Origin of the sequence: Paraburkholderia sp. J8-2, from assembly GCF_905220195.1 — a bacterium.
Taxonomy (GTDB): domain Bacteria; phylum Pseudomonadota; class Gammaproteobacteria; order Burkholderiales; family Burkholderiaceae; genus Paraburkholderia.
On record NZ_CAJMZA010000014.1, the window covers coordinates 1 to 54,498 of the forward strand.

The window sequence follows — 54,498 nt, forward strand, 5'->3', positions numbered from 1 at the left end:
CAGGCGGTGAACGAGATTAGCGCGAAGTTTGCAAAGTAGTTTGCAGAATCAGAAGTCGAAGTCCACAGGCATACTCAGCAGGCAAGACACAGCGGAAACGCGGAACTCGGCGCAGTATTTGCGCCGTGATCCGCGCACGCAGTAAACCGAAGCATCCAATAACGGAATCGACGCACACATGAGTCAAACGGAACAAGGCACCCTGACCCCGGACACGCCGGAAGTCTCGGTCATCATTCCGGTCTACAACGAGGAAGCTGGCCTTCCCGCGCTGTTCGCGCGCCTGTATCCGGCGCTCGACAAGCTCGGCACCTCGTACGAAGTGATCTTCATCAACGACGGCAGCCGCGACCGCTCGGCCGCGATGCTCGCCGAGCAGTTCCGCGCGCGGCCCGACACCACGCGCGCGATCCTGCTCAACGGTAATTACGGCCAGCACATGGCGATTCTCGCGGGCTTCGAGCAGGCGCGCGGCGAAATCGTCATCACGCTCGACGCCGACCTGCAAAATCCGCCCGAGGAAATCGGCAAGCTCGTCGAGAAGATGCGCGAGGGCTACGACTACGTCGGTACCATCCGCAAGCAGCGTCAGGACAGCCTCTGGCGGCGCAAGGCTTCGCAGGCGATGAACCGTCTGCGCGAGCGCATCACGCGCATCAAGATGACCGACCAGGGCTGCATGCTGCGCGCGTACAACCGCCGCATCATCGACACGATCAACCGCTGCGGCGAAATCAACACCTTCATTCCGGCGCTCGCCTACACGTTCTCGCAAAACCCGGTCGAGGTCGAGGTCGCGCACGAAGAGCGCTTCGCCGGCGAATCGAAGTACTCGCTCTATAGCCTCATTCGCCTGAATTTCGACCTCGTGACGGGCTTCTCCGTCGTGCCGCTGCAGTGGCTGTCGTTCATCGGCGTGATCCTGTCGCTCGGCTCGGCCGGGCTCTTCGTGCTGCTGCTGATTCGCCGCTTCATCATCGGCGCGGAAGTACAAGGCGTGTTCACGCTGTTCGCCATCACGTTCTTCCTGCTCGGCGTGATCATCTTCGCGCTTGGTCTGCTCGGCGAGTACATCGGCCGCATCTACCAGCAGGTGCGTGCGCGTCCGCGTTACCTGATCCAGACGATCCTCGAGGAACGCAATGGCCGCGCCGTTGCCGATACGCCGCGCCAGGATTTCGTGCAGGCCGCCGCGTTCGCGCAACCGGCGCCGACGGTGCAACCCGCCAATGCGGCCACGAACCCGGCCAACGAAGGAGCCGGCCAATGAAACCGCGTGCCGTTGTCTTCGCGTATCACAACGTGGGGGTGCGCTGCCTGCAGGTGCTGCTCGCGGGCGGCGTCGACGTTGCGCTCGTCGTCACGCATGAAGACAGCCCGACCGAGAACATCTGGTTCGGCAGCGTGAAGTCGGTGGCGCAGGAGCATGGCATCGAGGTCGTCACGCCCGCCGACCCGAAGAGCGCCGAGCTGCGCGCGGCCGTTTCCGCGGCGCGGCCGGACTTCATCTTCTCGTTCTACTACCGGCACATGCTGCCCGTGGACCTGCTCGCGCTCGCCGGGCGCGGCGCGTACAACATGCACGGCTCGCTCCTGCCGAAGTACCGTGGCCGCGTGCCCACGAACTGGGCCGTACTCAACGGCGAAACCGAAACGGGCGCCACGCTGCACGAAATGGCCGCGAAGCCCGACGCGGGTGCGATCGTCGCGCAAACGCCGGTGCCGATCCTTCCCGACGACACCGCCGCGCAGGTCTTCGACAAGGTCACGGTCGCCGCCGAGCAGACGCTCTGGCGCGTGCTGCCCGCGCTGATTGCGGGCGAGGCGCCGCATCTGCCGAACGACCTTACCAAGGGCAGCTACTACGGTGGGCGCAAGCCGGAAGACGGCCGCGTCGACTTCGGCCAAAGCGCGCAGCAGGTGTACAACCTCATTCGCGCCGTCGCGCCGCCCTATCCCGGCGCGTTCACCGACATCGGCAACGAGCGTTTTGTCATTGCCCGCGCGCGCCTCGTGCGCCCCGGCTCGCAAGAAGCCGAAAGGGTCCGCCCCCTCGCCGGATTGCCCGTGGGCATCCACGTAAGCGATAATGCGCTTTTCGCCGTCTGCGGCGACGCACGCGCCATCGCGATCCACGAACTGCGGCATGCGCATAACGGTCAAGAAACCGTTATCAGCCCCGCCGCGTTCTCCGAACTCATTTCATCTGTCCCCCGTCCATGACCAAAAAAGTCCTGATCCTGGGTGTGAACGGCTTTATCGGCCACCACCTCTCCAAGCGCATCCTCGAATCCACGAACTGGGAAGTGTTCGGCATGGACATGCAGACGGACCGCCTCGGCGACCTCGTCAAGCATGAGCGGATGCACTTCTTCGAAGGCGACATCACGATCAACAAGGAGTGGGTCGAGTACCACGTCAAGAAGTGCGACGTGATCCTGCCGCTCGTCGCCATCGCCACGCCCGCTACCTACGTGCAGCAGCCGCTGCGCGTGTTCGAACTCGACTTCGAAGCGAACCTGCCGATCGTGCGTTCGGCCGTGAAGTACCGCAAGCACCTTGTTTTCCCGTCGACCTCCGAGGTCTACGGCATGTGTTCGGACGAGCAGTTCGATCCGGACGCCTCGGCGCTGACCTACGGCCCGATCAACAAGCCGCGCTGGATCTACGCGTGCTCGAAGCAGCTCATGGACCGCGTGATCTGGGGCTACGGCATGGAAGGCCTGAACTTCACGCTGTTCCGTCCGTTCAACTGGATCGGCCCGGGCCTCGACTCGATCTACACGCCGAAGGAAGGTTCGTCGCGCGTCGTCACGCAGTTCCTCGGCCACATCGTGCGCGGCGAGAACATCAGCCTCGTGGATGGCGGCGCGCAAAAGCGTGCGTTCACCGACATCGACGACGGCATCGAAGCGCTGATGAAGATCATCGAGAACAAGGACGGCGTCGCCACGGGCAAGATCTACAACATCGGCAACCCGACCAACAACTTCTCGGTGCGCGAACTCGCACACAAGATGCTCGCGCTCGCCGCCGAATTCCCGGAGTACGCGGAAACGGCGAAGAAGGTGCAGCTCGTCGAAACGTCGTCGGGCGCCTACTACGGCGCGGGCTATCAGGACGTGCAGAACCGCGTGCCGAAGATCGACAACACGAAGCAGGAACTCGGCTGGGCGCCGAAGTCGACCTTCGACGAAGCGCTGCGCAAGATCTTCGAAGCGTACCGCGGCCATGTGGCCGAAGCGCGTGCGCTCGTCGAGCAACACTAAGCGTTAGATAAAGGTCCTCGCCTCTTGGCTCGCATCGTTCTGAAAATCGACGTCGACACGCTGCGCGGCACGCGCGAAGGCGTGCCGAACCTCGCGCGCATCTTCGATCGCTACAAGGCGCGCGCCACGTTCCTGTTCAGCCTCGGCCCGGATCACACGGGCTGGGCGCTGCGCCGCGTGTTGCGGCCGGGCTTTCTGAAGAAGGTCTCGCGCACGTCGGTGGTCGAGCACTACGGCGTGAAGCAGCTGATGTACGGCGTGCTGCTGCCGGGCCCCGACATCGGCGTGGAAGCCGCGGCTGAAATGCGCGCGATTCACGAAGCCGGCTTCGAGTGCGGCATCCATACGTGGGATCACGTGTACTGGCAGGACAACGTGCGCACGCGTGACGCGCAATGGACCGCGCGCCAGATGCAGAAGAGCCACGACCGCTTCACGCGCATCTTCGGCACGCCGCCCGTCACGCATGGTGCAGCGGGCTGGCAGATGAACGAGGCGGCCTTCGAGCAGATCGACACGTGGGGCATGAAGTACGCCTCCGACGGGCGTGGCCACTCGCCCTACCGTCCGGTGGTGGCGGGCCGCACGTTGAACCACGTGCAAATGCCCACCACGCTGCCCACGCTCGACGAGGTGCTCGGCGTCGATGGCGTCGATACCGACACGGTCGCCGCGTGGATGCTCAAGCGCACCGAAAACAACCCGCACGACCAGGTCTTCACGCTGCACGCCGAACTCGAAGGCCAGAAGCTCGCCCCTATCTTCGAGCAGCTGCTCTCGGGCTGGCGCGCGCAAGGCCACACGTTTGCCACGATGGGCGATTACCATGCGACGCTGGACCCGGATTCGCTGCCATCGTACCCTGTCACCTGGGGCGAGATCGCCGGCCGCTCCGGCCAGCTGATCGTTCAGCCCGACTGAATCCGCCGCCCGCGCGCCGCGGGGTGCCTGCCCGGACCCGCGCCCGCGCAACGCCCCCCGCCGCGGGCGGCACGCCGTCCCGGCGAAACGGCGCTGCAGCCTCCAGATTCAAAGCGCTGCGGCAACGCCAGCCAATAACAAAGGGAGAGCCACGTGCCTGACGTGACCATCGCAGTCGACCACCCCGTTCCCGACTTTACCGCCCCCGCCACCGGCGGCGACTTCACGCTTTCGAGCCTGAAGGGCAGCAAGGTGGTGCTCTACTTCTATCCGAAAGACAACACGCCGGGCTGCACGACCGAGGGCCTGCAATTCCGCGACCTCTCTCCGAAGTTCAAGAAGGCCGGCGCGCAGATCGTGGGCGTGTCGCGCGACAGCGTGCGCTCGCACGATAACTTCAAGGCCAAGCTCGAATTGCCGTTTACCTTGGTATCGGATGCCGACGAAGCGCTGTGCACGCTCTTCGACGTCATCAAATTGAAGAAAATGTATGGCAAACAGGTACGAGGTATCGAACGCTCGACCTTCCTGATCGACGCTACCGGCGTGCTGCGCCAGGAGTGGCGCGGCATCAAGGTTCCGGGCCATGTCGAGGAAGTTCTGGAGGCTGTACAAGCGCTTTGAGGAGCGTTATATTGGGCTGCAATGAGTGCCTGTCCAACCCTTTTTACGTCGCGTTGCGGCGGTTTCGCAGCCGGTCATGCAATGACCGGAAATGCGCATCCGAGGCAACGGGACAACACCGAAGTGAAGCCGCTTGCCTCGTCATCCGGGGCGGCGGCTTTTTTGTTTGTTCCACGCTGTTCCCTCCCGCTTTTCTCCCCGTTCGCGCCGGCTTTGCGACCCGGTGCGCGCAAACGTCAAGGAGCTGATCGAAAACCAGGCGAACCGGCATTTTCTGACCTGAGCGCGCACCTTGCGCAGTAACGGCGGGCGCCTACCCGGCACCCGCACGCACCGCCCGAAAGCGCGCCTTACTGGGTAACCCCGCGACCACTCGACCCGAATTTTTCGAGGGACACCATGCCTTTGCCTACTCCCCCCAGCAAGCTCGGCAACCTGCTGCCGCCGGATGAATACAAGACGCGTGCCCGCACGACGCGCAGCACACGCAAGGCCGCGAGCGAGAACGACGCAGCCGACGTTGCCGAATACGGCCCCGCGAGCGTCGCCGAGCCGATGACGCAGGCCGCCAACGCAGCGACCACGCTGCGCACGGTGCCGCTTCCGAGCGGCAGCGCCGAACTCGCCGCGCTCGAACCGGTCGCACCGGCGCCCGCGCGCAGCAAGCGCAACAACAGCAAGCAAGTGACGGCCGCGCTGCTGCAGCCTGTCGAGGCACGCACCGGAGCCGACACGCCCGTTGGGCGCGGCGGCAAGCCCGCGTCGGCGAAAGCCTCCGGCGGCGCCGCTGCGCCTGCCACGCGCGCCGGCACGAAAAAACGCGTGCATCCCGAAGAGAGCACCGAAGTCCAGAAGCTCTTCGTGCTCGACACGAACGTGCTCATGCACGACCCGACCTGCTTGTTCCGTTTCGAGGAGCACGACGTCTATCTGCCGATGATGACGTTGGAAGAACTCGACAACCACAAGAAGGGCATGTCGGAAGTCGCGCGAAACGCTCGCCAGGTGAGCCGCACGCTCGACCAGCTGGTCGCCAACGCGGGCCCGATCTCCGAAGGCATTTCGCTTGGCCGCCTCGGCAGCCGCGAGGCGCTCGGACGCCTGTACTTCCAGACTACGCTCACGCATATCGATCCGGTCGACGGCCTGCCTCAAGGCAAGGCCGACAACCAGATCCTCGGCGTGGTGCGCGCGCTGCAGCGCGACCGGCCTGACCGGCTCGTCGTGCTGGTGTCGAAAGACATCAACATGCGCATCAAGGCGCATGCGCTCGGGCTGCCCGCGGAAGACTACTTCAACGACCAGGTTCTCGAAGACAAGGACCTGCTCTACTCGGGCGTGCGCGCGCTCCAGCAGGACTTCTGGTCGAAGCACGCGAAGGGCATGGAGTCCTGGCAGGACACCAAGACCGGCACGACGTATTACCGCGTGACGGGCCCCGAGTGCCTGTCGATGCTGGTGAACGAGTTCGTGTACCTCGAGCCGCAGAACGGCGAACCGGCGTTCCACGCGATCGTGCGCGAGCTCAACGGCAAGACGGCGCTCCTGCAAACGCTGCGCGACTACGGCCACCACAAGAACAACGTGTGGGGCATCACGGCGCGCAACCGCGAGCAGAACTTCGCGCTGAACCTGCTGATGAACCCGGAGATCGACTTCGTCACGCTGCTCGGCCAGGCCGGCACGGGCAAGACGCTCGTCGCGCTTGCGGCGGGCCTGGCGCAAGTGCTCGACGAAAAGCGCTACAACGAGATCATCGTCACGCGCGCGACGGTGCCGGTTGGCGAGGACATCGGCTTCCTGCCGGGCACGGAAGAGGAAAAGATGCAGCCGTGGATGGGCGCCTTCGACGACAACCTCGAAGTCCTCCAGAAAACCGATGACGCCGCCGGCGAATGGGGGCGCGCTGCGACTCAGGAACTGATCCGCTCGCGCCTGAAAGTGAAGAGCATGAACTTCATGCGCGGCCGCACGTTCGTCGACAAGTATCTGATCATCGACGAGGCGCAGAACCTTACGCCCAAGCAGATGAAGACGCTCGTCACGCGTGCGGGTCCGGGCACGAAGATCGTGTGTCTCGGCAACATCGCGCAGATCGATACGCCTTATCTCACCGAAGGGAGTTCGGGCCTCACCTACGTGGTGGACCGCTTCAAGGGCTGGGCCCACAGCGGCCACGTGACGCTCGCCCGCGGCGAACGCTCGCGGCTTGCCGATTACGCGTCCGATATCCTGTAATCCATTCGCTGGGCGCCGCTTTTCAGGGGCTCCCACGCATTGGGCAAGGACCGTATCCGGAGAACCGGATACGGTCCTTTTTTATTGGCCACGCGTCCCCCAGGCGCAACAGTTGGCGCCCGAACTTCAAGTAAGTTGTGAAGAATCCTTGCGAAAGCCCTGACGGGCGGGCTACCATCCGCCCATGATCCGTTTTCCCGATGGCGCACGCGTCGCGCGCGCCATATTCGCTTCATGCGCCGACTCTGGCTTCCGCTTCTGATCTCCGTTCTGCTTGCCGCGTGCTCCAGCGCGCCGCAAAAGGTATCGCGCAGCGGTTCGTCTTCCAGCGAAAACACGTGGCGAACCCGGCCACCGGGCTTTCCCAATTTCGTCGATCACAGCGTGGGCCGCGAGGAAATCTCGATCCAGGCGATGGGGCTCGTCGGCATTCCGTATCGCTGGGGCGGCAATACGCCCGATAGCGGCTTCGATTGCAGCGGTCTCGTGAAATACGTGCTGGCCCGCTCGGCCTCGGTCGACTTGCCGCGCACCACCGCGGAAATGAGCACGCGCGGCGAAACCATCGAACCCGATGAGATCGCAGCCGGCGATCTCGTCTTCTTCAATACGACAGGACGACCGCATTCGCACGTCGGGATCTACGTGGGCAATCTGCGCTTCGTGAATGCGCCTTCGACGGGCGGCACAGTGCGGCTCGACTATCTGACCAACCCCTACTGGGCGAAACGCTTCGACGGGATCCGCCGCATGGCGCCGGCGCGGCGCACGCCTTTCGAGACCCCGACGTGGGAAGCCTCTGCGCCGACTGAACGTTCGCCCGGCGTGAATGCCGCACCACCAGCCGCCGCCATGGCCAGCGTCGCGCCTGCCGGGGGTGCACAGCCCGCGCCGCGTGCGGTCGCTGCGAGCCAGAATCGCATTGTCGCCGCTCCGGTTCCAGGCTATGTGGCGACGCAGGCGACTGTGCCGACGGCCTCGACGGCTGCCGCCGCCCCGGCCGACGCGTTCGAGCCGCCACCCGCTTCGCTCGGCGCGGCGCAAACGCAGGCTCGCGACGCGGGCGCGCTCGCTCCCGCAGTTGCGCCCGGCAACGCCGCCAGCGCACCTCGCGACGCCATCGACGCCGCCGCCGACGCCTTCGAGCCCCCACCGCCCACGGCAAACGCGGCGGCGCGCCAGGCCGGCCAGGTGGGCTCGACGCCGATCCAGGCGGCGGCTCCGTCCGCCGGCAGCGTGCAGATCATGCGCGCCTCGACAGCCGGTTCAGTCTCGTCCGCCCCAACCCAGTCCAGCGACGATCCCATCGCGCGCTTTGCCAACAGCGGCGACTGAGGCTGCCACGCCCCGGCGCTGACGGGCACCTTGCCCCTGGCCGGACGGCGACTCATGCTTCCAGCGGTTTGCGGCGCCCCGCGCCTCTGCTATCGTTTCGGGACCGTTTTTCATACTTTCGCGCAGCGAGGCGACGATGGATCTTGGACTCAGCAAGAAGGTGGTACTCGTGACGGGCGGCAGCAAGGGCATTGGCCTTGCCTGCGCGCGCGCCTTTGCGCAGGAAGGCGCCCGCGTGGCGATCGTCTCGCGCGACCCCGCCAATCTCGCGCGCGCGCGCGAACAATTGGCGAGCGAGGGCCTGCACGTGCACCTCACCCGCGCCGACCTGCACGAAGCGCATAGCGCCGCGGACGTGGTCGAAGAAGTCTCCACGGCGGTCGGCCCAATCGATATTCTCATCAACAGCGCGGGCGCGGCACGCCGCTACGACCCGGAAACACTCGATGCGGACGCGTTCAGGGCGACGATGGAGGCGAAATATTTCCCCTACATCTATCCGCAGCAGGAAGTGCTGCGCCGCATGGTGCAGCGGATCAAGTCGGGCGAGAGCGCGGAGCCCGGCGCCATCGTCAATATCATCGGCATGGGCGGGAAGTTCGCGAGCGATATCCATATTGCGGGAGGCGCGGCCAACGCAGCATTGATGCTCGCCACCGTGGGCCTCGCGCACTATCACGCGCGCTACGGCATCCGCATCAACGCCATCAACCCGGGCGCCACGCTCACGGAACGGTTGCAGGAGGCCGTTCAGCTGGAGGCTCAACGGACGGGCGTCGGCGCCGACGAGGCGTTGGCGAGCGGCGAAGCGAAGGTGCCGCTCGGGCGCTATGCGAAGCCGGAGGAAATCGCCGATGTCGCGCTTTTCCTCGCGAGCCGGCGCGCGAGCTATGTCACGGGCGCGCTCATTCCGATGGATGGGGCCAGCACGCCGCTGATCTGAAGCGCCCGCCAGCGCGCCGGCCAAGGCCCTAAAAGCACTGCGGCGCCCGAAGGCGCCGCAGGTTTTACATGAAGCGGTGACCGAGCCACCAGGCAGCCGCGGCCAGCGTGGCCGAGGCCGGTATGGTCAGCACCCAGGCCCAGACGATGTTGCCCGCCACGCCCCAGCGCACCGCGCTGAGCTTCTGCGTCGCGCCAACGCCGACAATCGCGCCCGTGATCGTGTGCGTGGTCGAAACGGGAATGCCCATCCACGAAGCCGTGAAGAGCGTAAGCGCCCCGCCGGCCTCCGCGCAGAAGCCACCCACCGGCTTGAGCTTGGTGATCTTCTGGCCCATCGTGCGCACGATGCGCCAGCCGCCGAACAGCGTGCCGAGACCCATCGACAGATAGCAGCCGCCAATCACCCAGATGGGCGGCGCGTCGGAGCCGATTGCCGAGTAGCCCGTTGCGATCAGCAGCATCCAGATGATGCCGATGGTCTTCTGCGCGTCGTTGCCGCCGTGGCCGAGGCTATAAAGGCCAGCGGAAACGAGTTGCAACCGCCTGAAGCGCCGGTCGACCTTGCTTGGCGGTGTGCGGAAGTACAGCCACGACACCGTGAGCATGAAGAACGATCCCAGGATGAAACCGAGCATCGGCGAGATGAAGATGAACGCCACCGTCTTCATGAGGCCGTCGAAATTGAGCGAGGCCCAGCCCGACTTCGCGAGCGCCGCGCCCACGAGACCGCCGATCAGCGCGTGCGAGGAACTCGACGGAATGCCGTAGTACCACGTGAGCACGTTCCAGCCGATCGCGCCCATCAGCGCGCCGAACACCACGTAGTGATCGACGATATCGGGGTCGATCGTGCCTTTGCCGACCGTCTGCGCCACCTTCAGGTGGAACACGAAATAGGCGATCACGTTGAACATGGCGGCAAACGCCACCGCCTGCTGCGGCTTCAGAACGCCGGTGGACACGACCGTGGCGATGGAATTCGCCGCATCGTGAAAACCGTTCATGAAGTCGAAGATGAGAGCGATGGCGACCAGTGTCGCGACCGCCCAGAGGGCGAGTTGTATCGATTGCATCGCAGTCCGCTCAGGCGTTCTCTAGCACGATGCCTTCGATGATGTTCGCGACATCCTCGCACTTGTCCGTGATCGCTTCGAGCAATTCGTAGATGGCCTTCAGCTTGATCAGCGTCTTGACGTTGTCTTCCTCGCGGAACAGCTTCGAGATGGCGGAGCGCAGCAGGCGGTCGGCGTCGGATTCGAGGCGATCGATGTCCTCGCAGGCCTTGAGGATTTCGCGCGCCTGCTTCATGTCGGAGAGGAGCCCCACCGCCAGTTGCACGCGCTCGGCCGTGGCCGTCACCACATGCGCCAGCTGGCTCGCCTCGGCCGTCACGGCTTGTACGTCGTAGAGCGAAATGGCCGTGGCGACGTCCTCCATGAGGTCGAGGCAATCGTCCATCGTCGTGATCAGCTTATGGATCTCGTCGCGGTCGAGCGGCGTGATGAAGGTCTTGTGCAGCAGGTCGATCGCCTCGTGCGTGAGCTTGTCGGCGGCCTTCTCGGCGGACTGCACGTTCTGCTTGTGGACCTCGGCGTCGGCGAGGTTATCGATCAGAAGTTCGAGTTCGCGGCTCGCGGAAACGATGCATTTCGCATGCGCGTTGAAAATTTCGAAGAACTTGCCCTCGGTGGGCATGAATCGACCGAACATTGGTATCCCGGAAATTGGTCACGGATTGCCGTCAGTAAGCGGCAAATTAGGCGGCAAAATAAGCGACAAAGCCAACCGTCATAAAACGGCAATATTGTATCGTCAGGAGAGTGCCGCCGCATGGATCGGCTAACGCCACCGCGGCATTTGCGCCACTTTGGCGCAAGCCGCGCAAGGAATGGCGTTATTCGCCGTAGAAGGTCTGCGCCCCGGCAAAATTGTCGAACTTCGTGTATTGGCCGTGGAACGTGAGGCGAACGGGGCCGATCGGACCGTTACGCTGCTTGCCGATGATGATTTCGGCGGTGCCCTTGTCGGGGCTGTCGGGGTTGTAGACTTCGTCGCGATAGATGAACAGAATCACGTCCGCATCCTGTTCGATAGCGCCCGATTCGCGCAGGTCCGACATCACCGGCCGCTTGTTCGGGCGCTGCTCCAGACCGCGGTTCAGCTGCGACAGCGCGATCACGGGTACGTCCAGTTCCTTTGCGAGGCTCTTGAGCGAGCGCGAGATTTCCGAAATTTCGGTCGCCCGGTTTTCGCCCGACGACGAGCCGCTCATCAGCTGCAAGTAGTCGATGATGATGAGTCCGAGCTTGCCGCACTGGCGCGACAGACGCCGCGCGCGCGAGCGCAATTCCATCGGGTTCAGGCCGCCCGTTTCGTCGATGAAGATCTGCGCCTCGCTCATTTTCTGCACGGCGTGCGTGAGCTTCGGCCAGTCCTCGTCAGTGAGCCGGCCCGTACGCATCCGGTGCTGGTCCAGACGCCCGACCGAACCGAGCATACGCATGATCAGCTGCGTGCCCGGCATTTCCATCGAGAACACCGCCACCGGCAGCCCGTACTCCACGGCCACGTATTCGCCGATGTTCATCGAGAACGCGGTCTTACCCATCGACGGGCGCCCTGCCACGATGATCAGCTCGCCGCCGTGCATGCCCGACGTCATGCGGTCGAGGTCCATGAAGCCCGTGGGCGTACCCGTCACGTCGCTCGGGTTGGCCGTGTGATAGAGCGTGTCGATACGCTCCACGACCTGCGTGAGCAGCGGCCCGATCTCAAGGAAGCCCTGGGTGCCGCGCGCGCCGTCTTCGGCGATCGAGAAGACCTTCGATTCGGCCTCGTCGAGCAGCTGGCGCACTTCCTTGCCCTGCGGGTTGAAGGCGTCGGCGGAAATTTCGTCGGCGACGGAAACGAGGCGGCGCAGCACTGCCCGGTCTCGCACGATTTCCGCATAGCGGCGGATGTTCGCGGCGCTCGGCGTGTTCTGCGCGAGTGCGTTCAGGTACGCGAGGCCGCCCACGTCATCGGCTTTGCCCGAGGTGCCGAGCGCTTCGTACACCGTCACCACGTCGGCCGGGCGCGTGGCCGCAATCAGCCGGCCAATGTGCTCGAAGATGATGCGGTGATCGTAGCGGTAGAAGTCGCTTTGCGAGAGGAAGTCGGCAATCCGGTCCCAAGCGGCGTTATCCAGAAGCAGGCCGCCGAGCACCGATTGCTCGGCTTCGATCGAATGCGGCGGGACCTTCAGCGAGTCGAGTTGGGGATCTTTCGGAGCGTTCATGGAGGGCAATTATCGGACAAGGGGGTGCCTCGAACAAGCGTCAAAACTCGCAACGAGCGTCCAGACAGCGCACAACAAAAAAGGCAGAAGCCCTGCGGCTCCTGCCCTTCCTGATCTTGCGTCAAACCGCGCGGCCCGCAAGGGCCGCACGTGGGTACTTAGGCGTGCTCGCCCAGCACCGACACCGTGACGTCGACGAGGACGTCGGTGTGCAGCGCAACCTGCACCGGGTGGTCGCCCACCATCTTCAGCGGGCCTTCCGGCAGACGCACTTGCGCCTTTTCCACTGCGAAGCCTTGCTTCGTGAGTGCAACGGCGATGTCCGCGTTCGTGACCGAACCGAACAGACGGCCGTCCACGCCAGCCTTCTGGCCGATCTGAACGGTCAGACCGTTCAGCTTTTCGCCTTCAGCTTGCGCAGCTGCCAGCTTTTCAGCGGCGGCCTTTTCGAGTTCAGCGCGGCGAACTTCGAATTCAGCGATTGCGTCCTTCGTTGCGCGGCGTGCCTTCTTGTTCGGGATCAGGAAGTTACGTGCGTAACCGTCCTTAACCTTCACGATGTCGCCGAGGTTACCCAGATTGACGACTTTTTCCAGAAGAATGATCTGCATTCTATTGCTCCTTATCGCGTCGTCTTATTAGGCCTTGTGCTGGTCGGTGTACGGCATCAGCGCGAGGAAACGCGCGCGCTTGATAGCCGTGTCCAGCTGACGCTGATAGTGGGCCTTCGTACCCGTCAGACGAGCCGGCGTGATCTTGCCGTTTTCGCCGATGAAGTCCTTCAGCGTATCGAGGTCCTTGTAGTCGATCTGTTCGACGTTTGCAGCCGTGAAGCGGCAGAACTTCTTACGCTTGAAGAGCGGGTTTTGTTGCTGACGACGCTTGTCGAATTTCTTACCAGTCGGGCGGGGCATGATTAGTCCTTTCCTGTGCCTTGCATTTCGGTGATGTGAAACACCAGGGTTCGCGCATTGCGGTGCTTTTTCGCCAGAAAACCGGTGAAGAGCGCTTCCACGCCCATCTCACAGCTTTCTACGAGACCGCAGGCCTTGCCGGCCGCCACCGCGGGCATCGTGAGCTCGACGAAGCGGGGAATGCCGGCTTCGACGACCTCCGTGCAATGCTGCAACGTCACGCTTGCGATCGGAACGCCGGCGGGGGTGTACCGCACCGGTTCGCGTTCGACGACGCTGGCCGTAAGCTGCAGCCTGTTCACGGGGCTAACTTAAACAAATAAGTCGGGCAAATGAGCTTGAATCCTGATGGCTTGTGTACTTAAGCCTGCGCTTCGGTCGGCTGGGCAGCCGCCTTCTTGGCTTCTTCGCGCTGCACTTCCTTCATCATCGGCGACGGGCCGGTTTCGGCCTTCTTCATCTTGACGATGAGGTGACGCAGAACAGCGTCGTTGAACTTGAACGCGTGTTCCAGTTCGTCGAGCGTGGTCTGGTCGCATTCGATGTTCATGCAGACGTAGTGAGCCTTCGCGAGTTTCTCGATCATGTAGGCCAGTTGACGACGGCCCCAGTCTTCGATGCGGTGGATCTGGCCACCGTGCGAGGTGATCGTGCTCTTGTAGCGCTCGATCATGGCGGGCACTTGCTCGCTCTGATCGGGGTGCACGATGAAGACGATTTCGTAATGACGCATGTTCACTCCTTGTGCTGACTTGTGGATATAAGCCACCCGGGCGTCGGAACCGGTGCGGCAAGTGAGAAGCCGAAGATTGTAGCGCGGATGGGCGGGCCGCGCAAGGCAGATCGTAGGCTGGAGCGATGATTCGGGCGTGTTTTCAATGACTTGCGCGGTGGGGCGCGTCTTGAAGAGGCTCCACCGCGTTCTTGCGAGAAGAAAACCTAGCTGCCGGCCGCCTCGCTCGCGCCGCCCGCGAGACGGGCGTCGAGCGCCGCGCGCAGGCCGTCGAGCGCGTCCGAGCCGGCGTCCGTCACGGCCCACCAGGTCATGCCCGCCGCCTCCCAGCGCAGGAGCGCGTAGCCTTCGCTCGAACCGCTCGGCGCGGCGCCCGAGACAGCTGGCCCGCTCGCGCCGGGCGGGAACACATAGACGTCGATCACATGCTTGCGATAGTGATAGACGAGCACGGCAACACGTTCGCGCCCCACATAATCGAGGCGTCCGCCCGCCAGCGCAAAACCCTGCTGCGCCAGATCGAAGACGGGCGGCGCGTAGTCGATACGGCCGTTGAACCATGGCTTCACGGTGTGGCGGTCGGTCGAGATCACGTCGATGTCGCGGCCCGAGATCTGGGCGCGCACATGGCTCGACACGAGATCGTCGATGAAAGCTGTCTCCGCGGCCGGGCGGCGCAGATGCAACGAGCCGATCACCGCCAGCGCACACAGGATCAGCACGGCGCAGCCGAACCACGCAAGCGTGGCCGCGCGCGGACCGGCGCCCGCGGCCGGAGCGCTCCAACCACCGCCTCCGCCCTGCGCCGCTGCGCCGCTGCCAGGCCACCAGTTGCGCAGCCAGGCGCGCCAGCCGCCTGAGTCGCGCACGGGAGCTGGCGATGGCGTTGCCTTTGGAGACGCCACTTCGGTTGCCGGCAATGCCGCGACGATGCGCGCAGCCAGTCCAGCCGGCGCACGGTGGTAGGGCGCCGAGCGAATCATCTGAGAGATGGCCTGAGCATCGTCGGCAACGCGGCGGCACTGCTCGCAACCTGCGAGATGCTCGCGCACACGCCATTCGTCGGCGGCGGAGAGTTCGCGATCGACGCTCGCGTCGACCAGCGGGCGCGCTTCGTTACAGTTCATCTGGCGCCTCCGTCGTTCGGCCGTCAGTGCGGGAGCGAGAATGCAACGACGCTCCGCCGTCGGCGGCCGGCTCCTCGCGGAACCGACCGCCGCTCCCCCGGTCGGATGGTCTCCTGGCTTGACTGCTTCCCCCGACACCTGCTCTGTCGTCCGCGCAGCCGTGGGCGCGGACGACCGAATCACTTGCAGACTCATCGACTGCCGTGCTGGCCGAAGCTTTACCGCTCTCGCCGCCGTGGTACGCCGCCAGCAGCGTCGCCAGACGCCTTCGGCCGCGTGCGAGCCGCGACATCACCGTGCCAACCGGCAAGTCGGCAATTGCCGCGATTTCGCGGTAGCCCAACTCCTCCAGCTCGCGCAGCACCAGCACTTCCCGATACTCCACCGGCAGGCGCCTTAGCGCGTCCTGCACGTGGCGGGCGTCTTCGGCGCGGATCGCGAGCGTCTCCGGATCGACGCCGCCCGTTTCCCAGCCTTCGAGCGGCGCGTCGTCGCGCAACTCGTCGAATGGCGCCACCTCTTCCGCGCCCGCGCGCCGCCGCCATTCGTCGTACCAGACGCGCCGCACGATCGCGAGGAGCCACGGGCGGGCCTCGTCGCCTCGAAACGTGTCGAAGAACCGAAACGCCCGCAGGAACGCCTCCTGGACGATATCTTCCGCGTCGCCCGGATTGCGCGAAAGCCAGCGCGCGAGGTTGTAGGCCGCATCGAGATGCGGCAGCGCCAGCGCCTGAAAGCGGCGGCTGCGTCCGGCCTCATCCTGCTCGTACGCGGATTCGCCCACGTCGTCCCCTCGCGTCTTCGTTTGGCTTGCTTGCGCGACCGTGGCCGCTATACACGCATTACCAAAGCTCGGGCCAGTTTATTCCCGCGCGCTGTGCACGAAAACGAAAAAAAATTTGAAACGCGTCACGCGCCGGTCCAATAGCCCGGCCGCGCGTAGACCTCCTTAAGGTAGTCGATGAAATAGCGCACGCGCGCCGGCACATAACGCTGCTGCGGATACACCGCGAGGATGTCGTACTCCGGCAGCGCGTACTCGTCGAGCACGGTTTCGAGTTCGCCGCGCGCGAGCTGGGCGTCGATCTCCCAGGTCGAGCGCCAGCCGAGTCCGAGACTCTCGGTCACCCAGCGGTGCAGCAGTTCGCCGTCGTTGCAGTCGAGCGTGCCGCCCACGCGCACGGTCACGAGCTTGCCGCCGCGGCTGAAGTACCAGCCGCGGTTCTGGCCGCCCTGCAGGTTGAACGCGAGGCAATTGTGGTTCGGCAGGTCTTCGAGCGTTTGCGGGCGCCCGTGCTTGCGGAAATATTCGGGCGTGCCGCACACCACGCGCCGGTTCGAGGCGAGCTTCACGGCAACGAAATTCGGATCCACCGCACCGCCGATGCGGATCGACAGGTCATAGCCCTCGCGTACCAGATCGACCACGCGGTCGGTGAGATTGAACGAAACCTGGAGTTCGGGCTTGTCGGCGAGAAACTCGGGCGCGAGCGGCGCAACGTGCTTGCGCCCGAACGCGGCCGGCGCCGAGACGATCAGATGGCCGCTCACCACCTGGCGCCCGACGGACAGCTCGTTTTCGGCCTGATCCCAGTCGGCGAGCAGGCCGCGACAGCGCTCGAGAAAAGCCGCGCCCTCCTCGCTTACCACCAGCCGCCGCGTCGAACGGTAGATGAGCTTCACGCCCAGGCGCTTTTCCAGCGCGTCGATCCGCCGCCCGAGGATCACCGGCGAAACGCCTTCCTCAAGCGCCGCGGCGGCGAGGCTGCCCGCGTCCGCGACGCGCACAAAGGTTTCGATCTGTTTGAAACGGTCCATTGCGTGTCTCCTTCCGGGCGGAAGCCGCGCCCCACCGGCATTCCATACTTTTTGTTTCGGAATAAACGACCTGGACTGATCTTATCAAACCTTTCCTGCGCCTCTAAAGTGGGCCTCAACGCTTAGCCATTCCTCGCATACGAGACATTCAGGAGACAATCATGGCCAAAATGAGAGCCGTCGACGCCGCTGTTCTGGTGCTCGAAAAAGAAGGCATCGATACCGCTTTCGGCGTGCCGGGCGCAGCCATCAATCCGTTCTATTCGGCGATGAAAAAGGCCGGCGGCATCACGCACGTGCTGGCGCGCCACGTCGAGGGCGCTTCGCACATGGCCGAAGGCTATACGCGGGCCACGCCCGGCAACATCGGCGTGTGCATCGGCACCTCGGGCCCCGCGGGCACCGACATGATCACGGGCCTCTACTCGGCCCAGGCCGATTCGATTCCGATCCTTGCGATCACGGGCCAGGCGCCGCGCGCCCGCCTCTACAAGGAAGACTTCCAGGCTGTCGACATCGAGTCGATCGCCAAGCCCGTCACCAAGTGGGCCGTTACCGTGCGCGAGCCGGCGCTCGTGCCGCGCGTGTTCCAGCAGGCGTTCCATCTGATGCGCTCGGGCCGTCCGGGTCCGGTGCTGGTCGATCTGCCCATCGACGTGCAACTCGCCGAAATCGAATTCGACATCGACACGTACGAGCCGCTGCCGGTCTACAAGCCGAAGGCCTCGCGCAAGCAGATCGAAGCCGCACTCGAAATGCTCAACGCCAGCGAAAAGCCGTTGATCGTTTCCGGCGGCGGCGTGCTCAACGCAGCAGCCGAAGACCTGCTCGTTCAGTTTGCCGAGACCGTGGGCGTGCCCGTCATCCCGACGCTCATGTCGTGGGGCGCGATTGCCGACGACCATCCGCTCATGGCCGGCATGGTCGGCCTGCAGACTTCGCATCGCTACGGCAATGCCACGATGCTCGCCTCCGACTTCGTGCTCGGCATCGGCAACCGCTGGGCGAACCGTCATACGGGCAGCGTCGAGGTCTACACGAAGGGCCGCAAGTTCGTGCACGTCGATATCGAGCCGACGCAGATCGGCCGCGTGTTCGGCCCGGATCTCGGCATCGTGTCGGACGCGAAGGCCGCGCTCGAACTCTTCGTCGAGATCGCACAGGAATGGAAGGCCGCGGGCAAGTTGAAGGACCGCAGCGCGTGGGTGGCCGACTGCCAGCAGCGCAAGCGCACGATGCTGCGCAAGACGCACTTCGAGAACACGCCGATCAAGCCGCAACGCGTGTACGAAGAGATGAACAAGGCGTTTGGCCGCGACACCTGCTACGTGAGCACCATCGGCCTGTCGCAGATCGCAGGCGCGCAGTTCCTGCACGTGTACAAGGCGCGCAACTGGATCAACTGCGGCCAGGCGGGCCCGCTCGGCTGGACGATTCCCGCGGCGCTCGGCGTGCGCGCAGCCGATCCGACGCGTCCGATCGTGGCGCTCTCGGGCGACTACGACTTCCAGTTCATGGTCGAAGAGCTGGCCGTGGGCGCACAGTTCAAGCTGCCGTACGTGCACGTGGTCGTGAACAACTCGTATCTCGGCCTGATCCGCCAGGCGCAGCGCGCGTTCGACATGGACTTCTGCGTGCAGCTCGCGTTCGAGAACATCAACGCGCCTGAGGTGAACGGCTACGGCGTCGATCACGTCACGGTTGCCGAAGGCCTCGGCTGCAAGGCGCTGCGCGTGTTCAAGCCGGAAGAGATCGCACCGGCGCTCAAGCAGGCTCAGGCGCTCGCCGCCGAACACAGCGTGCCGGTGGTCGTCGAAGTGATTCTCGAGCGTGTGACCAACATCTCGATGGGCACCGAAATCGACGCGATCAACGAGTTCGAAGAACTGGCCGAAAAGCCCGAGCACGCGCCGACTGCCATCAGCGCGCTGAGCGCCCTCGACTGAGCGCATCGACCACGCATCACTGCAGCACCGGCAGCGCGCACGGCATCGGCGCGCTGCCAGCGCGACTTCCCGCGTGACTTCCTTTATTGACCGACCAGCGAGACCCCGCACCATGCCAAAATTCGCCGCGAACCTCACCATGCTGTTCAACGAAGTGCCCTTCCTCGACCGCTTTGCCGCGGCAGCACAAGCGGGCTTCGACGCCGTGGAGTTCCTGTTCCCGTATCCGTACAAGGCCACCGAACTGGCCGAGCGTCTCGAAGTCAACGGGCTGAAGCTCGTACTTCACAATCTGCCCGCCGGCAACTGGGAAGCGGGCGAGCGCGGCATTGCCTGCCTGCCCGATCGCCGTGGCGAGTTCCAGGAAGGTGTCGGCCGCGCGATCGAGTACGCGAAGGCGCTGAAGGTGCCGCAGCTCAACTGCCTCGTCGGCATTCCGACGGCTGGCGTCGATCGCGAGACGGCGCTTGCCACGATCGTCGATAACCTTCGCTTTGCCGCTGGCGAACTGAAGCGCGAAGGCATCCGCCTGCTGGTCGAGCCGTGCAACGGGTACGACATTCCCGGCTTCGCGCTGAACCGCTCCGCCGAAGCGCTCGACGTGATCGAAAAGACCGGATCGGACAACCTGTTCCTGCAGTACGACATCTATCACATGCAGCGCATGGAAGGCGAACTCGCCGCGACGATCAAGAAGCACTTCGCGAAGATCGCCCACATTCAGCTCGCCGACAATCCTGGCCGCAACGAACCCGGCACGGGCGAAATCCACTACCCGTTCCTGTTCGATCTGCTCGACTCGCTCGGCTACGAAGGCCACATCGGCTGCGAGTACAAGCCTCGCACGACGACTGTCGAAGGCCTCAGCTGGCTGCGCAGCGCAAAGCAGCGCACCGCCGAACTGGCCTGAGCGCGGTCGCCCGCCACGACGCACATTCACGCATTCGCTTTAACGGAGACACACAAGATGGCAAAGATTGGCTTTATCGGACTCGGGATCATGGGCGCGCACATGGCGCGCAACCTCATCAAGGGCGGTCACACGCTCGCCGTGAACGGCAAGTACCCGGTACCCGACGACCTGCGCACGCAAACCGAAGTCGTCGCCGATTCGACGGCTGTCGCGAAGGTGTCGGACATCGTCATCGTGATGGTGCCGGACACGCCTGATGTCGCCAACGTCCTGTTCGCCGACGACGGCGTCGCCAAGGGTCTCTCGGCTGGCAAGCTCGTGATCGACATGAGCTCGATCTCGCCGCTCGAAACGCAACAGTTCGCCAAGCAGATCAACGCGCTCGGCTGCGACTATCTCGACGCACCGGTTTCGGGCGGCGAAGTCGGCGCACGCGAAGCCACGCTCTCGATCATGGTCGGCGGCCCGGAAAAGGCGTTTGATTCCGCCAAGCCCCTGTTCGAACTGATGGGCAAGAACATCTCGCTCGTCGGTGACAACGGCGCGGGCCAGACCACGAAAGTCGCGAACCAGATCATCGTCGCGCTGAACATCGAGGCCGTGGCCGAAGCGCTGCTGTTCGCAGCACGTTCGGGCGCCGACCCCGAGCGCGTGCGCAAGGCCCTCATGGGCGGCTTCGCTTCGTCGCGCATTCTCGAAGTGCACGGCGAACGCATGACCAAGCGCACGTTCAATCCGGGCTTCCGTATCGAATTGCACCAGAAGGACCTGAACCTCGCGCTCGACGGCGCACGCAAGCTGGGTATCGCACTGCCGCACACCGCGAGCGCACAGCAACTCTTCAGCGTGTGCGCCGCGAACGGCGGCAAGGCGTGGGATCACTCGGCAATGATTCGCGCGCTCGAAATCATGGCGAACTTCGAGATCGCCGAACCGCAAGCGCAAGTGAAGGCGGCTTGAGTTTCAGCGGTTGCAGGACGGCGGTTCGCGCGACGTAATGCGCGAACCGCCCGCAGAACCGGATCACGCACATCGGCTCGCGCGCAATGGCTACAGCGCACGAGCCTCCCGTGGGGCGCTTCGCGGCGGCGGCAACCGACGCGAGGCAAATCGGTGCCGCTCTGGGCTGAGGGCGGCCAGTGGGGTCCGAAAGCGGCGCCCGGTGACGGCGGGGAAGCCTTGGTCGGTCAGACGTCGTCATCGGGTGTCCGCGTGTCGGATGCCCGTTTTTGCGTTGACTTCGCTTCGCCCTTTCTTTCTCAAGAGCGAGTAAGCGATTTCACCTTGAAAACGAAATCGATTTCAACCGCTGCACCCTTGGGCAATTGCAAAACACCGACCGAAGTCCGCGTGTGCACGCCCACCTCGCCCAAGACCGAATACAACGCATCGGATGCACCGTCGGCTACTTCGCTTTGCAGCGTGAAGTCAGCCGCGCTGCGGACGAATACGGTAATCCGTGGAACGGCCGATATCGCGTCCAGCGAACCCAAAGCGCCCCTGGCGAGAGCCAGCGCTCGAACGGTGGACGTCGCGGCTGCCTGGCGGGCTTCATCGAGTGAGATTGATTCACCAACAATGCCAACAAAGCGAACCACGTCCCCAATCCGGGGAAGTTGACCTGCAATGTAAGCGACATTCTCGTCAACCAGCACGGGGATGTACTTTCCTCCCGCCTTGATGGGTTCGTTCAGGTCAAAACCCAGCTCAATCGCTAACTGTTGTAGCCTTTCGTCTCTGGTCGTCACGTTGCTTTCCCCCTTGTCTCAGACTGCGATCATACAGCGCAGGGGTATTCCTTCAGGCGATGCCTTCGGGACACATGCCCGCCTGCGCTGCAGCAAGCGCGATCACACGCAAGCACGGCCAGAAACGCAACAGGCCTTGCGGACGAATCCGCAAGGCCTGTTTTTCGTTTTGCACTGTCTGGCTCAGTACGTGTCGAACGCGTCCTGCAGCCCCGCCGTGTCGGTCATGCCAGCAGCGAGTGCGAGCAGCAACAGTACACGCGCCTTGTACGGGCTAAGCGTGCCCGAAGAAACGAAGCCGAGCGCGTCGTCCTTCGCCGCGCCGTTGTGCATCACGTGACCCGAGCCGACGCGCGAGGCGCGCACGACGGCCACACCCTTCGCGGCCGCTTCGGCCAGCGACTGCTGCAACCCGCCGTGAATCGAGCCATTGCCGGTGCCGGCCACGACGAGCCCATCCACACCGGCGGCCACGAGCGCTTCGACCGCTGCACGCGACACACCCGCGTAGCTCGTCACGATCTCGACCATCGGCCATTGAACCGCTGCCGTGAACGGCGCATCGACCGTATGCGGGCGCAGCGCGCGGCGCTGGAATTCCACGCGCCCATCCTGCACCCAGCCCAGCGCACCGATTTCCGGCGACTGGAACGCATCCACCGCGTAGGTGCTGACCTTCGCGACGTCGCGTGCGCAATGAATGCGGTTGTTGAACGCCACCAGCACACCCTGCCCCGCCGCCGCCTCGCTCGCCGCGAGCGTGACGGCGTTGAGCAGATTGAGCGGACCGTCGGCGGAAAGCGCCGTGGCGGGCCGCATGGCCGCCGTCAAGATGCACGGCTTCGCACTCTTCACCGTGAGATGCAGCAGATACGCGGTTTCTTCGAGCGTGTCCGTGCCGTGCGTGATCACGACGCCGTCGATCTCGTCGCTGGCCAGCAGTTCGTTCACGCGCTGCGCGAGCGTGGACCACAGCGCGAGCGACATGTCCTTGCTGTCGATGCTCGCGATCTGCTCGGCGTGGATCTGCGCGATGGCGTCGAGGCCTGGCACAGCCGCCAGAAGCTGCGCGACACCAATCACGCCGGCCTGGTAACCCGCGGTGTTCGCTGCGTCCGCAGCCGAGCCCGCGATCGTGCCGCCCGTGGCGAGCACAGCGATGCGCGGGAGCGCCTTGGGCGCCGCCGCGGAAGAGGAAGTGGAAGTATTCATGGCGGCGATTTTAAGCGATCCGCCGCCCGTCGGGAAAATCAGCCCGCCTTTCAGGTTGCCTCACGCAACTGGCTCGCGATCTGCTGTTCTGTGAGTTGCGGCGCGAACATTTCGATGAGCCGGTACGCATACTGGCGCAGGAACGCGCCCTTGCGCAGGCCCACTCGCGTCGTGCTCGCTTCGAACAGATGCTCCGTGTCGAGCGCAACGAGTTCGCTGTCGCGCTTCGGGTCGTAGGCCATTGCCGCGACGATGCCCACACCCATGCCGAGTTCGACATAGGTCTTGATCACGTCCGCGTCGATGGCGGTCAGCACCACGTCGGGCACCACGCCCGCCTTCGCGAACGCCTGGTCGATATGCGAGCGGCCCGTGAAGTCCTGGTCGTAGGTGATGATCGGATATTCGGCCACGTCTTCGAGCGTGAGGTTTTCGCGGCCCACGAGCGGATGCGTCTTCGGCACGACCACCACGTGATGCCACGAGTAGCACGGGAACGTGACGATATCGGGGAAGCGGTCGAGCGCTTCGGTCGAGATGCCGATGTCGGCCTCGCCGTTGATGATCATCTGCGCGATCTGCTGCGGATTGCCCTGGCGCAGCGCGAGGTGGACTTTCGGAAACACTTCGCGGAACTGGTGCACGACCTTCGGCAGCGCGTAACGCGCCTGCGTGTGCGTCGTCGCGACCACGAGGTGACCGCTGTCCTGGTCGGCGAACTGGCGCGCCACGCGGCGCAGGTTCTCGGCGTCGAGCAGCATGCGCTCGATCAGTTGATGCACCGCCTTGCCCGGCTCCGTGAGGCCCGTCAAGCGCTTGCCGCGACGAATGAAGATGTCCACGCCGAGCTCGTCTTCGAGATCCTTGATCTGCTTGGAGACGCCCGACTGCGACGTGTACAGCACGTTAGCCACTTCGGTCAGGTTCATGTTCTGCCGCACGGCTTCGCGCACGAAACGCAACTGCTGAAAATTCATGGTCTTCTCTCCGGGACTGCTGACCGATTGTTCGTTTTTGTCGATGTGAGCACTGTAACGCGCATTGCGCCGCGATTTAAGCCGCGAGTTTAAGCCGGGAATCTAAGCCGGGAAAACGCGCAGCCCGCGCGGCACCGCCGTCACGCCCTGGCCCACCGTCAGCCCGAGCGCGCGCCACGACTCGCGGTCGAGCTCGGCTTCGAGCGCGCCGCCGGTGCGGCTTTCCAGCTCCACGCGCACCGAGCCGCCCAGCGTCACCACCCGGCGCACGTCGACGACGATGCCGTCGCGATGCTCGCTCGCTTCGCGGTGCAGCACGAGGTCGTGCGGACGCACGTAGGCGAGCGCCGGGCCTTCGAAGCTCGCGTGCACCGAGATCGGCTGCGCCGCGCCTTCGGCCACGAAGCCGCGTGCATCCACACTGCCGCGCAGCCGGTTCGCGGCGCCGAGAAACTCGTAGACGAAAGCCGTCTGTGGATGATCATAGACGTCCTGCGGGCTGCCCACCTGCTCCACATGCCCATGATTCATCACCACGATGCGATCGGCCACTTCGAGCGCCTCTTCCTGGTCGTGCGTGACGAAGATCGTCGAGATGTGCAGGTCGTCGTGCAGGCGGCGCAGCCATGAGCGCAATTCCTTGCGCACCTTGGCGTCGAGCGCGCCGAACGGCTCGTCGAGCAGCAGCACCTTCGGCTCCACGGCGAGCGCGCGCGCGAGCGCGATGCGCTGACGCTGGCCGCCCGACAGTTCGGACGGGTAACGCTGGGCAAGCCAGTCGAGCTGCACGAGCTTGAGCAGCTCATGCACCTTTTCGCGGATCACAGCCTCCGAGGGCCGCTCGCCGCGCGGCTTCACGCGCAGGCCGAACGCCACGTTCTCGAACACCGTCATATGGCGGAACAGCGCGTAATGCTGGAACACGAAGCCCACCTGGCGCTCACGCGCGCCCACCTCGCCCACGTCCTGGCCTTGCAGCACGACCTGGCCCGCGTCGGCGTATTCAAGGCCCGCGATCACGCGCAGCAGCGTGGTCTTGCCACAACCGGAAGGTCCGAGCAGCGCAACCAGTTCGCCCGGCGGAAAGTCGAGCGAGACGTTGTCGAGGGCGGTGAAGTCGCCGAAGCGCTTGTGCAGATTGCTGACGGTGATGCCCATGGTTACTGCTCCCCTACTTGAATCGGTTGGCGCACGGCGCGCGCCGTTGCGTGATCTGTCGCGTGTTGTGAAGCGTGTTGCACGGCCACCGGTTGCGGGCCGGCGTAGGCGGGAATGTCATCGGCGCTGCGCAGTTGCGCCGAAAGACGGCGCTCCGCGAGCAGCTTCAGGCCCAGCGTGACGAGTGCGAGCAACGCGAGCAGCGATGCCACGGCAAACGCCGCCGCGAAGTTGTACTCGTTGTAAAGGATCTCGACGTGCAGCGGCATCGTATCGGTCTGGCCGCGAATATGGCCCGACACCACCGAAACCGCACCGAACTCGCCCATCGCGCGCGCGTTGCAAAGAATCACGCCGTACAGCAAGCCCCAGCGAATGTTGGGCAGCGTCACGCGGCGGAACATCTGCCAGCCCGAGGCGCCCAGCACGTGCGCGGCCTCTTCTTCATCGTTGCCCTGCGCCTGCATCAGCGGAATCAGCTCGCGCGCAACGAACGGGAATGTCACGAAGATCGTGGCCAGCACGATGCCCGGCACCGCGAAGATGATCTGCACGTTATGGTCTTCGAGCCACGGCCCAAGCCACCCCTGCGCGCCGAACAGCAGCACATAGATGAGACCCGAGATCACAGGCGAGACCGAAAACGGCAGGTCGATCAGCGTGGTGAGCAGCGCCTTGCCGCGAAACTCGAACTTCGCGATCGCCCACGAAGCCGCGAGACCGAAGGCCAGATTCAGCGGCACCGCGATCGCCGCGGTGATCAGCGTGAGCTTGATCGCGGAGAGTGCGTCGGGGTCGACGAGCGACGTGAAGTAGAAGCCAATGCCCTTCGAAAGCGCCTGCCAGAACACGGCAACGAGCGGCACCACGAGAAAGAGCGCGAGAAACGCGAGCGCGATGCCGGTCAGGAGCCAGCGCACCCACGGCGCTTCGGTGACCGGGTCCGGCCGGCGCGTGCTGCGTTGTTGCGGCAGCGTGCTCATTGCGCACCTCCCGCGACGGTTGCGCCCACCACGGCATTCGGCGCGCTGCCGGCCGAAACGCCCCGGCTCGTACGGCGTTGCAAATACCACTGCAGCGAGTTGATGAGAAGCAGCATGACGAACGAAACGCAGAGCATCATCACGGCAAGCGCGGTCGCGCCGGCGTAGTCGTATTGTTCGAGCTTCGTGATGATGAGAAGCGACGTGATCTCCGACTTCATCGGCACGTTGCCGGCGATGAAGATGACCGAGCCATACTCGCCCAGCGCGCGCGCGAACGCGAGCGCGAAGCCGGTGAGCAGCGCCGGCAGCACCGCGGGCAGCACGACGCGGCGGAACGTGAGCCAGCGCGAGGCGCCAAGGCACGCTGCGGCCTCCTCCTGCTCGCGCTCGAAGTCCTCGAGCACCGGCTGCACCGTGCGCACGACGAACGGCAAGCCGATGAAGGTCAGCGCGACGAGCACGCCAAGCGGCGTGAACGCGATCTTCAGACCGAGCGGTTCCAGGAACTGGCCAATCCAGCCATTGCCCGCGTACACGGCGGCGAGCGAAATGCCCGCGACGGACGTCGGCAGCGCGAACGGCAGATCGACGAGCGCATCGATCACGCGTTTGAACGGGAACGGATAGCGCACGAGCACCCACGCGAGCAGGAACCCGAACACCGCGTTGATGAGCGCCCCGCCGAGCGCGGCCGTGAACGTGAGCCGGTACGACGCGATCACGCGCGGCGACCACACGGCGCGCACGAACTGGCTCCAGTCGAGCGTCGCCGTCTTGAGGAAGGTGGCGGCAAGCGGAATGAGCACCACGAGGCTCAGGTAAGCCACCGTGATGCCGAGCGTCACGCCGAAGCCCGGCAGCGCACTGGGCTTGCGCAATCGAAACGTTGTCATGCTCATCGTCCAGACATGGGTTGCGCGCTTGCCGGGTTCGCCGGCGGCGCCGAAAAGCGCGCCCGTGGGCGCGCTTCTTTGTTATGCGGTCGCGTCGCGATCGACTGCCAACCGGTACTGCGGTACTGCGGTACAGCGGTGTTGCGTGACTTACTGCGGCTGGTAGATCGAATCGAACACGCCGCCATCTGCGAAATGCGTCTTCTGCGCGTTGGTCCAGCCGCCGAACGTGTCGTCAACCGTGTAAAGCTTCAGCTTCGGAAACTTCGCCGTGAGCGCCGCCGGGACCTTGTCCGAACGCGGACGGTAGAAGTTCTTCGCGGCGATCTCCTGGCCCTCTTCGCTATAGAGGAACTGCAGGTAGGCCTCGGCCTCCTTGCGCGTGCCCTTCTTTTCGACGACCTTGTCCACCACCGCAACCGGCGGCTCAGCCAGAATGCTCACCGAAGGGACCACGATCTCGAACTTGTCCGGGCCGAATTCCTTGAGCGAAAGGAATGCTTCGTTCTCCCATGCGATCAGCACATCGCCGATACCGCGCTGCACGAAGCTCGTCGTCGCACCTCGCGCGCCCGAGTCGAGCACGCCTGCATTCTTGTAGAGCTTCGAGACGAAGTCCTTGGCCTTCTGCTCGTTGCCGCCCGGCTGGTGCAGCGCATAGGCCCACGCCGCGAGATAGTTCCAGCGCGCGCCGCCCGAGGTCTTCGGATTCGGCGTGACGATCGACACGCCCGGCTTCGTCAGATCGTCCCAGTCCTTGATGTGCTTGGGGTTGCCCTTGCGCACGAGAAACACGATCGTCGACGTGTACGGCGAGGCGTTGTCGGGCAAGCGCTTTTGCCAGTCCTTCGCAACGATGCCCTTGTTGGCGAGCGCGTCGATGTCCCATGCGAGCGCCAGCGTCACAACGTCGGCCTGCAGGCCGTCGAGCACCGAGCGCGCCTGCGCACCCGAGCCGCCGTGCGACTGCTTGATGGTGAGCGTTTCGCCCGTCTTCGCCTTCCACTGCTTGATGAAGGCCTCGTTAATGTCCTGATACAGCTCGCGCGTCGGATCGTAGGAGACGTTGAGCAGCGACGTGTCCGCGTGAGCGGCCACGGGCGCCATCGCCGTAACTGCGACGAGCGGCGCAACGCCGATAACCAGTTTTGCCGCCAGTGATTTCAGCCAGCCTGCGCGCCCCGTATGTGTCGTGCCCATCTATCTGTTCTCCGTTTTCGTGTGTGCTCGTTCGCGCTCATCCGTGCGCATCTGCGAATTGCAGCTAACGATGGAGGCCAGTCTAGCGATCCGCTTACATTATTAAAAATGATGTTTTCTCATTTTTTAATACGCAAAAGTGGTAAGGACAGAGGAAGTCGCTGCTAGAGCGCGATTTCGTCCGCACAAACGCGGGAAAACGGCCTGATAGCAACGCTCAGTTGACGAACTTCAAGTAACACTTGAAAAGTGGCGAGTACTGTATAAAAATACAGTTACCTGTTCAAACATACAGTGGCGCCATGACCAAACTCACCGCACGACAGCAGCAGGTTTTCGATCTGGTTCGCCGGGCGATCGAACGCACGGGCTTCCCGCCCACGCGCGCCGAGATCGCGGCGGAACTCGGCTTCAGCTCGGCCAACTCCGCGGAGGAGCATCTGCGCGCGCTGGCGCGCAAGGGCGTGATCGAACTGGCTGCGGGCGCCTCGCGCGGCATCCGCCTCATGCCGGGGCCCGACGACCTGCCGCACCAGTTCACGCTCCCGCACCCGAGCATCATGCAGCTCTCACTGCCGCTCGTTGGCCGCGTCGCAGCGGGTAGCCCGATCCTCGCGCAGGAGCACATCTCGCAGAACTACATGTGCGACCCGGCACTGTTCTCGAGCCGCCCTGACTATCTGCTGAAAGTGCGCGGCCTTTCCATGCGCGACGCCGGCATTCTCGACGGCGACCTGCTCGCCGTGCAGAAGAAGGCCGAAGCGAAAGACGGGCAAATCATCGTGGCGCGCCTTGGCGACGACGTCACCGTGAAGCGGCTGAAGCGCCGTTCGAACGGGCTCGAACTGATCGCCGAGAACCCCGATTACGACAATATTTTTGTCGAGGCTGGCAGCGCGGAATTCGCGCTGGAAGGCATCGCGGTTGGCCTGATCCGCCCCACCGAATTCTAAGCAATCCGTCTGCGCGCGTTGTGCGCTGAGTTTACGCACTACCTGGAGAGAGTCATGGAACGCCTTGCCCGCTTGCTGCCCTTCCGTCAATTCGGCCGTCTTCGCCACCTCCGTGGAATCGCCTCTTGCGCGGTGCGCGAGGTGCGCGACTCGGCCGCCGCACTGAGCGGCTCGCTCTTCGAAGATTCGCCAGAGATGGTGGCCGCCAGCACGGCCGACCTGCCGGCGCTGCCCTCGGCCCAGCCGGCGTTTGCGCGCGTGTCGCTCAACAGCACGCTCAACACCGAGCAGCCCATGCGCCGCGCGCCGGTGCGGGTCTATCAAGGTCAGTCGCGGCTCATTCTCGTCGGCACGGTTGACGCGGTCTGCCGTGCGATCGACCGCTGCATCGCGGAGCAGCACAGCGACCTGCCTGCAGCGCTGGCGAAGTAAGGTCGAATCGAGCGCGAATTCGCCAATACGCGGCTCAAATGTGAGAAGAGGTTACGGTCGGGATCGTTTAATCAAGTTTGCGGTCAACACCCTGTTTGAACGATTTGTCCTATGCCGATGACGGAATCTCCCTCAACCCCTCGTAAAACCCAAGGCTGGAAGAAGCCCGTAGCGATCACCGTTGCGCTCGCCATGATTGTTGGCGCGCTTGGCTACGCGTATGCGTCGCCCTATATCGCGGTGAAACACATGAAAGCCGCCGCCGACGCTCGCGACGCCGCCACGCTCAACGAGTACGTCGATTACCCTGCGCTGCGCCTGAGCCTCAAACAGCAGGTTGGCGAGATGCTGCATCGGCGCATCGAAGGGCAACACAGCAGCAATCCGCTGCTGATCCTCGGCGCCGTGATTGGTGCGGCACTGATCAGTCCGCTCGTGGATGCCTACGCAACGCCAGAAGGCGTGGCCGCCCTGCTGAGCGGCATGCCGCCGACAGGCAAGCCTGGCGACCGGCCGCACGCGCCGCCGCCGACGGAGTCCAGCGAGCAATCGGCAGAATCCGCGCAATCGGCGCAATCGGCACAATCGGCGCCGTCACCGGCCCCAGCGGCGTCGGGCAATCCCGCGCCCGAGGCTCGGCCGGTCACCACGGCCGGCTATCGCGGCCTCAATGAATTCGCGCTCACGTGGGAGCGCGGCAATACGGGCGAGCACTATGCCGCCATCCTGCAGCGTCACGGGCTCTTCTCGTGGAAGCTCGCAGCGGTCGAGCTAGACGAAGGAAGCGTCTCGAACTGAGACAGATTGGGAGCGAAAACGGAAACAGGCCGGTTCCGTGCGAACCGGCCCGCTTGGTCCTGCTTGATCCCGCTCAATCAACTAAGCGGCGGCTTGCTGCTGTTTTTCCTCAGCCGCCGACGAACACGCCACGAGAATGCTGCACGACACGCGGTCGAGCAGCGGCGTATTGCCCGCGCCCATCCACCAGCGCGAAAGCCCCGTGCGGCAGCGGTGACCCACCACCACGAGGTCGGCATTCAGTTCGTTGGCCAGATTTGCGATTTCGTCGATCGGATGCCCGAACGCGAAGTGCCCCTGGGCGCGCACACCACGCTCGGTTAGCCAGTCCACGCCTTCCTGAAGGATTTCGCGCGCCGTTTCCTCGAAGCGGCCGCAGGCCACATCGGTCAGCAGGCCCGCGCTCTGCGCGATCGTCGAGCGCATGTCGACAACCGAGAGCAGATGCGTTTCCGCCTGCAGATCGAGCGCAAGGTCGGCGCCGCAACGCAGTGCCTTGCGGCCTTCGCGCGAGCCGTCGTAACAGAGCAGAATTTTTTTGTAGCTCGCCATGATCGCTTCTCCCCGCCCGCGTGATTTGCAGGCTGTGCGATTCTCATGATGGTGCGCCGCAATTCCACACGCAAGGGCTGGAAAACGCCAGGTGGGCATCGAAAACCGCCAGATGCGTCTTAGGCAACGCACACCTCTTGTGCATGGCCTGATGCTTGCCGCGACATGCATTCGCCTCGTGCCACGTCGAACGGCCTGGAAGCGCCGCCCAACCCGCCACGCAGCAATGCACTAAAATGGGCCGCCTTGTTTCGCGCGATTGTTCGTTTGCTTTTGCGTTCGCTCTTGCGTGCGCCTCGCGCGACACCCGTTCGACTCACGTTCAACTGGTCCATGTCCGCACCCGCCATCGAATTCGAGCAGGTCATCAAACATTACGGAGACAGGACGGTCGTCAACGGCCTGTCGTTCAACGTCCTCCCCGGTGAATGCTTCGGGCTGCTCGGCCCCAATGGCGCTGGGAAAACCACGACGCTGCGCATGCTGCTCGGCATCGTTTCGCCCGATGCGGGTCGCATCAGCCTGTGTGGCGAGCCGGTGCCCGCTCGCGCGCGTCACGCCCGCCAGCGCGTGGGCGTCGTGCCGCAGTTCGACAATCTCGACCCCGACTTCACCGTGCGCGAGAACCTGCTCGTGTTCGGCCGTTACTTCGGCTTGTCCGCGCGTGAAACGCGTGACCTCGTCGCGCCGCTGCTCGAATTCGCGCGCCTCGAAAGCAAAGCCGATGCGCGCGTAGGTGAGCTCTCGGGCGGCATGCGCCGCCGTCTCACACTGGCGCGCGCGCTCGTGAACGACCCCGACGTGCTCGTGATGGACGAGCCCACGACAGGCCTCGACCCGCAGGCGCGGCATCTGATCTGGGAGCGGCTGCGCTCGCTGCTCGCGCGCGGCAAGACGATTCTCCTCACCACGCATTTCATGGAGGAGGCCGAACGACTTTGCAATCGCGTCTGCGTGATCGAGGAAGGCCGCAAGATCGCCGAGGGTGCGCCCAAGGCGCTGATCGAATCGGAGATCGGCTGCGATGTGATCGAGGTGTACGGCCCGGACCCGGTCTCGCTGCGCGACGAGCTTGCAGCCGATGCGAAGCGCACGGAGATCAGCGGCGAGACGCTATTCTGCTATGTCGATGACCCCGCGCCCGTGCATGCGAAGCTGCGCCACCGCTCGGATCTACGCTACCTGCACCGGCCCGCGAATCTCGAAGACGTGTTCCTGCGGCTCACAGGCCGCGAGATGCAGGATTAATGCGCCAGGATTAATGCGGCAGGATTGACGGCGGCATACGAATCGCCAAGGACACCATGCAGACACGCACCAACAACCCGACGCCCTCGCGCCCCACCCAAGCGCCCATGCGCGAGCCGCGCGCCGCGCTGCCTTCGAACGCCACGCACTGGATCGCCGTGTGGCGGCGCAATTATCTGGTCTGGCGCAAGCTCGCCCTTGCGTCGATGTTCGGCAATCTCGCCGACCCGATGATCTATCTCTTCGGTCTCGGCTTCGGGCTTGGGCTGATGGTGGGGCACGTCGACGGCGTCTCGTACATCGCGTTTCTCGCGGCGGGGACGGTGTCGTCCTCGGTCATGATGTCGGCGAGCTTCGAGTCAATGTACTCGGGCTTCTCGCGCATGCACGTGCAGCGCACGTGGGAGGCGATCATGCACACGCCGCTCACGCTTGGCGACGTCGTGCTAGGCGAAGTCATGTGGGCCGCGAGCAAGTCGATGCTCTCGGGCGCGGCGATCATGGTGGTGGCCGGTTTGCTCGGCTACGCGAGTTTTCCTTCCATGCTGCTCGCGCTGCCCGTGATCGCGCTTGCGGGCCTCGCGTTCGCGAGCTGCGCGATGATCGTCACCGCGCTCGCGCCGTCCTACGACTTCTTCATGTTCTATCAAACGCTCGTGCTCACGCCCATGCTGCTGCTCTCGGGCGTGTTCTTCCCGATCGCACAGTTGCCCGCGGCCGCGCAGCACATCACGCTGATGCTGCCGCTCGCGCACGCCGTCGCGTTGATCCGCCCCGCCATGCTCGACCGGCCTGTCGAGCAGGCCGGGCTGCACCTGCTCGTGCTCGCGATTTACGTGGTGGTGCCGTTCGCGATCGCTTCGGTGCTGTTTCGCCGGCGCATGATGCGTTGAAGGACGTTTAAGCACATTAAGGCACGCCAAGGCATCGCTAGGCACTCAGTCCTCGTCGTCTCCCCAGGGAATATCGACGTCCGAAATAAACGCGACCGTCGCGAACGGGCCGCCTTCCTGGCGGCCGATCTTGCCGTCGGCGCGATGCCATTCCACGCGAAACATCGTCGATTGGGTCTGGGCGAGCAAACGCACCGTGCGGATCTCTTCCGGGTCCGACTCCTCCACCGGGCCATCGAGCGAAACCAGCAGCGACTGCGGCCACAGACCGTCGGCCGGGTCGTAAATGCGATCGCCGTCGGGAATCGAGGTGTCCGCTTCGACGCCGATGGTGGCCGAAGCCTCGACGATCATCTTGCCGAGCGCGCGCAGCACTGCGGTGGCGCGGGCCGAATTGGCCTGGCGGATGGCGAGATCGCCGCGCGTGAGCGCCTGCTCGAGTTTCGGATTGGTTTTTTGCTTTGCCATGCTGGTTTTCGGGCCGCGGCCCGCTCCGTGGCGGACGGCGAACCGCCCGCGTATTACAAGAATGCCAACGCTGAACGCATGGCGACTGCCTCGTCGCGACGTCCCTAGAAGCCGAGGGTCACCGCCGCGAGCCCCGCGACGATGCCGAAGAACACCACCGTCGAGCCCACGACGACGAGCATGCGCGGCCGGAACGAGCCCGCCAGCATCGCGAACGACGGCACGCTCACGGGCGGCAGCGTCATCAGAAGCGCGCCCGCGGGCCCCACGCCCATGCCGAGCGCGAGCATCGCCTGAATGATGGGGACCTCGCCGGCCGTCGGGATCACGAACAGCATGCCGACCACGGCAAACGTGACGATCCAGCCAAGGCTGCTCGTCACTTCCGGGCCGATATGCGGAAAGAGCCACGCGCGCGCGGCGCCGAGCAGCAGCACGAGCACGATGTACTCCGGCACGAGACGCACGGCCATGCGCGCGAAGATGCGCGCCCAGCGCACGAAGACGTTGCCGCCTTGCGCCTGTTGCTCGGTGAGAAGCGCCAGGCGGTCTTCGGCGGCACGCGACTCCTCGGGCGTGACGAGCCGGTTGCAAACCCAGCCAAGGCCGAACACCATCAACAGGCCCAGCGCGAGGCGCAGCGCGCTCCACTGCCAGCCCAGCACGAAGCCCATGAACACGAGCGTGGCGGGATTGAGCACGGAGTTGCCGAGCCAGAATGCAATCGCGCCGCCTGCCGACGCATTGCGCGCGCGCAGGCCCACAACCACGGGCGCGGCGCAGCAGGTGCACATCATGCCGGGCACCGCGAGCAGGCCGCCCGCCGCGACACTGCCAAAGCCGCGCCGGCCGAGCACGCGCGCGACCCATTGCACGGGCAGGAGCGCCTGCACGCCGGAGCCGAGCAGCAGGCCGAGCACCATGGCCTGCCAGATCGCCTTGCCGTAAGCGAAGGCGTAATCGAGCGCGGCGGAGAACGAGGGATCCGGCGCTGTGGACGCGCCGCCCATCAGGATCGATTTGCCGATGGAGTGGGTTTCCTCGGCGGTGAATGCGCGGTGATAGTACGGGAACCACTTCACGTAGAAGAGACCGGCCACCGCAAGCAAAATAAAAATGGGCCAGCCATAGGACGGAGGTGATTGCGCTGGACGTGCGCTCGTCATTTTGAATTCTCCGGGCTTGAGCGTATGGACGGCCGGTCGGGGCGCCGTCACACGAAGCGTGATGGTGCCCCAACCAGCGCATGCTGGATCGTAGTGTATGCCTTGCGAATCGCCAACGACTTTGCCGAGTTAGCCGCTAACGCGGCGCGGCGCAGCGCAGCGCGGCCCGGAAGGGACCGCGCTGCGCCCTGCTATTCCGCTTAAGGGGCAGGATTAGGCTGCTGCTCGTGCAGCACGTCGATCTGCGCGAGCAATTCGGGGGTGAGCTTGACGTTGGCGCTGGCGATGTTTTCCTTCAACTGCTCGAGCGAGGTCGCGCCGATCAGATTGCTGGTGAGGAACGGCCGGCTGTTGACGAAAGCGAGCGCGAACTGCGCGGGCGTATAGCCGTGCGCCCGGGCGAGTTCCACGTAGCGCGTGGTCGCGGCCACCGATTCCGGCTTGCTGTAGCGCTTGAAACGCTCAAACCGCGTGATGCGCGCGCCTTCCGGACGCGCCCCGCCCTCGTACTTGCCCGACAGCCAGCCAAACGCGAGCGGCGAATACGCGAGCAGGCCCACGCCTTCGCGATGTGCGAATTCGGACAGGCCGCTTTCGAACGTGCGATTGAGCAGGCTATACGGATTCTGAATGCTGACGATGCGCGGCAGCCCCAGCTTTTCGGAGGCGCGCAGGAACTGCGCAACACCCCACGGCGTTTCGTTCGACACGCCGATATGGCGGACCTTCCCGGCCTTCACGAAATCGGCGAGCACGCTGAGCGTTTCCTCGATCGGCACCGTGTACGCGTCGTCGAGATACGGGTACATGTTGCGGCCGAACGTCATCGTGCTGCGGTCGGGCCAGTGCAGCTGATACAGATCGACGTAATCGGTCTGCAGGCGCTTCAGGCTGCCGTCGAGCGCTTCGGTCAGATTCTTGCGGTCGAACTGGTTCTGCGGCCCGCGAATGTGCTGCGGATTGTGCGGCTGGCGAGCCGGGCCCGCAATTTTGGTGGCGAGCACGATGCGCTCGCGTGCCGCGCGATGCTGCGCGAGCCAGGTCCCGATGAAACGCTCGGTCTGCCCTTGCGTCTCCGGGCGCGGCGGCACGGGGTACATTTCAGCCGCGTCGATCAGCGTGACGCCCTGGTCGAGCGCGTAGTCGATCTGTTCGTGCGCCTCGCGCTCCGTGTTCTGCTCGCCCCACGTCATCGTGCCGAGCCCGATCAGGCTCACCTTGACGTCGGTATCGCCGAGTGTGCGGTATTCCATGGAAACGTTGTCCGTCAGTTCGGTTGGGGAAACGCTGACGCTATCACGCCGCGAGAATTTTTTCAGGGAATGCTGAATGCGGCCAGAATCCGCTGAATGTGCTGCGGCCGGCCGCTTCCCGAACCAGGACAACGCCTTCGACGCCGCTTTCGACCGCATTCGCGAGGCCATCGACCAGCGTGTTCGCGGCGCCTCCTGAGAAGGCGCTCGCCTGAAAAGCAAAAAAGCCGGACGTCGAAACGACATCCGGCTTCTTCAGGCCGCCCGACTGGCGAGCGGCTCGGCAACTTCAGTGCGGCTTACTGGCCGAAGAAGACCGATTGCGGGCCCGTGGCCTTCGCGTGGCTGCCCGACTGCGAAGCCGAACCGGCGACGCCGCCGTATGCCGTTTGGGCGCCTTGTTCCTGGACGCGCTCGGCGGCCACGGTCTGAACGCTCTGGCCACGCTGCGAAGCCGGCGCGCCAACGTCCGGGCGATAGAACGGTGCCGGACCATAGCCGCTGGCGAACGCCGGAGCGGCAACAGAAGCGGTAGCTGCGACCAGCAGCGCTGCGATGAGTTTGGTCTTCATGGTGGACTCCAATATCAGGTTCAATTGCGGATCGGGAAGGCGCCGCGCCTGGGAGGTCAGTGCCCACGAGCTGCGTCAACGAAACTCAGTGTATACACCTACTATCAGAAAATAATCGCGATAATCCGAATTTACTATTCTCCATTCCACAACAATCGCGTCAGGCAATTCTGACAAGGCTGAGCGACGAACAGACCCTAAAAACACGCTCAAAAAAATTTGCGCGACGCAGCAAATTGCTTGGGAATTACATAATTGAAGTAGGGTTTTTCGGCCGAAAATGGCCATCAGGCGCGCTTCCTGCATGGGCATTTGGCAAATTGGCGCAGTGCGCAAAGGGTACGAAGAGCCGCGCCCGTATGCGTTAAAATGCAAGGTTGATCCACGCCAGCCGTTACTCACCGGTTTCCAATCGCCATGTCCGCCAACCGTCAAGCCAGCCCCCGCCGCGTGTCCGTCGCGCCGATGATGGACTGGACCGATCGCCACTGCCGCTCGCTGCATCGCTTCATCTCCAGGCACGCGTGGCTGTATACGGAGATGGTGACGACGGGCGCCCTTCTCCACGGCGACGTGCCGCGCCATCTCGCGTTCACGCCGGCTGAAGCGCCGGTCGCGCTCCAGCTGGGCGGCAGCGAACCCGACGACCTCGCGCGCGCCGCGAAGCTCGGCGAACAGTGGGGTTACGACGAAATCAACCTGAACTGCGGCTGCCCGTCCGAGCGCGTGCAGCGCGGCGCATTCGGCGCGTGCCTGATGAACGAACCGCGACTCGTGGCGGACTGCGTGAAGGCGATGCGCGACGTCGTCTCCGTGCCCGTGACGGTCAAGCACCGCATTGGCGTGGATGCGGTCGAGGACTATGCGTTCGTGCGCGACTTTGTCGGTACGATTGCCGAAGCGGGCTGCGACGTTTTCATCGTCCACGCGCGCAACGCGATTCTGAAGGGCTTGAGCCCGAAGGAAAATCGCGAGATCCCGCCGCTCAAGTACGACTACGCGTACCGGCTCAAGCGCGACTTCCCGCAGCTCGAAATCATCATCAACGGCGGCATCAAAACGCTCGACGAAGTCGAGCAGCACTTACAGCATGTCGATGGCGTGATGCTCGGCCGCGAGGCTTATCACAACCCCTATGTGCTCGCCGACGTCGATGCGCGCTTCTATGGCGCAACCGAAGCCGCGCTCACGCGCGAGGAAGTGGAAGCGAAGCTCATCGAGTACTGCGCAAGCGAGATCGCGCGCGGCACTTACCTCGGCTCGATCGTGCGCCATGCGCTGGGTCTCTATCGCGGCGTGGCCGGCGCGCGCGGATGGCGCCGCATCCTCTCGGACAACCGCAAGCTCGCGAAGGCAGATCTCGCGATCTTCGACGAGGCGCGAGAATATTTGCGCGTTGCGGATGAAATTCTTGAATAAAGGGCTAGGCAAGTCTGCTTTGGTGTGTATATAATCTTGCTTCTTGATTGACGCCGCTTCCAAAGCAGCGCTGATTGAGAAAAAACAGCGGTGGCTGTAGCTCAGTTGGTAGAGTCCAGGATTGTGATTCCTGTTGTCGTGGGTTCGAGTCCCATCAGCCACCCCAAAGAATTCAAGCACTTATAAGTGCTCGCAGCGCAGAAACTGAATTTTTGGAAGATGTCATTCCAGATTCTGGAAGATGCGATGCAAAATGAAGCCCGCTTTATGCGGGCTTTTTTGCATTTGCGCTTGTGAATTCGAGCTCGCAAATCGCGGGGAAGAAAATGAAAAACGGGTAAAGCCGACTTTCGATTGGCTGATGACGCCGGTTCTTTGGATGAGGCGCGCCAAGCCCCTCTTTCCGCCACCCGCAGCATAAGGCTTTGAGCGATTGAGTCTGGCACAGTGCTGCCCCAACCCGTAGTCGAGCAGCACGACGACCATCGCTTAGGGAGCGCAGCCTACGCTAGCGCGAATGACAAGGAAGTCTCTATGCGCGGCGACTTCCTCAGCAATCAGAGCGCGTATTAAATCGTCGTCTGGCAATTCAAGGATCAGGCGCGGGAGTTCTCTGGCAACCTTTTCGCGAGCGATAACCCACGCCTCGTGGGCGGCTCCCACCTTATCCCTTGTATCCATTGTCTGTCCCCGGCGATTGGCAAAGTTTCTTCTGACTATCCGGCCGACATCGCTTGTCGTGCCTGCTTTTCGAGTGAAATCCGCAAGGAGTTAACCACAGACCGGCAACAAAACCGCACCCGAAACCTAGAGGCAGCGTTCAATTCATCCTCGGATCCCTATGGCGCCCACCACTGGAGGCCTTGGTGCACGTCGAGCACATCGTAACGGCCACGCGGGTTAATGAATGCTCCTTCCCACGAAGCGATCGCCGACGACTTTCATGCCCGCTTGACGTGCTGATCGAGGAATGGCCGTGGCGCTTCCGTGGGTCGGCACGCCGGTCTGGCACCTGCACGAATCACTCAGCCGCCTGGAACGTCTAGCCCTGGCGTGACCGAGCGTCTGCCTTGGCAGCCCCGGAGAATACGCCGCAGTCGGCACGGACCTGTGGCATCGGCGCATGGCCGAGGTGGTGGGCGTCGTATGCGATCGCAGCGGACGCCCCGTCTGCAAGCTCCACGACCTGCGCACGCTCAACCCAAACGTGTTCACGCGCTTCCCGTTCACCAGCGCCGACAGCACGAACGTCGGCCAGAACGTCGGCATCGACAGCAAAAGGCGCAGCCCATACTGGCCGCCCACGAAAGAGGCGTGCGCCTGTCACGCCGCTCCCGTGGCCCCCTGCTGCGACCCAGCGAGCGAACAGGTTTGGAAACCGCCGTGGGCTTATCCACAGATGCGGTCGCACGGTTGTCCACAGAAACGGTGGACAAACCTGTGCAAAGGGCTAGCGACGCGGAGCGCGCTAGAGGCAGCCAATGAGCGCGACGCGCCTAGCCCATCAAGATTTCATCGACCTTCGCGCGCCCCCAAGCGAACCCGGCGCTTTCCGCATCGTCCCGAGTCCTGTGGCCCGTCTCCAGGTCTTGCGTCGAAGCAATGTCGCGTTCTGTGCCCCTGCTCACTTTCGCGCGCCAAACCCACATTTCATTGGGGCACTCAATGGTTTCCGAATGAAGGTCATAACCACGGTAGTCGGCAAAGCGCATGTTCCAACCCATCAGCAGTCTCCTTTCAAATTGAAAGGAAATAGTAGCATGGCCGACGCTCTCGTTCCGCGACGTGAAGCCGGGACTCAGCACCGACACCACAGCAACGAAATATGACAATGGGCCGAACCTCCAGGCATTCGCCTAAAACCGCGGGCAAAAGCGAGCCAAGCGGATTCGAAATCCGTCCTTGCGGTGGCTGGCGCGAGATAAGCAAACCTTGGATTAGGCTTCCACGGCAGCTAAGCTTCACCTCGTCTGACGAAATGTCGACTTGTCTCGCACAGAAAGAGACAAAGCTGGTCAACCCATTGGCGGAGCGCTCAGCGCCAAGCCGAACTTCGCGACTCGCCTTGCAGCGGCACCTCGGCTTTCAGACTTTCATCCGGTTGTGCGGTCCGCCAACGAGTCTGTTCATTCTCTCGTGGAGGCACCATGCACCGCCGTGAACTTTTGGCTCTGGTAGCCGCGGGGGCGCTCGTTGAGGGGGGAACCCGCCACGCGCAGGCGAGCCAGGCTAAATACACCAATGAAATCGCACTGCCCAAGCCCACCTTCGCGGGCACCGTTTCCCTGGAAGAAGCCATTTCGCGACGCAGATCCGTGCGCATCTTCGGCACAGACCCGTTGCCAGTCGAGACGGTCGGCCAGTTGCTGTGGGCCGGACAGGGCATCACCAGCCCAGACGGCAAGCGTGCGTCTCCTTCGGCAGGCGCTTTGTACGCGCTTGAGCTCTACGCGGTGAGCGCCACTGAGGTCATGCACTACCTGCCACAGGGCCACCGGGCCGAGACGCGCACCACGCCCGACCTGCGACCCAAGTTGAAAGCCGTTGCACTCGGGCAAGCGTCTGTCGGGGCAGCGCCGCTCGTCATCGCGGTGGCCGCCGACCCCAGTCGGCTTTCCCAGCGGTATGGCGCCCGGGACCTTCCCTACTCCCGGCAAGAGGCCGCGCATGCCGTCCAGAACATGCTGCTTCAGGCCGCCGTCCTTAAGCTTGCCGCCGTGCCCGTTGGGTCCGTCGACGGGTACAACGCCGCGCAAGCGCTTGCCCTGCCTGCTGGCCAGACTGTCGTCTATCTCATCCCGGTAGGCCCTCCCGCCTGAACACAGCGAAAGACGCCAGTACAACGAGGCGTCATGCTGAGCTGCGCATCGGACAGCTTCCGCAGCTTTTCTCGAAGCTGTAGCGCTGGCGCTACATCTACGATGCCGGCTAAAATGCATCGGAATTTCGGAACACGTCGCTGCAAACGCGCGCCAGTGTTGGGTCGACAAAGTGCGATATATTCCGAAATTGAAATCCTAGGGCTTGGATTTTTAACCTGAATTGGCTGTTCGGCGACTCGATTCTGAATCCTGTTGTCGTGGGTTCGAGTCCCATCAGCCCCCCAAAGAATTCAGCAGTGAACAAATGAGCCCGCACTGGTTGCGGGCTTTTTTGCGTCTGTGCACGAGAGACACCCGGGAACGCCCTTGAGCTTCGAGGAATATTACAGGCGGCTGCAGCTGCCGGAGACTGCGTCGCCGGCGGAGATCAAGCGCGCGTACCGTCATTTGCGCGCGAAGTACCACCCCGACCGCAACAAGGGACGCGAGGCGACGGTCGAGCCGGTGTTCAAGCTCATTCAGGAAGCCTTCGAGATTCTGAGCGGCAGGCGCGTCGCGCCAACAGACAGGACAACTGGTGCCGCAAACCCGGCCAGCAAAACCCGCACCGGAGAAGCATCGCCGCGACACCGCCGTGCGACGCCGCCCATGCGCGGCGCGAACTGTCTCGTCGAGCTATTCGTGCCGCTCGAAGTCGCACTCGACGGCGGCGGCGTTCAAGCCCACTACCCTGTCAAAGGTCCCTGTCCGGCGTGTGAGCAGGAAGATCGCGGCGCGCTTTGCGAGCAGTGTCACGGCACAGGCGTGAAAACGTGGCGCAAGTCGCAAGCTGTCGAGATTCCTCGCGGAGCATGGGACGGTCAGCGTCTGGTGGTGCCAGGCGGCGGCCATCCCGGCGTGAATGGCGGGCCGCCCGGCGACGCCACGTTTTCCGTTTCCATCGTTTGCGCCCCGGGCTTCACGCGCAACGGGCTCGACCTTGCCTGCGACCTGCAGATCGACTTCGTGAGTGCCATGCTGGGCGGCGGCCTCCAGGCGAAGGTCCTCGGCCGCACGTTCGAGGTGAAGATTCCAGCGAACGCAAATGCGCGCACGGCAATCCGTCTGCCCGGCCAGGGGCTCGCGGACCGCAACGGCACGCGCGGCATCCTCACGCTGCACCTCGTGCTCACCGTGCCGGCCGCCGCAGCACATCTGAGCGGCGCCGAGCGCCAGCAACTCCGCGACATGTTCGCCGCTGCCGAGCGCCGGGCCAGCCAGTCGCCTGCCTCGGGCTCGCAAGGCAAACGCTAGCCAGCTTGCGCGCCGCGCGCATCGATCCACGCGCGCGCGGCGTCGAAGCCCGCCTGGGCCGCCGCGTGCTCAGTGGACCAGAGTCGCGTGATATGCACGAGCTGCCAGTCCTCTACAACGGTATCGTCCTTCAGCACGCGAAAGTGCGCCTTCACACCCGTGAGCACCTGCTCGACCGCGACTTCGATGTCGTAGTCCTTGTAGCGCTCCTGGTAGTCGCCCATGTCGTTGCCCTTCGGCTCCATGATCGCCTCTCCGTCTTCTGGTGACGGTTCATGCTAGCACTTCGCCCCTGTGCGGCTCGCAGGCGGGCCCGACGCGCGATCCGTTTCACAGGCGCGCGATCGACACCTCCGTGGACTTCACCAGCGCGACCACTTCCGATCCTACTTTCAACTCGAGTTCGTCGATCGAGCGCGTGGTAATCACCGAAGTCACGATGCCGAACGCCGTGTCGACATCGACTTCCGAAACGACGGGCCCGCGAATGATCTCCTTGATCTTGCCGCGAAACTGGTTGCGCACGTTGATGGCGGTAATGCTCATAAGTTAGGCTCCGGGAGTTCGAGTATAAAAAGAGGAATCCTGATAAACGATTCAAGCCGCCGCGCCCGAAGGCCGCCCGGTGGCTGGCTGCGCGCCGTGGCCGAGCACGCGCTGCAGAACGCTCTCCTCGAGCGCAGCGAAGCGCGCGTCCACTCGCGCACGCGGGCGTTCGAGCGGCACGGTCTGATCGAGCGCGATACGCCCCGCCTCGACGAGCAGAATGCGGTCGCCCAGCGCGACGGCTTCGTGCACGTCATGCGTCACCAGCAGCGCGGTGAAGCGGTGCTCGCGCCACAAGCGCTCGATCAATGCATGCATCTCGATACGCGTGAGCGCGTCGAGCGCACCGAGCGGCTCGTCTAGCAGCAACAGGCTCGGACGATGCACCAGCGCGCGGGCAAGCGCCACGCGCTGCCGCTGGCCGCCCGAGAGTCGCGCGGGCCACTCGTCGGCGCGCGCAAGCAGGCCCACCTCGTCGAGCACAGCGCGGGCGTCGTCGCGCGCACTTCGCCCGAGGCCGAGCATCACGTTCTGCAACACGGTTTTCCACGGCAGCAGGCGTGCGTCCTGGAACATGATGCGCGTGTCGAGCGGCGCGCCACCCGCGCCGCGCCGTTGCACCTCGCCCTCGTCCGGCGCTTCGAGACCTGCGATCAGACGCAGCAGCGTGGACTTGCCGCAACCGCTGCGTCCGACGATGGAAACAAAGCTGCCGCGCTCGATCGAAAGGTCAAAGCCGCTCAGCACGGTGCGCTCGCCGTAGCGTTTTCCCACGCCGCGCAGTGCAACTGCGGCGTCCGCTCCCTGCGTATTCGTGCGCAATGCCACGCCTTCGCGGGCGACCTGCGCACGGCCGTTGCGTTCGCGCGCCGGCTCGCGTTCAAAGCCGTCCCGCCCTGCACCGTAGTTCGATGCCAACTGGCTCACGCTCATGCTTCGTTCTCCTGTTGATAGGCGGGATGCCACCGCAGCGCCACGCGCTCGAGCCACTTCGCCAGCCAATCAGCGAGTTTGCCGAGCGCCGCGTATAGCAGGATGCCGACCACCACTACGTCGGTTTGCAGGAATTCGCGCGCATTCATCGTCATGTATCCGATGCCCGATTGCGCGGAGATCGTTTCGGCCACGATCAGCGTTACCCACATCAAGCCGAGCGCGAAGCGCACGCCAACAAGAATCGACGGCAACGCCCCCGGCAATATCACTTCGCGATAGAGCGCGAAACCCTTGAGCCCGTAGCTGCGCGCCATCTCGACGAGATTGGCGTCTACCGAGCGGATGCCGTGGAACGTATTCACGTACACCGGGAAGAACACGCCCAGCGCCACGAGAAAGACCTTTGCTTCCTCGCCAATGCCGAACCACAAGATCACGAGCGGAATCATGGCGAGCGCCGGAATATTGCGGACCATCTGCACGGTCGAGTCGAGCGCGGTTTCAACGGGCTTGAAAAGTCCCGTAGCCAGTCCAAGCACGAGCCCGATGCCGCCACCGATCGCGAACCCCGAAAGCGCGCGCCAGGTGCTCACGCGCACGTCGGCCCACATCTCGCCCGACTCGATCAGCGACCAGGCGGCCCGCAGCACGGCGAGCGGTTCGGGCAGCACACGCGTCGAGAGCGCGCCGCTTTTGGCGGCGACCTCCCAGATCACCAGCACCGCCAGCGGCACGAGCCAAGGCGCGATCCGCCGCCGGCTCGCCGGCACAAATGCCCGCATACCGCGCAGTGCGCCGCCGGGGCTTGCGGGACCGCGGGTGGGCGCGGCCGTTACTACGGATTGCGTCATCGTTGCATTCTCCACGATTGCTGCGTTTGTCCAGTGCCTCAGCTCTGGCTCACCTTCGGCAGATAGTGATTGCCGACCACTTCGCCGAACGGCCCCGAAAGCGGGCCGCCCGCGCCCTTCGCCGCGTGCCCCGGCAGCAGCGGGAATACAAGCTCCGCAAAACGATAGGATTCCTCCAGATGCGGATAGCCGGACAAAATGAAGGTCTCGATGCCAAGCGCCGCATATTCCTTCATGAGCGCCGCCACCTGTTCAGGATTGCCGACGAGCGCCGTGCCCGCGCCACCACGCACGAGACCCACACCCGCCCACAGGTTCGGATACACCTCGAGGTCCTTGCGCGTGCCGCGCTTGCCGCCGTGCAGCGCAGCCATGCGGCGCTGCCCTTCCGAGTCCATCTTCGCAAACGCAGCCTGAGCGCGCGCAACCGTCTCGTCGTCGAGGTGGCTGATGAGCTTGTCGGCTGCGGCCCACGCTTCCTCTTCGGTCTCGCGCACGATCACATGCAGGCGGATGCCGAAGCGGATCGTGCGCCCATGCTCGGCCGCGCGCGCACGAATGTCGGCGATCTTGCGCGCGACGGCTTCGGGCGGCTCGCCCCACGTCAGATACGTGTCGATGTGCGCGCCCGCCATGGCGTGCGCAGCCGGCGAAGAGCCGCCGAACCACAGCGGCGGATGCGGATGCTGCACCGGCGGGTACAGGACCTTGCCGCCGACCGAGCGCAGATGCTGCCCTTCGAAGTCGATCGCCTCGTTCGTGTGCGATGCCGCGAGCAGCTGGCGCCAGATATGCAGGAACTCGTCGGTAATTTCGTAGCGGGTGTCGTGATCGACGAAAAGGCCATCGCCTTCCAGTTCGGCCGTGTCGCCGCCCGTCACGACATTGATGAGCAGACGGCCATTGGAGAGCCGGTCGAACGTGGCGGCCATGCGCGCGGAAAGCGCCGGCGACGAAAGACCCGGGCGGATCGCCACGAGAAACTTCAGGCGCCGCGTCGCGGCGATGAGGCTCGACGCCACGACCCATGCGTCCTCGCACGAGCGCCCCGTGGGCAGCAGGACGCCCTCGTAGCCGAGCGTATCGGCGGCCACGGCGATCTGCTGGAAGTACGCGAGATCGGCCGCGCGCGCGCCCTGGGTCGTGCCCAGATAGCGGCTGTCGCCGTGGGTCGGAATGAACCAGAAAACATTCATGCGTGGCTCCTGCCAGGAATTTCGAAACATGGCGCGCAACATGCTGCAGACGCGCGCGGGCGCGCCGCGCAAACGAATGCGCCGCTCATGGCTCAATTGAAAGGATTCGACAGCTGACGGATTGCGCCGGCGCGTTCGCGGTACGCCACGCGCGGCGCCCGGCGACGGCGGCGCCGTCTTCATGGGGAACCAGTCTAGGGACGGCCCTCGCCCTTTAGAACGATTTTTTTGAGCTTAGGTTTTCCACTTTCGTGCTTTGCCCGACGCTTTAGCATACGGCGCGCCTCGCGCGCACCGCGCGCCGATATAATGGCGCACGCACCCACAAAAACACCGGCACGCTGCGCGCGAGAACGCTCCATCAGGCTCATTGCGCGGTGAGGCCAAGCAAGCTCTCGCACGATTTCATGCAAAAACTGATTCTGCCGTTCGTCTCCGGCTTTCTGGCGTCGCTCTTCTTTCGCGAGGCGACGCTCGCGCTCCTGCATGCCGCGCAGGTTACCAACGCGGCCGGATTTTCGACGGACCCGTTCCTGCCGCTCGGGCTGCCCGAGTTCCTCGTGAACGCGATCTGGAGCGCCGTCTGGGCCATTCTGATGGCGTGGCTGCTGCGCGTGTCGCCTGCGCGGCCCGCGCCGTGGGTTCAGGCGTTCGTGTTCGGCGGCATCGTGCTCACCGCGGCAATGGTGTTCGTCGTCGATCCGCTGCGCGGCATCTGGCCGAGCGGCAACATGCTGCCGCGGCTGGCCACGGGCTTCGCCTCGAATGCGATGTGGGGCTGGGGCGCGCTCGTTTTCATGCGCGCGTTCATGAGCGAAACTGCCGAAGACTGACCCCGCCTGCGGGCCGTGCACGATGCGCGGCCCGTGTTTGACCGCCGCGCTTTTCCCTCCCGCTTTCCTCCCCTGCTCCCGCGCCAGCCAGCTCAACCCATCAGTTCGCGCAGCGGATGGTCCCCCGGACTCCAGGGACTCTCGAACATCCGCTCGACGTCTTCGCGGCGCACATCCTCGATATTCGCAAAGCGCCACTGCGGATGATTGTCCTTGTCGATAATGCGTGCGCGTATGCCCTCCATGACGTCGCCGATCGCGAAGCTCGAGCGCGTGAGATCGAGGTCGCGGCGCAGGCAGTCGGCCATCGTGCCTTCCGCGCGCGACACGACTTCTAGCGACACCGCCATTGAAAGCGGCGAGCGCTCGCGCAGCACCTCCACCATCTGCCCTGCCCATTCGGCTTGCGCACCTTCGCCCGTGCGCTGCGCGGCTGCGAGCGAAGCCAGCATGGCTGGCACATCGGCAAGCGAGAAATGCCGGTCGATCCAGTCGCGAACCGCCGCCAGCGACGAACCTTCGGCGAGGCGCTGCAACTCGGCCGCGGGCAGCGCCGCCTGTCGGAAATGCGCGACCACTTCCGCGCCGCTTGCGAACGGCTCGCTCTCGACCGCATCGAGCAGCGCGGGCCACGCGGCCTCGTCGAGCGACGCGTCGGCGAGGCCCGCATAGACCCCGCTCGCCTGGTCGAGCGTCTCGCCGGTCACCGCAAGATACCGGCCAATCGCGCCAGGCGTGCGCGCAAGGAACCAGCCCATGCCGACATCGGGAAAGAGGCCAATGCGCGTCTCCGGCATCGCCATGCGCGTGCTCGACCCCACGAGCCGCAGGCCGCCCGTGCGATGCGCGCCCTGCGAGATGCCCATGCCACCGCCCATGACCACACCGTTGAGCAGCGCGATATACGGTTTCGGAAACGTGAAGATGGCGTGATTCAGGCGATATTCGTCGGAGAAAAACGTGTCGAGCGCCGCCTGATCGCCCGCGCGGTACGACTCGTACAGGAATCGAATGTCACCGCCGGCGCAGAACGCGCGCGCGTGGCGCGTGCGCACGATCACTGCGAGCACGTCCGGGTCGTCGCGCCAGCGATCGAGCGCCGCGTGCATTGTGCGGACCATGCCAGTGGTGAGCGCATTGAGCGCCTGCGGGCGTTCGAGTTCGATAAAGCCGATACGGTTCGCTACGCGTGTCACCACGTGCGCGTCGGTATCGGTTGCGGTCGGGCTTGCGTTGGCTTCGTGTGACATGGCGATTGGCAAGGCGGAACGATGAGCGGCATCTTCAGATCGCGTGAGGTGCGGTCACAGACTGCTTGAGGCTATCACGTCGCCACCCGAGGCGCTGGCGCGGTTGACGGCGTAGCCGCGGCGGCGCGCGTGCCGAACCAGGCATCGAGCGTGGCGTCGATCAACGGACCGGGTGCGGCGTGCTGAAAGCCGGCGCGTGCGAGCGTGAGCATCACCACGCCGTGCAGCGTTGCCCAAAGCGACTGCGCGAGCACGGCGCTGTCGACACGCGCCCCGCTCGCCGGTGCGAGTGCGGAGAGCGTAGCGGCAAAGAGCTGCGCGCCGCAGGCCGGCGCGGCGTCTGTGTCAGGTTCATCAACCGCAACAGGCGCGTCGTTCTGACGGCGCGCGGCCGGCTCCGCATGCGCCGGGCGCGGCTTGCGCGCCACGAAGATGAGTTCGTAAGTCTGCGGATGGTCGCAGCCATAAGCCACGTAGGCGTGTGCGAGCGCATGAAGCCGCTCGCGCGCGTCGGCGATCAGCGTGAGTGGTTCGAGCTGCGCAAGCAGTTGCGCGCAACCCTCTTGACCGAGCGCCTCGGCAATCTCATCGCGGCCCGAGAAATGCAGGTAGAGGGACGCTGGCGAATATCCGATCGCGTCGGCGATCTTGCGCATCGAGAGCGCGGCGAGGCCTTCGCGCATGACGATGCGGCGCGCAGCATCGAGAATGCGCTCGCGCCGGTCGTGCGCGCGCGCTGCTTGCCTGGCTGGCAGTTCGCGATGCTTGCGTTCGACGATTCCCATGACGACGCCTGGCGGTTGCCGTAACCGAAATGTCCTGTGACGCCCGGGCGGGCGCGCCCTGCACTACGAATCCAGGCGTCCGGGCGGAAAGTGTCCGCTCTTGAGCAGCACCGGCGTGCCATTGCTGAGTTCGAGATGGGCGCGTGCCACGGCCTCGATGCGCGGACGACCCGCGTCGAACGCCTGCATCGACGCGTCGCGGCTCGCCGGCAGCGCGCCGAAATGGTCCTCGAGCGCCTCGACGGAAATCGCGCACGGTACGCGTGTGCCGTCGACGAGTGCGGGGAAGACCACGGTCAGATTGGCGTCGCGATAGAGCGGCGCGTCGGCGGGAAAACGAATGATCATGTCCAGCCCCAATGGGGAAAACCAGCAGAAAGCACTGCCGCCGCGGGACCACGCGGTGCGCGGCGGTAACCTGCCATACTACGCGCGAGACGCGATGTCTGGCGCGAATGTGGCCGCAGCAGCGTCAGCTTTCAGTGCGCCTGCATCTTCGAGAACAGATTCAGCACGACCACGCCGGCCACGATGAGGCCGAGCCCGAGCACGGCCGGCAGATCGGGCACCTGCCGATAGAGCGCCATCGCCACCAGCGTGATGAGCACGATGCCCACGCCCGACCACACCGCGTAGACGATGCCGACGGGCAAACTGCGCAAGGTGAGCGAGAGCCCATAGAACGCGATGCCATACCCCACCACGACGATCGCCGAGGGCACGAGCCGCGTGAAACCATCCGAAGCGCGCAGTGCAGAAGTGGCGATGACTTCCGCGACGATCGCGATGACGAGCCAGGTCCAGGCTGAGAGTGCGGGAAAGCGCATCGTTTTAGACCTTCGCGAGCGCGAGTTGCGCATAGTCGACGTCGAGTTGCGCACAAAGCGCCTCGACCACCAGTTCATGATCGGCGCGCTGTGGCAGCCCCGAGACGGTGACCGAGCCGATCACGCCCGCGCCCGCGACCGTTAGCGGGAACGAGCCGCCATGCGGTGCGAAATCGGTGATGGGCAAGCCGTGCTTGTCGGCGAGCGTCGTGCCGGTTTGCTGCATGCGCAAGCCGATCGCATAGGAGCTGCGCCGAAAGTGCTCGACCACGCGCGACTTGCGGCGCACCCAGTCGGCGTTGTCGGGCGTGGCGCCGTCGAGCGCGCAGAAAAAGAGCTGCTGGCCGAACGTGCGCACGTCGATGGCGACGGGCACCGCGCGTGCACGCGCAAGTTCATGCAGATGCGAGCCGAGCTGCCAGGCGCGATCGGCGTCGAAACGGGGAAACACCAGCGCGTGCTCCTGCGCGGCTATCGATTGCAGGTCGAGGGGAATGTCCATGGAAGAAGCGTGTGAAGCGCGGTGCGCATGAAGAACCAGGGCGCAGCGTGAACGTTGCGCCGACCGAGCCCCGATTCTATCCTGACGGCCTCGCAAGCCATGGCACGTGCGCCCCGCAAACATTTTGCAAACGCGTGGAAAGGCGACCGTCATTTGTTGTTGCAACGCGGCGCGAACTGTCATATAATCTTTTCTTCGACGGACGCGGGGTGGAGCAGTCTGGCAGCTCGTCGGGCTCATAACCCGAAGGTCGTAGGTTCAAATCCTACCCCCGCAACCAGCAGAATTCGAAAGGGTTACAGGTCATCGGCCTGTAACCCTTTTTCCGTTTACCACCTTCGCAGCGCGACCTTCAAGGCGCGCACTCCAAAGCGCGATCCTCACGAGGTGGCATTCTTGCCATTTCCCTGCGAGCACATGAGCGACGATCTGAGCGGTGATAAACTCGCATCACCCATCCCCCTATCGTGCCCATGAAATTCTGCTCGACTTGCGGTCAGGCGGTCAGCCTGCTCATTCCGCCCGGCGACAATCGCGAACGCTACGTCTGCTCACACTGCGGCACCATTCACTATCAGAATCCGCGCAACGTGGTCGGCACGGTTCCGGTCTGGGAAGACAAGGTGCTGTTGTGCCGCCGCGCCATCGAACCGCGCTACGGCTACTGGACGCTGCCCGCCGGCTTCATGGAGATGGGCGAGACGACCGCCGAAGCCGCGGCGCGCGAAACGCTGGAAGAAGCCGGCGCGCGCGTCGAGGTGCAGAACCTCTTTTCACTCCTGAACGTGCCGCGCGTGCACCAGGTGCATCTGTTCTATCTCGCGCGCCTGCTCGACCTCGATATCGCAGCCGGTGAAGAAAGCCTCGAAGTGCGGCTATTCGAAGAGCACGAGATTCCCTGGGACGAGATTGCGTTCCCAACGGTCGGGCAGACGCTGCGCTGTTTCTTCGCCGATCGCCAGTCCGGCAGCTTCGGGCTGCACACCGGCGACGTCCTGCGCTCGCTGCGCGACGGCTGACTGTTCTTCCGACTGCGCCCGCGACGATGGTCCCCTGGCTTTCGCCCGACGAACCGTTTCCCGCCGTCGAGCGCGCGCTCGGCGCGTCGAGCGGCGCGCCGGGCCTGCTCGCCGCCAGCGCCGATCTGCTGCCCTCGCGCCTCATCGACGCCTACCGGCGCGGCATCTTCCCGTGGTATTCCGACGGCCAGCCGGTGCTCTGGTGGAGCCCCGACCCGCGCATGATCCTGCGTCCCGACGAGTTCAAGGTCTCGCCTTCGTTGAAGAAGACGCTCAAGCGCGTGCTGCGTGAGGACACGTGGGAAATTCGCGTCGACAACAATTTCGCAGCGGTCATGCGTGCGTGCGCGAATGCGCCGCGGCACGGCCAGCGCGGCACCTGGATCACAGGCGACGTCATCGACGCCTACTCCACCCTGCACCGCATCGGCGATGCGCACAGCATCGAAGCCTGGTTCGGCGGCGAGCGCGTGGGCGGGCTCTACGGCGTGGCGCTCGGCACGATGTTCTTCGGCGAATCGATGTTCGCCTCCGTCACCGACGCCTCGAAGATCGCGCTCGCGGCGCTCGTCGCGCATCTGCGCCGCCACGGCGTCGAATTGATCGATTGCCAGCAGAACACCGCGCATCTCGCCTCGCTCGGCGGGCGCGAAATCTCGCGCAAGGCATTCATCGCCCATGTGCGCACGCATGTGAACGCCGCGCCCATTCCGTGGAAATTCGACAAAGGCGTGCTCGCCGATCTGCTCGGCGGTCGAGGCACGCCCGACGCGTTTCTGCCCGCTGCGTGAATGGCCGGCGAGCCGCAAATGAGTGGCATATGAGCGGCGCGGGACGCCCGCGTGCGCGCTTGCTACAGCCAGCGCAATTCGATGGATACATGTTCGGCGTCAATGTTAGACTGAATAGAGAACCCGTCGCCGCGTGATCTGGCAAGGCTTACGCGCGCGCCACGCGACGATCCGAACTGCTACGAGAGCTGCCAACGTGACGCATCCAAACGAGCTGCCGCTTTCACCGCTTTCCGCGCTGCAATTCTATGCAACGGCGCCCTACCCCTGCAGTTACCTGGAGGGGCGCATCGCGCGCTCGCAGGTGGCAACGCCCAGTCATCTCATCAACTCCGACGTCTATACCGATCTCGTGAAGGCCGGCTTCCGGCGCTCGGGCGTGTTCACCTATCGCCCCTACTGCGACGGTTGCCGCGCGTGCGTGCCGGTGCGTGTGCCAGTCGAGCGCTTCACGCCGAACCGCACGCAGCGCCGCGCCTGGAAGCGCCATGACGCGCTCGTCGCCACCGTCGCGCCGCTGCACTACGACGAGTCGCACTACGCGCTCTACATGCGCTATCAGTCGGCGCGCCACGCGGGCGGCGGCATGGACCGCGACAGCCGCGACCAGTACGAGCAGTTCCTGCTGCAAAGCCGGATCAATTCACGCCTCGTCGAATTCCGCGAGCCGAACCCCGCGCACCCGGACGAGCCCGGCACGCTGTGCATGGTGAGCATGATCGACATCCTCGGCGACGGGCTCTCCTCGGTCTACACGTTCTTCGACCCCGATTCGCTCCACACGAGCTACGGCACGTACAACATCCTCTGGCAGATCGAGCAGGCCCGCAGCCTTCAGCTGCCTTACGTGTACCTCGGCTACTGGATCCGCGAGAGCCCGAAAATGGCGTACAAGGCGCGCTTCCAGCCGCTCGAAGGCCTCTTCGACGGTGCATGGGCCGCACTCACGCCCGAAGCCTGAGCCCCCGGCACATCGCCCCGGGCTCGCGTTGCCGGTAAAATAGCGGGTTCCCATTTTCCGGCGCCCGCGCCTTCTTCCCGTGTTCAGCACCCTTTATCCGTTCGTCCGCGACCAGCTCTTTCGCATGGACGCCGAAGACGCCCACCACCTCTCCCTGCGCATGATCGGCGCCGCGGGCCGCACCGGCATGGCCGGCCTGCTCGCGCCGCGCGTGCCCGATTCGCCGCGCACCGTCATGGGCCTCACCTTCCGCAATCCTGTGGGCCTCGCCGCAGGCCTCGACAAGGAAGGCGCCGCGATCGACGGTTTCGCCGCGCTCGGCTTCGGCTTCATCGAGGTGGGCACGGTCACGCCGCGCCCGCAGCCCGGCAATCCGCGTCCGCGCATTTTCCGGCTGCCGCAGGCGGGGGGCATCATCAATCGCATGGGGTTCAACAATCACGGCGTCGAGCAGTTCGTGAAGAACGTGCAGGCCGCGCGCTATCGCGGCATCCTCGGCCTGAACATCGGCAAGAACGCCGACACGCCGATCGAGCGCGCCGCCGAGGACTATCTCTTCTGCCTCGAGCGCGTCTACCCGTTCGCGAGCTACGTGACGATCAATATCTCGTCGCCGAACACGAAGAACCTGCGCCAGCTACAAGGCGGCGGCGAACTCGACGCGCTCCTCGCGGCGCTCAAGGACAAACAGCAGCGCCTGGCCGACATGCACGGCAAGCTCGTGCCGCTCGCGCTCAAGATCGCCCCCGATCTCGACGACGAGCAGGTCAAGGAAATCGCCGACACGCTCCTGCGCCACAAGATCGAAGGCGTGATCGCGACCAACACCACGCTCTCGCGCACGGCGGTGGAAGGCATGCCGAATGCGAACGAAACCGGCGGCCTCTCGGGACGCCCGGTATTCGACGCCTCGAACAACGTGATCCGCAAGCTGCGCGCCGAGCTGGGCGGCGACGTGCCGATCATCGGCGTGGGCGGCATTTTTTCGGGCGACGACGCGCGCGAGAAGATCGCAGCCGGCGCCTCGCTCGTGCAGATCTATACGGGCTTCATCTATCGCGGTCCGGCGCTCGTCGCCGAATGTGCGCGGGCGCTGGCCTCGGGCCGCGCCTGAAGCTATAGTGGCAGGCTAGTCATGGCGCATCGGAGGCGCTGTGCACTAGCACTAGAATCGCAGCAGCAGAACAAGAGGAAAACATGAAAGCCGGTTTGCTGAAAAAACTCCTTGCACTTGCAATCGTTGGCGCATCGTTCGTCGCAGCGAGCGCCCACGCCGACGACCTGCTCGATCAGGCCAAGGCGCGCGGCACGCTGCGCATCGGTCTCGAAGGCACGTTCCCCCCGTTCAATTCGAAGGCGCCGAGCGGCGAGCTGGTCGGCTATGACGTCGACATCGCCAAGGCTGTGGCCGCGAAAATGGGCCTCAAGCCCGAATTCGTCACGACCGAATGGAGCGGCATCATCGCGGGCCTGCAGGCAGGCAAGTTCGACGTGATCGTGAACCAGGTCGGCGTGACCGACCAGCGCAAGGCGGTGCTCGACTTCTCGCCGGCGTACACGTACTCAGCCGCGCAGCTCATCCAGCGCAAGGACGACACGCGCCAGTTCAAGACGCTCGAAGACCTGAAGGGCAAGAAGCTCGGCGTCGGTCTCGGCACGAACTACATGGACATGGCCAAGTCGGTGCCGGGCATCGACGTGAAGACCTATCCGGGCGCGCCCGAGTATTTGCGCGACCTCGCAGCGAACCGTCTCGACGCGGCGCTCAACGACCGCCTGATGCTCGCTTACCTGCTGAAGAACTCGCAGCTGCCGCTGCGCACGGGCGCGATCGTCGGCAACGGCAACCCGTCGGCTATCCCGTTCAAGAAGGGCAATCCGAAGTTCGCCAAGGCGAT

60 protein-coding genes and 2 tRNA genes (1 of these 62 only partly in view) are annotated in these 54,498 nt (G+C 64.5%); 28 read left to right on the top strand and 34 right to left on the bottom strand.

Features of this window, described 5'->3' with window-relative positions:
• Positions 1 to 178: 178 nt before the first annotated feature.
• From U5A52_RS25825 to U5A52_RS25860, 8 genes are all read left to right on the top strand, one after another.
• The gene (locus U5A52_RS25825; protein WP_321936714.1) at positions 179 to 1,270 is read left to right on the top strand and encodes a glycosyltransferase; all 1,092 of its coding nucleotides are present in this window, start codon (positions 179 to 181) and stop codon (positions 1,268 to 1,270) included.
• Positions 1,267 to 2,223: a formyltransferase gene (locus U5A52_RS25830; RefSeq protein WP_321914313.1), complete on the top strand. Its 957-nt coding sequence runs from the start codon at positions 1,267 to 1,269 to the stop codon at positions 2,221 to 2,223. The genes U5A52_RS25825 and U5A52_RS25830 overlap by 4 nt, the downstream gene beginning before the upstream one ends.
• Positions 2,220 to 3,269: a bifunctional UDP-4-keto-pentose/UDP-xylose synthase gene (locus U5A52_RS25835; protein WP_133184282.1), complete on the top strand. Its 1,050-nt coding sequence runs from the start codon at positions 2,220 to 2,222 to the stop codon at positions 3,267 to 3,269. The genes U5A52_RS25830 and U5A52_RS25835 overlap by 4 nt, the downstream gene beginning before the upstream one ends.
• Positions 3,270 to 3,293: 24 nt before the next feature.
• A complete protein-coding gene (locus tag U5A52_RS25840; RefSeq protein WP_321936715.1) occupies positions 3,294 to 4,190 on the top strand; it encodes a polysaccharide deacetylase family protein in 897 nt (298 codons plus the stop codon).
• Between the two features lie 162 nt (positions 4,191 to 4,352).
• Entirely contained in the window at positions 4,353 to 4,814 is a 462-nt protein-coding gene (locus U5A52_RS25845; RefSeq protein ID WP_321936791.1) for a peroxiredoxin, read from the top strand.
• 399 nt (positions 4,815 to 5,213) lie between these two features.
• Positions 5,214 to 7,052 (top strand): PhoH family protein, encoded by a 1,839-nt coding sequence (locus U5A52_RS25850; protein ID WP_321936716.1) that lies wholly within the window; start codon positions 5,214 to 5,216, stop codon positions 7,050 to 7,052.
• A 234-nt stretch (positions 7,053 to 7,286) separates the two neighbouring features.
• Entirely contained in the window at positions 7,287 to 8,387 is a 1,101-nt protein-coding gene (locus tag U5A52_RS25855) for a C40 family peptidase (RefSeq protein WP_321936717.1), read from the top strand.
• Positions 8,388 to 8,523: 136 nt separating this feature from the next.
• Complete coding sequence (locus tag U5A52_RS25860) at positions 8,524 to 9,330, top strand: SDR family oxidoreductase (RefSeq protein ID WP_321936718.1); 807 nt, start codon at positions 8,524 to 8,526, stop codon at positions 9,328 to 9,330.
• Between the two features lie 64 nt (positions 9,331 to 9,394).
• Here U5A52_RS25860 and U5A52_RS25865 read toward each other — a convergent pair whose 3' ends face one another.
• The 10 genes from U5A52_RS25865 to U5A52_RS25910 form a co-directional block, all read right to left on the bottom strand.
• Positions 9,395 to 10,405, bottom strand: a complete 1,011-nt coding sequence (locus U5A52_RS25865) for an inorganic phosphate transporter (RefSeq protein WP_321936719.1) — start codon at positions 10,403 to 10,405, stop codon at positions 9,395 to 9,397.
• 10 nt (positions 10,406 to 10,415) lie between these two features.
• Positions 10,416 to 11,042 (bottom strand): DUF47 domain-containing protein, encoded by a 627-nt coding sequence (locus U5A52_RS25870; protein ID WP_321914307.1) that lies wholly within the window; start codon positions 11,040 to 11,042, stop codon positions 10,416 to 10,418.
• Between the two features lie 184 nt (positions 11,043 to 11,226).
• Entirely contained in the window at positions 11,227 to 12,609 is a 1,383-nt protein-coding gene (locus U5A52_RS25875; protein ID WP_158757915.1) for a replicative DNA helicase, read from the bottom strand.
• Positions 12,610 to 12,767: 158 nt separating this feature from the next.
• Positions 12,768 to 13,220, bottom strand: coding sequence for a 50S ribosomal protein L9 (gene rplI, locus U5A52_RS25880; RefSeq protein WP_321914306.1), 453 nt, complete (start codon positions 13,218 to 13,220; stop codon positions 12,768 to 12,770).
• A 27-nt stretch (positions 13,221 to 13,247) separates the two neighbouring features.
• Positions 13,248 to 13,523 (bottom strand): 30S ribosomal protein S18, encoded by a 276-nt coding sequence (gene rpsR, locus U5A52_RS25885; protein WP_027797225.1) that lies wholly within the window; start codon positions 13,521 to 13,523, stop codon positions 13,248 to 13,250.
• 2 nt (positions 13,524 to 13,525) lie between these two features.
• Positions 13,526 to 13,825, bottom strand: coding sequence for a primosomal replication protein N (gene priB, locus U5A52_RS25890; RefSeq protein WP_321936720.1), 300 nt, complete (start codon positions 13,823 to 13,825; stop codon positions 13,526 to 13,528).
• A gap of 59 nt (positions 13,826 to 13,884) precedes the next feature.
• The gene (gene rpsF / locus U5A52_RS25895; RefSeq protein ID WP_027818337.1) at positions 13,885 to 14,256 is read right to left on the bottom strand and encodes a 30S ribosomal protein S6; all 372 of its coding nucleotides are present in this window, start codon (positions 14,254 to 14,256) and stop codon (positions 13,885 to 13,887) included.
• Positions 14,257 to 14,462: 206 nt separating this feature from the next.
• On the bottom strand, positions 14,463 to 15,383 hold the full coding sequence (locus U5A52_RS25900; RefSeq protein WP_321914305.1) for an anti-sigma factor family protein: 921 nt from the start codon (positions 15,381 to 15,383) through the stop codon (positions 14,463 to 14,465).
• Positions 15,373 to 16,167 carry an RNA polymerase sigma factor gene (locus U5A52_RS25905; protein ID WP_321936721.1) on the bottom strand — a complete coding sequence of 265 codons (795 nt, stop codon included), beginning with the start codon at positions 16,165 to 16,167 and terminating at the stop codon, positions 15,373 to 15,375. The genes U5A52_RS25900 and U5A52_RS25905 overlap by 11 nt, the downstream gene beginning before the upstream one ends.
• Before the next feature lie 125 nt (positions 16,168 to 16,292).
• Positions 16,293 to 17,201 carry a substrate binding domain-containing protein gene (locus U5A52_RS25910; RefSeq protein WP_321914303.1) on the bottom strand — a complete coding sequence of 303 codons (909 nt, stop codon included), beginning with the start codon at positions 17,199 to 17,201 and terminating at the stop codon, positions 16,293 to 16,295.
• 161 nt (positions 17,202 to 17,362) lie between these two features.
• On the opposite strand from U5A52_RS25910, the gene gcl reads away from it, so the two are divergent.
• The 3 genes from gcl to U5A52_RS25925 all read left to right on the top strand — a co-directional run bounded on the left by gcl (position 17,363) and on the right by U5A52_RS25925 (position 21,020).
• Positions 17,363 to 19,147, top strand: a complete 1,785-nt coding sequence (gene gcl, locus U5A52_RS25915; protein WP_321936722.1) for a glyoxylate carboligase — start codon at positions 17,363 to 17,365, stop codon at positions 19,145 to 19,147.
• A 112-nt stretch (positions 19,148 to 19,259) separates the two neighbouring features.
• Positions 19,260 to 20,057, top strand: coding sequence for a hydroxypyruvate isomerase (hyi, locus tag U5A52_RS25920; protein WP_321936723.1), 798 nt, complete (start codon positions 19,260 to 19,262; stop codon positions 20,055 to 20,057).
• A 57-nt stretch (positions 20,058 to 20,114) separates the two neighbouring features.
• Positions 20,115 to 21,020, top strand: coding sequence for a 2-hydroxy-3-oxopropionate reductase (locus U5A52_RS25925; RefSeq protein WP_321936724.1), 906 nt, complete (start codon positions 20,115 to 20,117; stop codon positions 21,018 to 21,020).
• Between the two features lie 299 nt (positions 21,021 to 21,319).
• Here U5A52_RS25925 and U5A52_RS25930 read toward each other — a convergent pair whose 3' ends face one another.
• From U5A52_RS25930 to U5A52_RS25960, 7 genes are all read right to left on the bottom strand, one after another.
• Positions 21,320 to 21,808: a RidA family protein gene (locus U5A52_RS25930; protein ID WP_321914299.1), complete on the bottom strand. Its 489-nt coding sequence runs from the start codon at positions 21,806 to 21,808 to the stop codon at positions 21,320 to 21,322.
• A gap of 183 nt (positions 21,809 to 21,991) precedes the next feature.
• Positions 21,992 to 23,020, bottom strand: coding sequence for an asparaginase (locus tag U5A52_RS25935; RefSeq protein WP_321936725.1), 1,029 nt, complete (start codon positions 23,018 to 23,020; stop codon positions 21,992 to 21,994).
• Positions 23,021 to 23,070: 50 nt separating this feature from the next.
• The gene (locus tag U5A52_RS25940; RefSeq protein ID WP_321914297.1) at positions 23,071 to 23,997 is read right to left on the bottom strand and encodes a CysB family HTH-type transcriptional regulator; all 927 of its coding nucleotides are present in this window, start codon (positions 23,995 to 23,997) and stop codon (positions 23,071 to 23,073) included.
• A gap of 102 nt (positions 23,998 to 24,099) precedes the next feature.
• On the bottom strand, positions 24,100 to 25,155 hold the full coding sequence (locus U5A52_RS25945; RefSeq protein WP_321914296.1) for a sulfate ABC transporter ATP-binding protein: 1,056 nt from the start codon (positions 25,153 to 25,155) through the stop codon (positions 24,100 to 24,102).
• Positions 25,156 to 25,157: 2 nt separating this feature from the next.
• Positions 25,158 to 26,138: a sulfate ABC transporter permease subunit CysW gene (gene cysW / locus U5A52_RS25950; protein WP_321936726.1), complete on the bottom strand. Its 981-nt coding sequence runs from the start codon at positions 26,136 to 26,138 to the stop codon at positions 25,158 to 25,160.
• On the bottom strand, positions 26,135 to 27,034 hold the full coding sequence (gene cysT / locus U5A52_RS25955) for a sulfate ABC transporter permease subunit CysT (RefSeq protein ID WP_321914294.1): 900 nt from the start codon (positions 27,032 to 27,034) through the stop codon (positions 26,135 to 26,137). Before cysT ends, cysW begins: the two co-directional genes overlap by 4 nt.
• A gap of 150 nt (positions 27,035 to 27,184) precedes the next feature.
• The gene (locus U5A52_RS25960; RefSeq protein ID WP_321914293.1) at positions 27,185 to 28,234 is read right to left on the bottom strand and encodes a sulfate ABC transporter substrate-binding protein; all 1,050 of its coding nucleotides are present in this window, start codon (positions 28,232 to 28,234) and stop codon (positions 27,185 to 27,187) included.
• A 302-nt stretch (positions 28,235 to 28,536) separates the two neighbouring features.
• Between U5A52_RS25960 and lexA the strand changes: the two genes are divergently transcribed.
• From lexA to U5A52_RS25975, 3 genes are all read left to right on the top strand, one after another.
• Entirely contained in the window at positions 28,537 to 29,187 is a 651-nt protein-coding gene (gene lexA / locus U5A52_RS25965) for a transcriptional repressor LexA (RefSeq protein WP_158757930.1), read from the top strand.
• 54 nt (positions 29,188 to 29,241) lie between these two features.
• Positions 29,242 to 29,619, top strand: coding sequence for a hypothetical protein (locus U5A52_RS25970; protein WP_321914292.1), 378 nt, complete (start codon positions 29,242 to 29,244; stop codon positions 29,617 to 29,619).
• Between the two features lie 117 nt (positions 29,620 to 29,736).
• Positions 29,737 to 30,417 carry a DUF2939 domain-containing protein gene (locus tag U5A52_RS25975; protein ID WP_321936792.1) on the top strand — a complete coding sequence of 227 codons (681 nt, stop codon included), beginning with the start codon at positions 29,737 to 29,739 and terminating at the stop codon, positions 30,415 to 30,417.
• Positions 30,418 to 30,498: 81 nt separating this feature from the next.
• Here U5A52_RS25975 and U5A52_RS25980 read toward each other — a convergent pair whose 3' ends face one another.
• A complete protein-coding gene (locus U5A52_RS25980; protein WP_069267551.1) occupies positions 30,499 to 30,969 on the bottom strand; it encodes a universal stress protein in 471 nt (156 codons plus the stop codon).
• Between the two features lie 333 nt (positions 30,970 to 31,302).
• On the opposite strand from U5A52_RS25980, the gene nodI reads away from it, so the two are divergent.
• Both nodI and U5A52_RS25990 read left to right on the top strand, forming a co-directional pair.
• Entirely contained in the window at positions 31,303 to 32,217 is a 915-nt protein-coding gene (gene nodI, locus U5A52_RS25985) for a nodulation factor ABC transporter ATP-binding protein NodI (RefSeq protein WP_321936727.1), read from the top strand.
• A 56-nt stretch (positions 32,218 to 32,273) separates the two neighbouring features.
• A complete protein-coding gene (locus U5A52_RS25990) occupies positions 32,274 to 33,110 on the top strand; it encodes an ABC transporter permease (RefSeq protein WP_415774055.1) in 837 nt (278 codons plus the stop codon).
• A 45-nt stretch (positions 33,111 to 33,155) separates the two neighbouring features.
• Here the strand turns inward: U5A52_RS25990 and U5A52_RS25995 are convergent, their stop codons facing one another.
• The 3 genes from U5A52_RS25995 to U5A52_RS26005 form a co-directional block, all read right to left on the bottom strand.
• The gene (locus U5A52_RS25995; RefSeq protein WP_321914289.1) at positions 33,156 to 33,578 is read right to left on the bottom strand and encodes a hypothetical protein; all 423 of its coding nucleotides are present in this window, start codon (positions 33,576 to 33,578) and stop codon (positions 33,156 to 33,158) included.
• A 104-nt stretch (positions 33,579 to 33,682) separates the two neighbouring features.
• Positions 33,683 to 34,744, bottom strand: a complete 1,062-nt coding sequence (locus U5A52_RS26000) for a permease (RefSeq protein ID WP_321936728.1) — start codon at positions 34,742 to 34,744, stop codon at positions 33,683 to 33,685.
• 200 nt (positions 34,745 to 34,944) lie between these two features.
• Positions 34,945 to 35,997, bottom strand: coding sequence for an NADP(H)-dependent aldo-keto reductase (locus U5A52_RS26005; RefSeq protein WP_321914287.1), 1,053 nt, complete (start codon positions 35,995 to 35,997; stop codon positions 34,945 to 34,947).
• Between the two features lie 76 nt (positions 35,998 to 36,073).
• On the opposite strand from U5A52_RS26005, the gene U5A52_RS26010 reads away from it, so the two are divergent.
• A complete protein-coding gene (locus U5A52_RS26010; protein ID WP_321914286.1) occupies positions 36,074 to 36,196 on the top strand; it encodes a hypothetical protein in 123 nt (40 codons plus the stop codon).
• A gap of 100 nt (positions 36,197 to 36,296) precedes the next feature.
• Here U5A52_RS26010 and U5A52_RS26015 read toward each other — a convergent pair whose 3' ends face one another.
• Entirely contained in the window at positions 36,297 to 36,569 is a 273-nt protein-coding gene (locus U5A52_RS26015; RefSeq protein ID WP_028204875.1) for a hypothetical protein, read from the bottom strand.
• A 417-nt stretch (positions 36,570 to 36,986) separates the two neighbouring features.
• On the opposite strand from U5A52_RS26015, the gene dusA reads away from it, so the two are divergent.
• Both dusA and U5A52_RS26025 read left to right on the top strand, forming a co-directional pair.
• The gene (dusA, locus tag U5A52_RS26020) at positions 36,987 to 37,988 is read left to right on the top strand and encodes a tRNA dihydrouridine(20/20a) synthase DusA (RefSeq protein ID WP_321936729.1); all 1,002 of its coding nucleotides are present in this window, start codon (positions 36,987 to 36,989) and stop codon (positions 37,986 to 37,988) included.
• Between the two features lie 90 nt (positions 37,989 to 38,078).
• Positions 38,079 to 38,154, top strand: a tRNA-His gene (locus U5A52_RS26025).
• Positions 38,155 to 38,210: 56 nt separating this feature from the next.
• Here U5A52_RS26025 and U5A52_RS26030 read toward each other — a convergent pair.
• Entirely contained in the window at positions 38,211 to 38,465 is a 255-nt protein-coding gene (locus U5A52_RS26030) for a hypothetical protein (protein ID WP_321936730.1), read from the bottom strand.
• A 1,019-nt stretch (positions 38,466 to 39,484) separates the two neighbouring features.
• Positions 39,485 to 39,820, bottom strand: a complete 336-nt coding sequence (locus tag U5A52_RS26035) for a hypothetical protein (RefSeq protein ID WP_321914283.1) — start codon at positions 39,818 to 39,820, stop codon at positions 39,485 to 39,487.
• A gap of 315 nt (positions 39,821 to 40,135) precedes the next feature.
• On the opposite strand from U5A52_RS26035, the gene U5A52_RS26040 reads away from it, so the two are divergent.
• The gene (locus U5A52_RS26040; protein ID WP_321936731.1) at positions 40,136 to 40,807 is read left to right on the top strand and encodes a SagB/ThcOx family dehydrogenase; all 672 of its coding nucleotides are present in this window, start codon (positions 40,136 to 40,138) and stop codon (positions 40,805 to 40,807) included.
• Positions 40,808 to 41,176: 369 nt separating this feature from the next.
• Positions 41,177 to 42,103, top strand: coding sequence for a DnaJ C-terminal domain-containing protein (locus U5A52_RS26045; RefSeq protein ID WP_321936732.1), 927 nt, complete (start codon positions 41,177 to 41,179; stop codon positions 42,101 to 42,103).
• Here the strand turns inward: U5A52_RS26045 and U5A52_RS26050 are convergent.
• The 5 genes from U5A52_RS26050 to ssuD form a co-directional block, all read right to left on the bottom strand.
• The gene (locus U5A52_RS26050) at positions 42,100 to 42,348 is read right to left on the bottom strand and encodes a DUF6566 family protein (protein WP_321936733.1); all 249 of its coding nucleotides are present in this window, start codon (positions 42,346 to 42,348) and stop codon (positions 42,100 to 42,102) included. The genes U5A52_RS26045 and U5A52_RS26050 overlap by 4 nt on opposite strands.
• An 85-nt stretch (positions 42,349 to 42,433) precedes the next feature.
• Positions 42,434 to 42,649 carry a TOBE domain-containing protein gene (locus tag U5A52_RS26055; protein WP_028204871.1) on the bottom strand — a complete coding sequence of 72 codons (216 nt, stop codon included), beginning with the start codon at positions 42,647 to 42,649 and terminating at the stop codon, positions 42,434 to 42,436.
• Positions 42,650 to 42,700: 51 nt separating this feature from the next.
• Positions 42,701 to 43,582, bottom strand: coding sequence for an ATP-binding cassette domain-containing protein (locus U5A52_RS26060; RefSeq protein ID WP_321936734.1), 882 nt, complete (start codon positions 43,580 to 43,582; stop codon positions 42,701 to 42,703).
• On the bottom strand, positions 43,579 to 44,436 hold the full coding sequence (ssuC, locus tag U5A52_RS26065) for an aliphatic sulfonate ABC transporter permease SsuC (protein ID WP_415774056.1): 858 nt from the start codon (positions 44,434 to 44,436) through the stop codon (positions 43,579 to 43,581). The genes U5A52_RS26060 and ssuC overlap by 4 nt, the downstream gene beginning before the upstream one ends.
• Positions 44,437 to 44,474: 38 nt before the next feature.
• Positions 44,475 to 45,632: an FMNH2-dependent alkanesulfonate monooxygenase gene (gene ssuD / locus U5A52_RS26070; protein ID WP_321936735.1), complete on the bottom strand. Its 1,158-nt coding sequence runs from the start codon at positions 45,630 to 45,632 to the stop codon at positions 44,475 to 44,477.
• Positions 45,633 to 46,039: 407 nt separating this feature from the next.
• On the opposite strand from ssuD, the gene U5A52_RS26075 reads away from it, so the two are divergent.
• Positions 46,040 to 46,465, top strand: a complete 426-nt coding sequence (locus U5A52_RS26075) for a hypothetical protein (RefSeq protein WP_321936736.1) — start codon at positions 46,040 to 46,042, stop codon at positions 46,463 to 46,465.
• A 92-nt stretch (positions 46,466 to 46,557) separates the two neighbouring features.
• Here the strand turns inward: U5A52_RS26075 and U5A52_RS26080 are convergent, their stop codons facing one another.
• The 5 genes from U5A52_RS26080 to U5A52_RS26100 form a co-directional block, all read right to left on the bottom strand.
• Positions 46,558 to 47,715 carry an enoyl-CoA hydratase/isomerase family protein gene (locus U5A52_RS26080; protein ID WP_321936737.1) on the bottom strand — a complete coding sequence of 386 codons (1,158 nt, stop codon included), beginning with the start codon at positions 47,713 to 47,715 and terminating at the stop codon, positions 46,558 to 46,560.
• Positions 47,716 to 47,789: 74 nt separating this feature from the next.
• Positions 47,790 to 48,500 (bottom strand): TetR/AcrR family transcriptional regulator, encoded by a 711-nt coding sequence (locus U5A52_RS26085; protein WP_321936738.1) that lies wholly within the window; start codon positions 48,498 to 48,500, stop codon positions 47,790 to 47,792.
• Positions 48,501 to 48,563: 63 nt separating this feature from the next.
• A complete protein-coding gene (locus U5A52_RS26090) occupies positions 48,564 to 48,848 on the bottom strand; it encodes a DUF1488 domain-containing protein (protein WP_321914274.1) in 285 nt (94 codons plus the stop codon).
• Between the two features lie 131 nt (positions 48,849 to 48,979).
• Positions 48,980 to 49,327 carry a DMT family transporter gene (locus U5A52_RS26095; protein WP_158757954.1) on the bottom strand — a complete coding sequence of 116 codons (348 nt, stop codon included), beginning with the start codon at positions 49,325 to 49,327 and terminating at the stop codon, positions 48,980 to 48,982.
• Between the two features lie 4 nt (positions 49,328 to 49,331).
• On the bottom strand, positions 49,332 to 49,829 hold the full coding sequence (locus U5A52_RS26100; protein ID WP_321914273.1) for a heme-degrading domain-containing protein: 498 nt from the start codon (positions 49,827 to 49,829) through the stop codon (positions 49,332 to 49,334).
• Positions 49,830 to 50,032: 203 nt separating this feature from the next.
• Between U5A52_RS26100 and U5A52_RS26105 the strand changes: the two genes are divergently transcribed.
• The 6 genes from U5A52_RS26105 to U5A52_RS26130 form a co-directional block, all read left to right on the top strand.
• Positions 50,033 to 50,109 (top strand) — tRNA-Met (locus U5A52_RS26105).
• A gap of 193 nt (positions 50,110 to 50,302) precedes the next feature.
• Positions 50,303 to 50,848 carry an NUDIX hydrolase gene (locus U5A52_RS26110; RefSeq protein ID WP_321914272.1) on the top strand — a complete coding sequence of 182 codons (546 nt, stop codon included), beginning with the start codon at positions 50,303 to 50,305 and terminating at the stop codon, positions 50,846 to 50,848.
• 26 nt (positions 50,849 to 50,874) lie between these two features.
• Positions 50,875 to 51,639 carry a leucyl/phenylalanyl-tRNA--protein transferase gene (gene aat / locus U5A52_RS26115; RefSeq protein WP_321914271.1) on the top strand — a complete coding sequence of 255 codons (765 nt, stop codon included), beginning with the start codon at positions 50,875 to 50,877 and terminating at the stop codon, positions 51,637 to 51,639.
• A gap of 196 nt (positions 51,640 to 51,835) precedes the next feature.
• Complete coding sequence (locus U5A52_RS26120; protein ID WP_321936739.1) at positions 51,836 to 52,600, top strand: arginyltransferase; 765 nt, start codon at positions 51,836 to 51,838, stop codon at positions 52,598 to 52,600.
• 79 nt (positions 52,601 to 52,679) lie between these two features.
• Positions 52,680 to 53,714, top strand: coding sequence for a quinone-dependent dihydroorotate dehydrogenase (locus U5A52_RS26125; protein ID WP_321914269.1), 1,035 nt, complete (start codon positions 52,680 to 52,682; stop codon positions 53,712 to 53,714).
• Between the two features lie 83 nt (positions 53,715 to 53,797).
• On the top strand, positions 53,798 to 54,498 hold the 5' portion of the coding sequence (locus U5A52_RS26130) for a transporter substrate-binding domain-containing protein (protein ID WP_321914268.1). It continues 97 nt past the right edge of the window; the window shows 701 of its 798 coding nt (coding positions 1-701); the start codon lies at positions 53,798 to 53,800; its stop codon lies off the right edge, out of view.

Bases quoted from the DNA above. Each gene is read 5' to 3' on its own strand.
- U5A52_RS26000 (WP_321936728.1), bottom strand. From the start codon at position 34,744: ATGACGAGCGCACGTCCAGCGCAATCACCTCCGTCCTATGGCTGGCCC.
- U5A52_RS26005 (WP_321914287.1), bottom strand. From the start codon at position 35,997: ATGGAATACCGCACACTCGGCGATACCGACGTCAAGGTGAGCCTGATC.
- U5A52_RS25900 (WP_321914305.1), bottom strand. From the start codon at position 15,383: ATGAACTGTAACGAAGCGCGCCCGCTGGTCGACGCGAGCGTCGATCGC.
- U5A52_RS25925 (WP_321936724.1), top strand. From the start codon at position 20,115: ATGGCAAAGATTGGCTTTATCGGACTCGGGATCATGGGCGCGCACATG.
- dusA (WP_321936729.1), top strand. From the start codon at position 36,987: ATGTCCGCCAACCGTCAAGCCAGCCCCCGCCGCGTGTCCGTCGCGCCG.
- U5A52_RS26080 (WP_321936737.1), bottom strand. From the start codon at position 47,715: ATGTCACACGAAGCCAACGCAAGCCCGACCGCAACCGATACCGACGCG.
- U5A52_RS25935 (WP_321936725.1), bottom strand. From the start codon at position 23,020: ATGAATACTTCCACTTCCTCTTCCGCGGCGGCGCCCAAGGCGCTCCCG.
- ssuC (WP_415774056.1), bottom strand. From the start codon at position 44,436: ATGACGCAATCCGTAGTAACGGCCGCGCCCACCCGCGGTCCCGCAAGC.
- U5A52_RS25980 (WP_069267551.1), bottom strand. From the start codon at position 30,969: ATGGCGAGCTACAAAAAAATTCTGCTCTGTTACGACGGCTCGCGCGAA.
- rpsR (WP_027797225.1), bottom strand. From the start codon at position 13,523: ATGCCCCGCCCGACTGGTAAGAAATTCGACAAGCGTCGTCAGCAACAA.
- U5A52_RS25865 (WP_321936719.1), bottom strand. From the start codon at position 10,405: ATGCAATCGATACAACTCGCCCTCTGGGCGGTCGCGACACTGGTCGCC.
- U5A52_RS25945 (WP_321914296.1), bottom strand. From the start codon at position 25,155: ATGGGCATCACCGTCAGCAATCTGCACAAGCGCTTCGGCGACTTCACC.
- U5A52_RS26110 (WP_321914272.1), top strand. From the start codon at position 50,303: ATGAAATTCTGCTCGACTTGCGGTCAGGCGGTCAGCCTGCTCATTCCG.
- aat (WP_321914271.1), top strand. From the start codon at position 50,875: ATGGTCCCCTGGCTTTCGCCCGACGAACCGTTTCCCGCCGTCGAGCGC.
- U5A52_RS25995 (WP_321914289.1), bottom strand. From the start codon at position 33,578: ATGGCAAAGCAAAAAACCAATCCGAAACTCGAGCAGGCGCTCACGCGC.
- U5A52_RS25850 (WP_321936716.1), top strand. From the start codon at position 5,214: ATGCCTTTGCCTACTCCCCCCAGCAAGCTCGGCAACCTGCTGCCGCCG.
- U5A52_RS26095 (WP_158757954.1), bottom strand. From the start codon at position 49,327: ATGCGCTTTCCCGCACTCTCAGCCTGGACCTGGCTCGTCATCGCGATC.
- U5A52_RS26060 (WP_321936734.1), bottom strand. From the start codon at position 43,582: ATGAGCGTGAGCCAGTTGGCATCGAACTACGGTGCAGGGCGGGACGGC.
- U5A52_RS25910 (WP_321914303.1), bottom strand. From the start codon at position 17,201: ATGGACCGTTTCAAACAGATCGAAACCTTTGTGCGCGTCGCGGACGCG.
- cysW (WP_321936726.1), bottom strand. From the start codon at position 26,138: ATGAGCACGCTGCCGCAACAACGCAGCACGCGCCGGCCGGACCCGGTC.
- rplI (WP_321914306.1), bottom strand. From the start codon at position 13,220: ATGCAGATCATTCTTCTGGAAAAAGTCGTCAATCTGGGTAACCTCGGC.
- U5A52_RS25860 (WP_321936718.1), top strand. From the start codon at position 8,524: ATGGATCTTGGACTCAGCAAGAAGGTGGTACTCGTGACGGGCGGCAGC.
- nodI (WP_321936727.1), top strand. From the start codon at position 31,303: ATGTCCGCACCCGCCATCGAATTCGAGCAGGTCATCAAACATTACGGA.
- U5A52_RS26015 (WP_028204875.1), bottom strand. From the start codon at position 36,569: ATGAAGACCAAACTCATCGCAGCGCTGCTGGTCGCAGCTACCGCTTCT.
- U5A52_RS26075 (WP_321936736.1), top strand. From the start codon at position 46,040: ATGCAAAAACTGATTCTGCCGTTCGTCTCCGGCTTTCTGGCGTCGCTC.
- U5A52_RS25835 (WP_133184282.1), top strand. From the start codon at position 2,220: ATGACCAAAAAAGTCCTGATCCTGGGTGTGAACGGCTTTATCGGCCAC.
- U5A52_RS25870 (WP_321914307.1), bottom strand. From the start codon at position 11,042: ATGTTCGGTCGATTCATGCCCACCGAGGGCAAGTTCTTCGAAATTTTC.
- U5A52_RS25975 (WP_321936792.1), top strand. From the start codon at position 29,737: ATGACGGAATCTCCCTCAACCCCTCGTAAAACCCAAGGCTGGAAGAAG.
- U5A52_RS25990 (WP_415774055.1), top strand. From the start codon at position 32,274: ATGCAGACACGCACCAACAACCCGACGCCCTCGCGCCCCACCCAAGCG.
- U5A52_RS26040 (WP_321936731.1), top strand. From the start codon at position 40,136: ATGCACCGCCGTGAACTTTTGGCTCTGGTAGCCGCGGGGGCGCTCGTT.
- U5A52_RS26055 (WP_028204871.1), bottom strand. From the start codon at position 42,649: ATGAGCATTACCGCCATCAACGTGCGCAACCAGTTTCGCGGCAAGATC.
- cysT (WP_321914294.1), bottom strand. From the start codon at position 27,034: ATGACAACGTTTCGATTGCGCAAGCCCAGTGCGCTGCCGGGCTTCGGC.
- U5A52_RS25855 (WP_321936717.1), top strand. From the start codon at position 7,287: ATGCGCCGACTCTGGCTTCCGCTTCTGATCTCCGTTCTGCTTGCCGCG.
- hyi (WP_321936723.1), top strand. From the start codon at position 19,260: ATGCCAAAATTCGCCGCGAACCTCACCATGCTGTTCAACGAAGTGCCC.
- U5A52_RS26085 (WP_321936738.1), bottom strand. From the start codon at position 48,500: ATGGGAATCGTCGAACGCAAGCATCGCGAACTGCCAGCCAGGCAAGCA.
- U5A52_RS25970 (WP_321914292.1), top strand. From the start codon at position 29,242: ATGGAACGCCTTGCCCGCTTGCTGCCCTTCCGTCAATTCGGCCGTCTT.
- U5A52_RS26090 (WP_321914274.1), bottom strand. From the start codon at position 48,848: ATGATCATTCGTTTTCCCGCCGACGCGCCGCTCTATCGCGACGCCAAT.
- U5A52_RS26050 (WP_321936733.1), bottom strand. From the start codon at position 42,348: ATGGAGCCGAAGGGCAACGACATGGGCGACTACCAGGAGCGCTACAAG.
- U5A52_RS25960 (WP_321914293.1), bottom strand. From the start codon at position 28,234: ATGGGCACGACACATACGGGGCGCGCAGGCTGGCTGAAATCACTGGCG.
- U5A52_RS25875 (WP_158757915.1), bottom strand. From the start codon at position 12,609: ATGAACGCTCCGAAAGATCCCCAACTCGACTCGCTGAAGGTCCCGCCG.
- gcl (WP_321936722.1), top strand. From the start codon at position 17,363: ATGGCCAAAATGAGAGCCGTCGACGCCGCTGTTCTGGTGCTCGAAAAA.
- U5A52_RS26010 (WP_321914286.1), top strand. From the start codon at position 36,074: ATGCGGCCAGAATCCGCTGAATGTGCTGCGGCCGGCCGCTTCCCGAAC.
- ssuD (WP_321936735.1), bottom strand. From the start codon at position 45,632: ATGAATGTTTTCTGGTTCATTCCGACCCACGGCGACAGCCGCTATCTG.
- U5A52_RS25830 (WP_321914313.1), top strand. From the start codon at position 1,267: ATGAAACCGCGTGCCGTTGTCTTCGCGTATCACAACGTGGGGGTGCGC.
- U5A52_RS26100 (WP_321914273.1), bottom strand. From the start codon at position 49,829: ATGGACATTCCCCTCGACCTGCAATCGATAGCCGCGCAGGAGCACGCG.
- rpsF (WP_027818337.1), bottom strand. From the start codon at position 14,256: ATGCGTCATTACGAAATCGTCTTCATCGTGCACCCCGATCAGAGCGAG.
- U5A52_RS25825 (WP_321936714.1), top strand. From the start codon at position 179: ATGAGTCAAACGGAACAAGGCACCCTGACCCCGGACACGCCGGAAGTC.
- U5A52_RS25940 (WP_321914297.1), bottom strand. From the start codon at position 23,997: ATGAATTTTCAGCAGTTGCGTTTCGTGCGCGAAGCCGTGCGGCAGAAC.
- lexA (WP_158757930.1), top strand. From the start codon at position 28,537: ATGACCAAACTCACCGCACGACAGCAGCAGGTTTTCGATCTGGTTCGC.